54 protein-coding genes (1 of these 54 running past the window's edge) are annotated in these 55,349 nt (G+C 69.3%); 35 read left to right on the top strand and 19 right to left on the bottom strand.

The window, feature by feature from the left end; all coding sequences use genetic code 11:
* From argF to truA, 5 genes are all read right to left on the bottom strand, one after another.
* Positions 1-740 carry the 5' portion of an ornithine carbamoyltransferase gene (argF, locus tag ACU0DV_RS06185; protein ID WP_446240865.1) on the bottom strand. 187 nt of this gene lie to the left of the window's left edge, so the window shows 740 of its 927 coding nt (coding positions 1-740); the start codon lies at positions 738-740; the stop codon falls past the left edge of the window.
* A 76-nt stretch (positions 741-816) separates the two neighbouring features.
* A complete protein-coding gene (locus tag ACU0DV_RS06180; RefSeq protein ID WP_446240866.1) occupies positions 817-1,998 on the bottom strand; it encodes an acetylornithine transaminase in 1,182 nt (393 codons plus the stop codon).
* A gap of 217 nt (positions 1,999-2,215) precedes the next feature.
* On the bottom strand, positions 2,216-3,352 hold the full coding sequence (locus ACU0DV_RS06175) for an amidohydrolase (protein WP_446240867.1): 1,137 nt from the start codon (positions 3,350-3,352) through the stop codon (positions 2,216-2,218).
* Positions 3,349-3,540, bottom strand: a complete 192-nt coding sequence (locus tag ACU0DV_RS06170) for a hypothetical protein (protein ID WP_370314182.1) — start codon at positions 3,538-3,540, stop codon at positions 3,349-3,351. The genes ACU0DV_RS06175 and ACU0DV_RS06170 overlap by 4 nt, the downstream gene beginning before the upstream one ends.
* An 88-nt stretch (positions 3,541-3,628) precedes the next feature.
* Positions 3,629-4,399 (bottom strand): tRNA pseudouridine(38-40) synthase TruA, encoded by a 771-nt coding sequence (gene truA, locus ACU0DV_RS06165; protein WP_446240868.1) that lies wholly within the window; start codon positions 4,397-4,399, stop codon positions 3,629-3,631.
* A gap of 123 nt (positions 4,400-4,522) precedes the next feature.
* Here truA and ACU0DV_RS06160 point away from each other — a divergent pair, with 123 nt between their 5' ends.
* From ACU0DV_RS06160 to ACU0DV_RS06125, 8 genes are all read left to right on the top strand, one after another.
* On the top strand, positions 4,523-5,935 hold the full coding sequence (locus tag ACU0DV_RS06160; RefSeq protein ID WP_283981071.1) for a YcjX family protein: 1,413 nt from the start codon (positions 4,523-4,525) through the stop codon (positions 5,933-5,935).
* Between the two features lie 2 nt (positions 5,936-5,937).
* Positions 5,938-6,918, top strand: coding sequence for a GNAT family N-acetyltransferase (locus ACU0DV_RS06155; protein ID WP_446240935.1), 981 nt, complete (start codon positions 5,938-5,940; stop codon positions 6,916-6,918).
* 153 nt (positions 6,919-7,071) lie between these two features.
* Entirely contained in the window at positions 7,072-8,091 is a 1,020-nt protein-coding gene (locus tag ACU0DV_RS06150; RefSeq protein WP_446240870.1) for a YcjF family protein, read from the top strand.
* A gap of 121 nt (positions 8,092-8,212) precedes the next feature.
* Positions 8,213-10,894 (top strand): DUF2339 domain-containing protein, encoded by a 2,682-nt coding sequence (locus ACU0DV_RS06145; RefSeq protein ID WP_446240871.1) that lies wholly within the window; start codon positions 8,213-8,215, stop codon positions 10,892-10,894.
* Between the two features lie 61 nt (positions 10,895-10,955).
* A complete protein-coding gene (locus tag ACU0DV_RS06140) occupies positions 10,956-11,678 on the top strand; it encodes a VIT1/CCC1 transporter family protein (protein ID WP_283981074.1) in 723 nt (240 codons plus the stop codon).
* Between the two features lie 149 nt (positions 11,679-11,827).
* Positions 11,828-12,196, top strand: a complete 369-nt coding sequence (locus ACU0DV_RS06135) for a hypothetical protein (protein ID WP_283981075.1) — start codon at positions 11,828-11,830, stop codon at positions 12,194-12,196.
* A gap of 62 nt (positions 12,197-12,258) precedes the next feature.
* Positions 12,259-13,578: an SDR family oxidoreductase gene (locus ACU0DV_RS06130; protein WP_446240872.1), complete on the top strand. Its 1,320-nt coding sequence runs from the start codon at positions 12,259-12,261 to the stop codon at positions 13,576-13,578.
* Entirely contained in the window at positions 13,578-14,054 is a 477-nt protein-coding gene (locus ACU0DV_RS06125; protein WP_446240873.1) for a DUF2269 family protein, read from the top strand. Before ACU0DV_RS06130 ends, ACU0DV_RS06125 begins: the two co-directional genes overlap by 1 nt.
* An 87-nt stretch (positions 14,055-14,141) precedes the next feature.
* Here ACU0DV_RS06125 and ACU0DV_RS06120 read toward each other — a convergent pair whose 3' ends face one another.
* Together ACU0DV_RS06120 and ACU0DV_RS06115 are read right to left on the bottom strand one after the other, a co-directional pair.
* Positions 14,142-14,513 (bottom strand): hypothetical protein, encoded by a 372-nt coding sequence (locus ACU0DV_RS06120; RefSeq protein WP_446240874.1) that lies wholly within the window; start codon positions 14,511-14,513, stop codon positions 14,142-14,144.
* A 251-nt stretch (positions 14,514-14,764) separates the two neighbouring features.
* Entirely contained in the window at positions 14,765-15,169 is a 405-nt protein-coding gene (locus ACU0DV_RS06115) for a group III truncated hemoglobin (RefSeq protein ID WP_446240875.1), read from the bottom strand.
* Between the two features lie 328 nt (positions 15,170-15,497).
* Here ACU0DV_RS06115 and ileS point away from each other — a divergent pair, with 328 nt between their 5' ends.
* The 4 genes from ileS (at position 15,498) to ACU0DV_RS06095 (ending at position 22,529) form a co-directional block, all read left to right on the top strand.
* The gene (gene ileS, locus ACU0DV_RS06110) at positions 15,498-18,494 is read left to right on the top strand and encodes an isoleucine--tRNA ligase (protein ID WP_446240876.1); all 2,997 of its coding nucleotides are present in this window, start codon (positions 15,498-15,500) and stop codon (positions 18,492-18,494) included.
* 155 nt (positions 18,495-18,649) lie between these two features.
* Positions 18,650-19,141, top strand: a complete 492-nt coding sequence (locus tag ACU0DV_RS06105) for a histidine phosphatase family protein (RefSeq protein WP_446240877.1) — start codon at positions 18,650-18,652, stop codon at positions 19,139-19,141.
* Positions 19,128-19,367, top strand: coding sequence for a DUF3253 domain-containing protein (locus ACU0DV_RS06100; RefSeq protein ID WP_446240878.1), 240 nt, complete (start codon positions 19,128-19,130; stop codon positions 19,365-19,367). Before ACU0DV_RS06105 ends, ACU0DV_RS06100 begins: the two co-directional genes overlap by 14 nt.
* A 78-nt stretch (positions 19,368-19,445) precedes the next feature.
* On the top strand, positions 19,446-22,529 hold the full coding sequence (locus ACU0DV_RS06095) for a CHAT domain-containing protein (protein WP_446240879.1): 3,084 nt from the start codon (positions 19,446-19,448) through the stop codon (positions 22,527-22,529).
* A 195-nt stretch (positions 22,530-22,724) separates the two neighbouring features.
* Here the strand turns inward: ACU0DV_RS06095 and ACU0DV_RS06090 are convergent, their stop codons facing one another.
* A complete protein-coding gene (locus tag ACU0DV_RS06090) occupies positions 22,725-23,327 on the bottom strand; it encodes a response regulator (RefSeq protein ID WP_100929419.1) in 603 nt (200 codons plus the stop codon).
* A 346-nt stretch (positions 23,328-23,673) separates the two neighbouring features.
* Here ACU0DV_RS06090 and ACU0DV_RS06085 point away from each other — a divergent pair, with 346 nt between their 5' ends.
* Entirely contained in the window at positions 23,674-24,192 is a 519-nt protein-coding gene (locus ACU0DV_RS06085; RefSeq protein WP_254698131.1) for an oxidoreductase, read from the top strand.
* Between the two features lie 28 nt (positions 24,193-24,220).
* On the top strand, positions 24,221-26,869 hold the full coding sequence (locus tag ACU0DV_RS06080) for an ATP-binding protein (RefSeq protein WP_446240880.1): 2,649 nt from the start codon (positions 24,221-24,223) through the stop codon (positions 26,867-26,869).
* 181 nt (positions 26,870-27,050) lie between these two features.
* Here ACU0DV_RS06080 and tsaA read toward each other — a convergent pair whose 3' ends face one another.
* The 3 genes from tsaA to ACU0DV_RS06065 form a co-directional block, all read right to left on the bottom strand.
* Complete coding sequence (tsaA, locus tag ACU0DV_RS06075; RefSeq protein WP_446240881.1) at positions 27,051-27,518, bottom strand: tRNA (N6-threonylcarbamoyladenosine(37)-N6)-methyltransferase TrmO; 468 nt, start codon at positions 27,516-27,518, stop codon at positions 27,051-27,053.
* Positions 27,519-27,865: 347 nt separating this feature from the next.
* Entirely contained in the window at positions 27,866-28,720 is an 855-nt protein-coding gene (locus ACU0DV_RS06070; RefSeq protein WP_446240883.1) for an SMP-30/gluconolactonase/LRE family protein, read from the bottom strand.
* Positions 28,721-28,749: 29 nt separating this feature from the next.
* Positions 28,750-29,514 carry an SDR family NAD(P)-dependent oxidoreductase gene (locus ACU0DV_RS06065; RefSeq protein ID WP_446240936.1) on the bottom strand — a complete coding sequence of 255 codons (765 nt, stop codon included), beginning with the start codon at positions 29,512-29,514 and terminating at the stop codon, positions 28,750-28,752.
* A 171-nt stretch (positions 29,515-29,685) separates the two neighbouring features.
* On the opposite strand from ACU0DV_RS06065, the gene ACU0DV_RS06060 reads away from it, so the two are divergent.
* The 6 genes from ACU0DV_RS06060 (at position 29,686) to ACU0DV_RS06035 (ending at position 34,714) form a co-directional block, all read left to right on the top strand.
* Entirely contained in the window at positions 29,686-29,925 is a 240-nt protein-coding gene (locus ACU0DV_RS06060) for an Lrp/AsnC ligand binding domain-containing protein (protein ID WP_100929414.1), read from the top strand.
* Positions 29,926-29,991: 66 nt separating this feature from the next.
* Positions 29,992-31,128, top strand: coding sequence for an ABC transporter substrate-binding protein (locus ACU0DV_RS06055; RefSeq protein WP_370314166.1), 1,137 nt, complete (start codon positions 29,992-29,994; stop codon positions 31,126-31,128).
* Between the two features lie 156 nt (positions 31,129-31,284).
* On the top strand, positions 31,285-32,205 hold the full coding sequence (locus ACU0DV_RS06050; protein ID WP_283981085.1) for a branched-chain amino acid ABC transporter permease: 921 nt from the start codon (positions 31,285-31,287) through the stop codon (positions 32,203-32,205).
* Positions 32,206-32,305: 100 nt separating this feature from the next.
* The gene (locus ACU0DV_RS06045) at positions 32,306-33,289 is read left to right on the top strand and encodes a branched-chain amino acid ABC transporter permease (RefSeq protein WP_100929412.1); all 984 of its coding nucleotides are present in this window, start codon (positions 32,306-32,308) and stop codon (positions 33,287-33,289) included.
* Complete coding sequence (locus ACU0DV_RS06040; protein WP_446240884.1) at positions 33,282-34,031, top strand: ABC transporter ATP-binding protein; 750 nt, start codon at positions 33,282-33,284, stop codon at positions 34,029-34,031. Before ACU0DV_RS06045 ends, ACU0DV_RS06040 begins: the two co-directional genes overlap by 8 nt.
* On the top strand, positions 34,028-34,714 hold the full coding sequence (locus ACU0DV_RS06035; RefSeq protein ID WP_283981088.1) for an ABC transporter ATP-binding protein: 687 nt from the start codon (positions 34,028-34,030) through the stop codon (positions 34,712-34,714). The genes ACU0DV_RS06040 and ACU0DV_RS06035 overlap by 4 nt, the downstream gene beginning before the upstream one ends.
* A 58-nt stretch (positions 34,715-34,772) precedes the next feature.
* On the opposite strand, the gene ACU0DV_RS06030 is transcribed toward ACU0DV_RS06035, so the two are convergent.
* Complete coding sequence (locus tag ACU0DV_RS06030) at positions 34,773-36,260, bottom strand: SH3 domain-containing protein (protein ID WP_446240885.1); 1,488 nt, start codon at positions 36,258-36,260, stop codon at positions 34,773-34,775.
* On the bottom strand, positions 36,260-37,453 hold the full coding sequence (locus tag ACU0DV_RS06025; protein ID WP_446240886.1) for a trypsin-like serine peptidase: 1,194 nt from the start codon (positions 37,451-37,453) through the stop codon (positions 36,260-36,262). The genes ACU0DV_RS06030 and ACU0DV_RS06025 overlap by 1 nt, the downstream gene beginning before the upstream one ends.
* A gap of 153 nt (positions 37,454-37,606) precedes the next feature.
* Between ACU0DV_RS06025 and ACU0DV_RS06020 the strand changes: the two genes are divergently transcribed.
* The gene (locus ACU0DV_RS06020) at positions 37,607-38,269 is read left to right on the top strand and encodes an OmpA family protein (protein WP_446240887.1); all 663 of its coding nucleotides are present in this window, start codon (positions 37,607-37,609) and stop codon (positions 38,267-38,269) included.
* A gap of 35 nt (positions 38,270-38,304) precedes the next feature.
* Here ACU0DV_RS06020 and ACU0DV_RS06015 read toward each other — a convergent pair whose 3' ends face one another.
* On the bottom strand, positions 38,305-39,057 hold the full coding sequence (locus tag ACU0DV_RS06015; RefSeq protein ID WP_446240888.1) for a class II aldolase/adducin family protein: 753 nt from the start codon (positions 39,055-39,057) through the stop codon (positions 38,305-38,307).
* Complete coding sequence (locus ACU0DV_RS06010; RefSeq protein WP_446240889.1) at positions 39,054-40,184, bottom strand: TauD/TfdA family dioxygenase; 1,131 nt, start codon at positions 40,182-40,184, stop codon at positions 39,054-39,056. Before ACU0DV_RS06010 ends, ACU0DV_RS06015 begins: the two co-directional genes overlap by 4 nt.
* 115 nt (positions 40,185-40,299) lie before the next feature.
* Here ACU0DV_RS06010 and ACU0DV_RS06005 point away from each other — a divergent pair, with 115 nt between their 5' ends.
* The 3 genes from ACU0DV_RS06005 to preA all read left to right on the top strand — a co-directional run bounded on the left by ACU0DV_RS06005 (position 40,300) and on the right by preA (position 44,398).
* Positions 40,300-41,220 (top strand): LysR substrate-binding domain-containing protein, encoded by a 921-nt coding sequence (locus tag ACU0DV_RS06005; protein WP_446240890.1) that lies wholly within the window; start codon positions 40,300-40,302, stop codon positions 41,218-41,220.
* 401 nt (positions 41,221-41,621) lie between these two features.
* Complete coding sequence (locus ACU0DV_RS06000) at positions 41,622-42,950, top strand: NAD(P)-dependent oxidoreductase (protein WP_446240891.1); 1,329 nt, start codon at positions 41,622-41,624, stop codon at positions 42,948-42,950.
* 143 nt (positions 42,951-43,093) lie between these two features.
* Positions 43,094-44,398 (top strand): NAD-dependent dihydropyrimidine dehydrogenase subunit PreA, encoded by a 1,305-nt coding sequence (gene preA / locus ACU0DV_RS05995; protein ID WP_446240892.1) that lies wholly within the window; start codon positions 43,094-43,096, stop codon positions 44,396-44,398.
* Positions 44,399-44,491: 93 nt separating this feature from the next.
* Here preA and ACU0DV_RS05990 read toward each other — a convergent pair whose 3' ends face one another.
* Both ACU0DV_RS05990 and ACU0DV_RS05985 read right to left on the bottom strand, forming a co-directional pair.
* The gene (locus ACU0DV_RS05990; RefSeq protein ID WP_100929356.1) at positions 44,492-44,728 is read right to left on the bottom strand and encodes a hypothetical protein; all 237 of its coding nucleotides are present in this window, start codon (positions 44,726-44,728) and stop codon (positions 44,492-44,494) included.
* A gap of 59 nt (positions 44,729-44,787) precedes the next feature.
* Positions 44,788-45,420, bottom strand: a complete 633-nt coding sequence (locus ACU0DV_RS05985; RefSeq protein WP_100929355.1) for a TetR family transcriptional regulator C-terminal domain-containing protein — start codon at positions 45,418-45,420, stop codon at positions 44,788-44,790.
* Positions 45,421-45,569: 149 nt separating this feature from the next.
* Between ACU0DV_RS05985 and ACU0DV_RS05980 the strand changes: the two genes are divergently transcribed.
* Positions 45,570-46,820, top strand: coding sequence for a Zn-dependent hydrolase (locus ACU0DV_RS05980; protein WP_100929354.1), 1,251 nt, complete (start codon positions 45,570-45,572; stop codon positions 46,818-46,820).
* A gap of 241 nt (positions 46,821-47,061) precedes the next feature.
* Here the strand turns inward: ACU0DV_RS05980 and ACU0DV_RS05975 are convergent, their stop codons facing one another.
* Positions 47,062-47,304 carry a hypothetical protein gene (locus tag ACU0DV_RS05975; RefSeq protein WP_446240893.1) on the bottom strand — a complete coding sequence of 81 codons (243 nt, stop codon included), beginning with the start codon at positions 47,302-47,304 and terminating at the stop codon, positions 47,062-47,064.
* A gap of 116 nt (positions 47,305-47,420) precedes the next feature.
* Here ACU0DV_RS05975 and ACU0DV_RS05970 point away from each other — a divergent pair, with 116 nt between their 5' ends.
* From ACU0DV_RS05970 to ACU0DV_RS05955, 4 genes are read left to right on the top strand one after another with little or no spacing between them, the layout of a single operon-like run.
* Positions 47,421-47,660, top strand: a complete 240-nt coding sequence (locus ACU0DV_RS05970) for a hypothetical protein (protein ID WP_100929352.1) — start codon at positions 47,421-47,423, stop codon at positions 47,658-47,660.
* A 5-nt stretch (positions 47,661-47,665) separates the two neighbouring features.
* Positions 47,666-47,953, top strand: coding sequence for a hypothetical protein (locus ACU0DV_RS05965; protein ID WP_446240894.1), 288 nt, complete (start codon positions 47,666-47,668; stop codon positions 47,951-47,953).
* A complete protein-coding gene (gene hydA / locus ACU0DV_RS05960; protein ID WP_100929350.1) occupies positions 47,950-49,407 on the top strand; it encodes a dihydropyrimidinase in 1,458 nt (485 codons plus the stop codon). Before ACU0DV_RS05965 ends, hydA begins: the two co-directional genes overlap by 4 nt.
* A 14-nt stretch (positions 49,408-49,421) precedes the next feature.
* A complete protein-coding gene (locus ACU0DV_RS05955) occupies positions 49,422-49,619 on the top strand; it encodes a hypothetical protein (RefSeq protein ID WP_446240895.1) in 198 nt (65 codons plus the stop codon).
* A gap of 169 nt (positions 49,620-49,788) precedes the next feature.
* On the opposite strand, the gene ACU0DV_RS05950 is transcribed toward ACU0DV_RS05955, so the two are convergent.
* Positions 49,789-50,187, bottom strand: coding sequence for a cupin domain-containing protein (locus tag ACU0DV_RS05950; protein WP_283981102.1), 399 nt, complete (start codon positions 50,185-50,187; stop codon positions 49,789-49,791).
* 227 nt (positions 50,188-50,414) lie between these two features.
* On the opposite strand from ACU0DV_RS05950, the gene ACU0DV_RS05945 reads away from it, so the two are divergent.
* The 6 genes from ACU0DV_RS05945 (at position 50,415) to ACU0DV_RS05920 (ending at position 55,305) form a co-directional block, all read left to right on the top strand.
* Positions 50,415-51,194, top strand: a complete 780-nt coding sequence (locus ACU0DV_RS05945) for an ABC transporter ATP-binding protein (protein ID WP_100929348.1) — start codon at positions 50,415-50,417, stop codon at positions 51,192-51,194.
* The gene (locus ACU0DV_RS05940; protein WP_446240896.1) at positions 51,191-51,631 is read left to right on the top strand and encodes an N-acetyltransferase family protein; all 441 of its coding nucleotides are present in this window, start codon (positions 51,191-51,193) and stop codon (positions 51,629-51,631) included. The genes ACU0DV_RS05945 and ACU0DV_RS05940 overlap by 4 nt, the downstream gene beginning before the upstream one ends.
* The gene (locus ACU0DV_RS05935; RefSeq protein ID WP_446240897.1) at positions 51,628-52,056 is read left to right on the top strand and encodes an N-acetyltransferase family protein; all 429 of its coding nucleotides are present in this window, start codon (positions 51,628-51,630) and stop codon (positions 52,054-52,056) included. The genes ACU0DV_RS05940 and ACU0DV_RS05935 overlap by 4 nt, the downstream gene beginning before the upstream one ends.
* Positions 52,053-53,003 carry an ABC transporter permease gene (locus tag ACU0DV_RS05930; protein ID WP_446240898.1) on the top strand — a complete coding sequence of 317 codons (951 nt, stop codon included), beginning with the start codon at positions 52,053-52,055 and terminating at the stop codon, positions 53,001-53,003. The genes ACU0DV_RS05935 and ACU0DV_RS05930 overlap by 4 nt, the downstream gene beginning before the upstream one ends.
* 415 nt (positions 53,004-53,418) lie before the next feature.
* The gene (locus ACU0DV_RS05925) at positions 53,419-54,267 is read left to right on the top strand and encodes an ABC transporter permease (protein WP_100929345.1); all 849 of its coding nucleotides are present in this window, start codon (positions 53,419-53,421) and stop codon (positions 54,265-54,267) included.
* Positions 54,268-54,321: 54 nt separating this feature from the next.
* Positions 54,322-55,305: an ABC transporter substrate-binding protein gene (locus ACU0DV_RS05920; protein WP_100929344.1), complete on the top strand. Its 984-nt coding sequence runs from the start codon at positions 54,322-54,324 to the stop codon at positions 55,303-55,305.
* The last annotated feature ends 44 nt before the right edge of the window (positions 55,306-55,349 follow it).

Genomic DNA, 55,349 nt, shown 5'->3' with positions numbered 1-55,349 from the left:
TAGGGGCGCAGCATGTTGTGCCGCCGCTCGCGCGCGCTTTGCGCGTCGTGCATCGACACCCATGTGTCGGCGATCACGAGGTCGGCGCCTTCCACGGCCTTGGCCGGGTCGCGCTCGATGGTGATCTTGCTGCCCTGCTGGCGCGCCCAGCCGACGAATTCCGGCTCCGGGTCGAGCTGGACGGGCCCGGAGAAGGTCAGGTCGAAGCCGAACTGCCCGGCCGCATGCAGGAAGGAGGCGCAGACGTTGTTGCCGTCGCCGCACCAGACCACTTTCTTGCCGGCGATCGGGCCGCGGTGCTCTTCGAAGGTCATCACGTCGGCCATGATCTGGCAGGGGTGCGTGCGGTCGGTCAGCCCGTTGATGACCGGGACGGAGGCGTATTCGGCCATCTCCTCCAGCACGGATTCGTCGAAGGTCCGGATCATGATCATGTCGACGTAGCGCGACATGACGCGGGCGGTGTCGGCGATGGTCTCGCCGTGGCCCAACTGCATGTCGGAGCCCGACAGCACCATGGTCTGCCCGCCCATCTGGCGCACGCCCACGTCGAAGGAGGTGCGCGTCCGGGTCGAGGGTTTCTCGAAGATCAGCGCCACCATGCGGTTCTTCAGCGGCAGTTCTTCGTCGGGTTCAACCTTCGGCTTGCCCTTGCGCGCGTCCTTTACGGCCCGGGCGTTGTCGATGATGCCCCTGAGGGCATCCTTGTCGGTCTTGTGGATGTCGAGGAAGTGGTTCATCGGTCGAATTCTTTGCTCTTGCGGAGGAACCGGGGCGCTGCCCCGGACCCCGAGGGTATTTTTGCCAAGATGAAGATCAGGCGGCTTCGAAGGCGGTCGCGGCCTTGTCGAGGCGGTCGAGCGCCTCGGCGATTTCCGCCTCGGTGATGTTCAGCGGCGGCAGCAGGCGCACGACGTTGTCGGCGGCGGGCACGGTGATGACCTCTGCGGCGTAGCCCGCCTTCACCACGTCGGCGGCGGCGGCCTTGGCGGTGCACTTGAGACCCAGCATCAGGCCCATGCCGCGCACCTCCTCGAAGGTGTAGGGGTGGGCGGCGATGAGCCCTTCGAGCTTCTGGCGCAGGAGGCCCGCGCGGGCGTTCACCGTCTCGAGGAAGGCCGGGTCGGAAATCCGGTCGATCACCGCCTTGCCCACGGCGCAGCCCAACGGGTTGCCGCCGTAGGTCGATCCGTGGGTGCCCGCGACCATGCCGCTGGCGGCCTCCTCGGTGGCCAGCACGGCGCCCAGCGGGAAGCCGCCGCCGATGCCCTTCGCGACCATCATGATGTCCGGGGTCACGCCCGCCCATTCATGCGCGAAAAGACGTCCGGTCCGGCCGACGCCGCACTGAACCTCGTCGAGGATCAGGAGCACGCCCTTTTCGTCGCAGAGCGCGCGCAGGCCTTTCAGGCACTGGTCGGGCAGCGGGCGGATGCCGCCTTCGCCCTGCACCGGCTCGATCAGGATCGCGGCGGTCTTGTCGGTGATCGCGGCGTGCAGCGCATCATGATCGCCCCAGTCGAGGTGGATGAAACCGTCGAGCACCGGGCCGAAGCCTTTGACCATCTTTTCCGACCCGGAGGCCGCGATGGCCGCGGAGGACCGGCCATGGAAGCAGCCGGAGAAGGTCAGGATCTCGACCTTTTCCTTCTCGCCCTTCTCGTACCAGTATTTGCGGGCCATCTTGACCGCCAGTTCGCAGGCCTCCGTGCCGGAGTTCGTGAAGAACACCGTGTCGGCGAAGGTGACCTCGACCAGCTTGTCGGCCAGCGCCTGCTGCTGCGGGATCTCGTAGAGGTTCGACACGTGCCAGAGCTTCGACGCCTGCTCGGTCAGCGCGGCGACCAGATCGGGGTTGGCATGGCCCAGGGCGTTCACCGCGATGCCGCTGCCGAGGTCGAGGAATCGGCGCCCGTCCTCCTCGATCAGCCAGGCGCCCTCGCCCTTCACGAAGTGCAGGGGCGCGCGGTTGTAGGTCGGCAGAACGGAAGGGATCATGGCTCATGTCCTCTGGAAATAGAGGTCCGATTGGTGGCAAGCCCACAGGCTTTAGTCAAGACGGACCGGTTCTCGGGAAGGTGACGCAGGACGACGGGCGCACCGGAAAGGCACGCGGAGAAGAGCTCAGGCTCGTCGGATGATCGTCTTTTGCATCATGGCGCGTCTTTGACCGGTTCCGGCGCGGAAAGCAAGCGATTTGAGAGGGCGGCCCTGTTCAGCGCGCGGCGAAACCGGCGGCGGCGCGCAGGAAGATGTCTGCGCCGGTGCCGATCAGTGCGTCGGGGAAGTCGTAGTCGGGGGCGTGCAGCGGCGGGCAGGTTTCCCCCGCCCCGAGGAAGAGCATCGCCGCCGGCATGTCCGCGCCGAAGCGGCCGAAGTCCTCGGAGGCGCGCATGGGCATTCCTTCGGACACGCGGCGGCAGCCTTGGGTGACGCGCTCCAGCAGGGCGACGGCCTCCGGCGCGTTCACGCAATGACCGAAGGCCTCGTGCACCGTGATGTCCGCGGTCAGCCCCGTGGCGGCCCTTGCGACCAGCGCGCGGGCCTCCGCCTCCAGCGCGGCCATGCGGTCGTCGAGGAGGGTGCGCAGGGTCACCATGATCTCGCCCTCGCCCGGGGCCACGCCGAAGGCCGGCACGCCCAGCCGGGCGTGGGTCACGGTCGCCAGCCGGAAGTCGGGATGTTCGGTCGGCAGGTCGCGGCTCAGCGCGCCGAAATCGGCGATAAGCCGGGCCAGCGCCAGACCGGGAGAGACGCCCTTTTCCGGCTCTGATGCGTGGGCCGTGCGTCCCCAAAGGCGCACGCGCAGCCCGCGCGAGGCGCAGTTGACCGGCCCCTCCTTCAGCGCGACGGCGCCCAGCGGCAGGCCGGGCATGTTGTGCAGAGACACCGCCATGTCCGCGCCGAGCGTGTCGAAGCGGGCATCCTCGATTACCGCGCGGGCGCCCTGCCCGGTTTCCTCGGCGGGCTGGAACAGCAGGATCACGCGCGTGTCGGGCGGCTGCCGCGACAGGACGCGGGCGACGGCATATAGCACCGCCATGTGTCCGTCGTGACCGCAAAGATGCGCCACGCCCGCGCGTTCGGAGCGCCACGCGGGCTGCCCGGTCTCGACGATCGGCAGCGCGTCCAGCTCGCAGCGGATCAGCAGGCCACGGTCGCCCGTGCCGAAGGTGGCAGCGACGCCGGTGCCGCCGAGGCCGGTGGTCAGCGCGGCGGGCTGGAGCGCCTGCAGGTGGTCGGCGATGATCGCGGCGGTGGCGGATTCCTCGCCCGAGAGCTCGGGCGCGCGGTGCAGCCTGTGCCGCAGGTCGCGCGCGGCGGCGATGTCCTCTTGCGTGACGCCTGTCATGGCCGTTCTCCCCGGTTGCCGTTGTTTGCGGTCATCCCATCACGGCGGGCGAACGGGTGCAATAAGCGCGGCCCTTGGCGCTTACGGCATGACCGGCCCTGGAACCGGATCAGCGCCGTGTTGGCGGCGATCCCCAGCCCGGCCACCAGCGGCAGCGGCAGCGGATGCCGCACGAACAGGACGCGCACTTGGCAAGACCTCCGAGAACTGCACGGCCGACTGGGGCAGACGCGCTCAACAGCCGGTTGACCGCCGCTCCCCAAAACCAAGTGGCACTTACCCCCCGAACGGGTCCTCCGGGTAGCCGACACCTGTCAGGTACAGCCCTTGCGGCGGGCAGACCGGCCCACAGGCGGCGCGATCGCGGGCCTCCAGCGCGTCGCGCACCCGTTCGGGCGCCCAGGCTCCGGCGCCGACGCGCTCCAGCGTGCCGACGAAGGACCGCACCTGGTTGTGCAGGAAGGACCGGGCGCGCAGAGAGAACCGGACCTCCGGCCCGGCGGGACCGTCCACCGCCTCGATCTCCAGCGAATCCAGCGTCTTGACCGGCGATTTCGCCTGGCACATCACCGACCGGAAGGTGGTGAAGTCGTGCCGGCCTACAAGGAAGGCCGCGCCCGCGCGCATCGCTTCCACGTCGAGCGGATGCATGACCCGCCAGACCTGCCCCTCTTCCAGCGTGGCAGGCGCGCGCCGCATCAGGATGCGGAACAGGTAGCGCCGTTCCACCGCCGAGAACCGCGCGTGCCAGTCGTCGGCCACCCGCGCGCAGGCCCGGATCGCCACCGGCGCGGGCTTCAGATGGAAATTCAGCGCTTCCGACAGCCGGAACGGATCCCAGTCCTTCGCCATGTCGCACTGCGCCACCTGCCCGCGCGCATGCACACCCGCATCGGTGCGCCCCGCCCCGGCGATGGTGAACGGGCCGGGCTCCAGCCGCGCCAGCGCCTCCTCGATGGCCTGCTGCACCGAAGGCTGCGCCGCCTGGCGCTGCCACCCCGCAAACGGACGGCCATCATATTCCACGAGCAATGCATATCTTGGCATGTGCGCCGCTTAACGCGGCCCGCGGGCGGCGTCTACACCCGCGCGACCGGCAAGACCCAGCAAGACACTGGCAGCGGCCGCCTCTGCACCCTAAGTTCAGAACGAACAACTGCAAAGGCTCCCATGGTCCTGACCACTCTCGCCGACGGCCTCGCCCGGGGCATCGACAGCGCAACCAGCACGATCTCGGAGACCTTCTTCGAACCCACCCTGCGCCTCGGTGTGACCGGGCTGTCGCGGGCCGGGAAAACGGTGTTCATCACCTCGCTCGTGGCGAACCTGATGGACCGCGCCCGGATGCCGGGACTCGTCGCCCAGTCCGAGGGCCGCATCCTCACCGCCTTTTTGCAGCCGCAGCCCGACGACACCATCCCACGTTTCGACTACGAGACCCACCTCGCCGCGCTCACCGCACGCGAACCGCGCTGGCCGGACAGCACGCGCGCCGTGTCCGAACTGCGCCTGTCGCTGAAGGTGCGTCCGCAGGGCCTCCTGTCGGGGCTGCAGGGGCCGCGCACCCTGCACCTCGACATCATCGACTATCCCGGCGAATGGCTGCTGGACCTCGGCCTGATGGAGAAGTCCTACGCCCAGTGGTCCGAACACATGCTGGACCGCATGACCCGCCGCCCCGATCCCGGCGGCTTCCTGCCCATGGCCACCACCGAGGCGGCGGAGGCGAAGCTCGACGAACCCGTGGCGCAGCGTCTGGCCAAGGCCTACACGGAGGCGCAGAACGCCGCCCGCCGCGACGGCTTTTCCGACTGCGGGCCGGGGCGCTTCCTTCTGCCCGGCGACCTGGCCGGCTCCCCCGTCCTGACCTTCGCGCCTCTGCCGCCGGTCAGTGCATCGCGCGGCTCGCTCTACCGGGAGTTCGAGCGCCGCTTCGACGCCTACAAGTCCCGCGTGGTCAAACCCTTCTTCCAGGACCACTTCGCCCGGCTCGACCGGCAGATCGTGCTGGTCGACGCGCTCGGCGCGATCCATGCAGGCCCCCGCGCCGTCGAGGACTTGCGCCGCACGCTGGCCGACATCCTGACCGCCTTCCGCCCCGGCGCCTCGTCCTTCCTGACGCAGCTCTTCCTCGGACGGCGGATCGACCGCATCCTCTTTGCCGCGACCAAGGCCGACCACCTGCACCACACCCAGCACGCCCGCCTGACGGCGGTTATGGAGGCGCTGACCCGCGACGCCCGCGACCGCGCACGCTTTGCCGGGGCCGACACGCAGGCCCTGTCGCTCGCCGCTCTGCGCGCCACCACCGAAGAGGTCATTGCCCACGAGGGCCGCGACCTGCCCTGCGTGCGCGGCACCCTGCTGGACACCGGCAAGCGCGCGGCCTTCTATCCCGGCGAATTGCCGGAGGATCCCGCGCACCTGCTGTCCCCTGCCCGCGAAGGCGCCTCCGAATGGCTGGGGCAGGATTATTCCATCATGTCCTTCGCTCCCGCACCGCTGACGTTGAAACCCGGCGAGGGCCCGCCGCACATCCGCCTCGACCGCGCCGCCCAGTTCCTGATCGGAGACCGCCTGTGACGATGACTGCCATGACCCGCGAACCCACCTCCTCCCGCAACGAAGGGGGACCGGACGAGCCGAACCCCGACCTGCCGCCGGAGCAGCCCCCCTCGGAAGAGCCGGGCACGCCCGCCCCCGACCTGCCCGATCCGCGGCCCGAAGAGGTGCCTGACGCGCCCGAACCGGACCTGCCGCCGGACAGACCCCCCGAGGAGGTCCCCGGCGACCTGCCGGGCGTGCCCGATCCTTCCGATCCCGGCCACGACCTGCCGCCGGACGCACCGGACGAAGTGCCCGGCACGCCCGAACCGGACCAGCCCGGCAACCCGACGGAGATCCCGGGCACCCCGGCGCCGGACCTGCCGCCGCAGGAGATCCCCTCGGAGGTCCCCGGCCTGCCCGGCGACCCCGGACCTGCGCCCGGTCCGATGCCCGGTCCGATCGTCAGCCTGCGTCCGGGCCATCCGCTCGACGCGGGCCGTGTCGGCGACATGATCACCCGCGCGGTGGCCGGCCAGCCGTGGATGCCCCGGCTCCACACCGGCGCCGAGGACATCGCCCACGCGGGCCGCATGATCGACAAGGGCTGGGTCACGGTGGCCGAGGTCGACTACACCCCCGCGGGCTTCATCGCCCGCGACGGCGGCTACATCCACGGCCTCTACATCGCCGCCGAGGCGCAGGGCAGCGGCATCGGCACCCTGCTGCTCGACGACGCCAAGGCGAAGTGCGACAGCCTCGAACTCTGGACCCTGCAGGCCAACCGTGGCGCGCAGCGTTTCTACCGCCGCGAAGGGTTCCGCCCGGTGGAGGAATCGGACGGCGACCACAACGAGGAAGGCCTGCCAGACATACGCTTCCTCTGGACACGTGCGGACACGGCCGAGGACGACACCGGGGACAAGGGCAAGACCGCCGAAGGCGGGACGGCCGGGGCATCCGGCACTGGCACCGGCAAGGACGCGAAGGCCACGTCCGACAGGAAAGACACCACCGGCTGACCGCACCGTCCGTATCGGGCCGCCGGATTTCGCGGGCCGGATTTCGCAGGCCGAAACTCACGGGCCACCCTTTAGGTGCCCGCTTCAAAGGGAGAGTCGCGCCACGCGCGACGGGGCCATGCCCCTCCGCTCCACCGCTTCAGGATCCAGACCATGACCGACACGCGCAAGGGCCCCGTCCTCATCGACCTCGACGACGACAGCGCCGCCCCCTCCCCGTCAGAGGTTCCGCCCGTCCCCGACCTGACCCCGCCGCCCGAAGGGGCGGCCATGGCCACCGTCGCGGCCCTGACCACCCGGCGCGTCTCCACCCTCGCGCGCTGGTTCTGGCGCCTGCTGGCCGCGCTCGTGGGGACCTTCGTCTCCATCGCCGCGTGGAACTTCGCCACCGGGCTGATCGCCGCCAACCCGGCGCTCGGCTGGGCGGTGACCGCGCTCCTTGCCGCCTTCCTGCTGGTCTGCGTGGCCATCGTGGTCAAGGAACTCTCCGCCTTCGCCCGCCTGTCGAAGATCGACTCCCTGCACCGTCAGGCTGACACCGCACTGGCCGAGGACGACCTGGCCCTTGCTCGCGACCTCTCCGACAGGCTGGTGGGCCTCTACAAGGGGCGCGAGGACACGCGCTGGGGCCGCGACCGCTTTGCCGCCCGCCGGGACGAGATCTTCGATGCCTCGGGCCTCATCGCCCACGCCGAAAACGAACTGCTCGCCCCTCTCGACCTGCAGGCCCGGCGCGAGGTGGAGGCCGCCGCCCGGCAGGTCGCCGCCGTCACCGCGCTGGTGCCGCTGGCCCTTGCCGACGTCGCCGCCGCGCTGACCGCCAACCTGCGGATGATCCGCCGCATCGCGGAGATCTACGGCGGGCGCTCCGGCACTCTGGGCAGCTGGCGGCTTACCCGCGCGGTCTTCTCGCACCTCGTGGCCACCGGCGCGGTGGCGGTGGGCGACGACATGCTGGAACCGATCTTCGGCGCGGGAATCCTGGGCAAGCTCTCCCGCCGCTTCGGCGAGGGCATGGTCAACGGCGCCCTCACCGCCCGCGTGGGCGTCGCCGCCATGGAGGTCTGCCGCCCCCTGCCCTTCGGCCCGGGCAAGCGGCCCTCCGTCCGTTCCATCGTGCGCTCCTCGCTGAGCGGGTTGTTCCAGCAGGACAAGGGGCGCACCGCCCCGTAGGGTGGGGGTTCCGCGCGGCACGCGCGGGTCAGCCACCCCTGCCCAAAAGTCAGGAAACCCACCGGTTCCCAAGCCGCGCCCGGCGTGATTGAGTGCGCCACGAACAATCGGAGCGCAGCGCGTGGAAGCCCTACTCGTCCTCGTCGGCATCATCTTCCTGGCCCTGCCGGTGGTGGTGATCGTCCTCATCGTCCGGCAGGCCCGCCTGTTCCGGGAACTGGCCGAACTGCGCCAGAGGGTCGACACCCTGACCGCTGGTCGGACACCCTGGCGGGACCAGCCTAACCAAGCCCTCGCCGCCGCAGCGACGCCCGCGCCCGCCGTCACCGAACGCCCTGCAGAGCCGGAAACTGAGCCCGCGCCGGCACCGCAGCCCCAACAACCGCCCCAACCCGCGGCGCCGCCCCGTCCGGCCCCCGCCCCCGAACCGAAGGGCCCGTCCATCGCGGCGCGCCTCACCGGCTGGCTCGCGCAGAACTGGTTCTACGCAATCGCCGCCGTCTCCCTCGCGCTGGCGGGGATCTTCCTCGTGCAATACGGCGTGGAAACCGGCCTGCTGACCCCGCGTGCCCGGGTCGCCGCCGCGCTCGTCTTCGGCGCCGCCCTGATCCTCGGCGGAGAGCGAATCCGCCGCCGCTCCGGCGACACGGAGGACAGCGCCACCGCCTACCTGCCCTCCACCCTCTCGTCCGCCGGTCTCGTCTCGCTGATGGGCGGCGTCCTCGCCGCGCGGCTGCTCTACGGGTTGATCGACCCCGGTCCGGCGCTTGCGCTGCTCTTTGCCACGGCCCTCGGCGGGCTGGTCCTCGGCTGGATCAACGGGCCGCTTCTGGCCGCCATCGGGCTTGCGGGCGGGTTCGCCGCGCCCTTCCTCGTCGGCGGGCAAAGCGATCAGCCGGAATGGCTCCTCCTCTACTTCGCGCTCCTCGCCGCACTCGGCCTCGGCATCGACACGCTGCGCCGCTGGGCCTGGGTCTCTGTCCTGGCGCTCGTCGGCGGATTTGCCACCGGCGCGCTGCTCCTGCTCGCCGAACCGACCGAAACGATGGCCACCGCCTACGCCGTCCACGCCACGCTGCTGGCCGTGCTGGCGATCCTGATCCCGGCGCGCGGCCTGACGCCCGATCACGCCGCGCCCTGCCTCCTGCAAGCACTGGAAAAGGCCCGCCCGGCCTTCCCGACGCTGCTGGCCGCCGGTGCCACGCTGGCCGCCACCCTCGTGCTGCTCAGCTCGGCCACCTTCGGCCTCACCGCATGGTGGACAGCACTGGCCCTCGCGGCGCTCCTCGGCGCGGCGCTGGCGCTCTGGTCCCACAAGGCGCCCGGCCTTCAGGACCTCGCCGCCCTGCCTGCCGCCGCGACCCTCCTCCTCCTGCTGGCGCCAGAGCTGAACCGCGCCGTCCTGACCGCGCTCTTCGCCACGCTCGACGCGCAGGAAGGTCTGACCGAACAGCGCCTGCCGCTCACCGTCACCCTCGCCATGCTGGCGCCTCTGGTCCTGACGCTCGCCGCCGCGCTGCGCAGCCTGAAGGGCGACCCGTTCAAGGCGCACTGGGCCGCCGCTGCCGCCCTGATCGCCCCGCTGGGCGGCCTCGCGCTCGAAGTCACGTGGCAGCCCGCCACTCTCATCGGCGCTTGGCCCTGGGCGCTGCACGCACTGGCGCTCGGCGGGCTGATGACCGCGCTCGCCGCGCGCTTTGCCCGGATCGACGGCACGGACCGGCTGCGCGCCGCGCTGGCCACGCTTTCGGCGCTCGCCTGCCTCGCCTTTGCGCTGACCGTGATTCTCACCGATGCGGCGCTGACCCTCGCGCTGGCCGCCACCGTGCTGGCGGCCGCCGCGCTCGACCGGCGGTTCGACCTCGCGCCGATGACCGGCTTCATCACCGCCGGGATCGCCGCCCTGGGCTACCGGCTGCTGGCCGATCCCGGCCTCGACTGGGCGGTGGAGGTGGGCTTTGCCGAGATGTTCCTCACCTACGGCGGCACGCTGGCCGCCCTGCTCGCCGCCCGCGCCCTCCTGCCGGAGGCCCGGTCGCGCGCGAAGCTCTTCCTCGAAAGCGCCGCGTGGTCAGCGGGCGGCATGACCGCATCGCTGACACTCTACCACCTGATCGAAGGCATGACCGGCCACGCCGCGGGGCAGGAGCACTGGATCACCGGCCTGCACGCGACGATCTGGACGCTGGCCGCGCTGGCGCAGGTCATGCGCATGGGCGGCGGCGGGCCGCTCCGCCTGCTGCGCCTCGCCCTCGCGGTGATCTTCGGCCTCGTCGCGCTGGGGTTCGAGGCGGCAGCCCTCAGCCTCGCCAACCCGCTGTTCGGCGGACAGACCGTCGCGGGCCCGGTGCTGCTCAACACGCTGATCCCCGCCTACCTCCTGCCCGCGCTGGCGCTGGCCGTGGGCGCCGCGCGCCTCTCCGGCCCGAAAGCGCTGCGCATCGGTCTTGCGGTCCCGGCCACGGCGCTGACGGTGTTCTGGGCGGGCATGGCGATCCGCCACCTCTGGCAGGGCGGCGACGCCATGGGGATCGCGGCGGGCATCACCCAGCCGGAACTCTACAGCCACACCGTCGCGCTCCTGCTGGTGGGGGCCGCGCTTTTCACCCGGGCGCTGCAACGCCGGTCGGACCTGCTGCGCCGCGCCGGGATGGCGGTGATCGCCGTGGCGGTGGCGAAGGTGTTCCTCCTGGACATCTCCGGCCTCGACGGGCTGGCGCGGGTGTTCTCCTTCCTGCTGCTGGGGCTGTCGCTGGCCGGCCTCGCCTGGCTGAACCGCTGGGTGCAAAGCCGCCTGCCTTGACCGCGGGGCGTCCGAGCAGGTCTAACCGCAGGCGCACGCCAGCCCGCAACGGACGCCCGCCATGCCAGACCTGACCCGCGCCAAGGACACCGAAACCGACGCCCAGATCGCCGCGCGGCTGGCCGATCCGCCGGGCCGCGGCGACCTGCGCGACCTCGTCTACGGCGCGATCGACGGCGCGGTGACCACCTTCGCCATCGTCGCGGGCGTGCAGGGCGCGGGGCTGTCGACCTTCATCATCCTCGCGCTCGGCTTTGCCAACGTGCTGGCCGACGGCTTTTCCATGGCGGCGGGCAACTACATGGCCACCAAGGCCGAGCTGGACAACATCCAGCGCATCCGCCGCCTCGAGGAGGAGCTGATCCGCGCCGATCCCGACCACGAGCGGCGCGAGCTGCGCGCAATCCTCGCGCAGAAGGGCCTGTCGGGCGAGACGCTCGAAGCCGCCACCCGCCAGATCGCCCTCAACCGGCAAAGCTGGATCTCCATGATCCTCGACGGCGTCTACGGGCTGGGCTCCGCCGATCCGCACCCGATGCGGGCCGCGCTGGTGACCTTCGCCGCCTTCCTCGTGGCGGGGATGGTGCCGCTCCTGCCCTTCCTGCTGCCGGTGCCGGAACCCTTCGCGACCTCCGCCATCATGACCCTCGCCGCCTTCTTCGGGATCGGCACGCTGAAAAGCCGCTGGTCGCTGGCGCCGTGGTGGCGCTCCGGCACGGAAACGCTGCTGATCGGCGGCACGGCGGCGGCGCTGGCCTATTTCGTGGGCACGCTCTTCGGCTGACACGCCGCCCCGGCGAAGGCGGGCGCAGCTCTGTCTTGACCCGACTCGGCGTTTTCAGTCCGGTATACCCCACTACCCGCAGCGGTCCCCCGCCGCGATACTCCGCCCAAGCCATTTTCCAGCGCCCAGCCGATCCGAAGGATTTCCGGATGACCGAAGCTTTCATCGCCTCACAGACGACCGTTGTGCATCTGCTTGGCGCGCTTGGCCTGCTCATCCTCTTCACCGCCCATGCCGCCTGCGCCCTCCGGCCCGAGGCCCGGGCCTGCGCGGCCTACTTCGGCGCCAACGCCGTCGCCGCCGTGCTCGTCCTGCCCGCCGTCTGGGCCTTTGCCCCCGGGATCGTCGCGCTTCTGCCCGTGACATGGGCGGCGCTGAGCCTTGCCGCCGTGGCGCTGCGGCTGCGGCCCCGCCGCCCGTCGCGCCTGACCCCGGCGCAGATCCCATGGACCGCGCTGGCCCGCGATGGCCGCGCCCTGCCCGACACGGCGCCCCCCCGCTCCGGCTACGCCGCCTGACCGCCCTTCCGGCCGGGGCCGCCGCTCTGGACACCAACGCCGCGCCGGGTGAAAGAAACGGCATGACCCACACCCCTGCCACGGCCCCCAAGACCATCCTGATCCTCGGTGCCTACGGCCTGATCGGGACAGAGGTCTGCCGCACCCTTCACGCCCGTGGCCATCGCGTCATCGCCTCCGGCCGGTCCGCCGCCAGCGCCGCGCAGGCCCTGCCGATGCTGCCATTCCGCAAGGCGGACCTCTCGCGGATGGAGGCCTCCGGCTGGGCCGCGCTGCTCGACGGGGTCGAGGTCGTGGTGAACTGCGCGGGCGCCTTGCAGGACGGCCCGGGCGACGACCTCGAAATGCTGCATCACCACGCCGTCGCGGCCCTGGGCAAGGCCGCCGCGGCACGGGGCGTCCGTGTGGTGCAGGTCTCTGCCGCGGGCGTGCGGGCCGACCATCCCACCGTCTTCTTCGCGTCCAAGGCGCGGGGCGATGCGGCGCTTCTGGCCTCCGGCGCCGACGCCGTGATCCTGCGCCCCGGCCTCGTGATCGGGCAAAGCGCCTACGGCGGCACGATGCTTCTCAGGATGCTGGCCGCCGTGCCGCTGGTCCAGCCGCAGGCCCTGCCCGACACGCCGATCCAGACCGTATCGCTGGCCGATCTGGCAGAGGCGGTCGCAATCGCCGCCACAGGCGACCTGCCCGCGGGCCACACCTTCGACCTCGTCGAAGAGCAGACCCACAGCCTGGCAGAGGTCATCACAGCACATCGCCACGCCCTCGGCTTCGCGCAGGCGCGCGCCACACTCACCCTGCCCCACGGGACGCTCAAACCCACCGCCCGCATCGCCGACGCGCTTGCGCATGCAGGCTGGCGCAGCCCGCTCCGGTCGACCGCCATCGATGTGCTGGCCGACGGGGTGACCGGCGACCCGCGCCCGTGGCAGGCGCAAACCGGCCAGACCCTCGCGCCCCTGCAAGACACGCTGACCAAAGCCCGCCTCGGCCCCGAACACCGGCTACAGGCCCGTGCCGCGCTCCTGATGCCGCTGGCCGTGGCCACGCTGTCGCTCTTCTGGCTGCTGTCCAGGCTGATCGGCCTCTGGCAGATCGGCCCCGCCGCCGACCACCTGACGCGCATCGGCTGGCCCCAGCCCCTCGCATCCGCCTCCGTCGCCTTCTGGGCCGTGGTGGACGTGGCGCTTGGCCTCGCGGTCCTCTACCGACCCATTGCCGCCCGCGCCTGCCTTGCCATGATCGGCGTGTCGCTCATCTACCTCGCCTCCGCCACCCTCTTCACACCCGGCATGTGGGCCGATCCGCTGGGGCCGCTGGTCAAGGTGCTGCCCGCCATGATGCTCGCCGCCCTCACGCCCGCGCTGCTGGAGACGCGCTGATGCCCTATGCCGAGATCCTGCGCTGGCTGCATGTCGTCGGCGCCACCGTGCTTCTCGGCACCGGCGCGGGCATCGCCTTCTTCATGCTGATGGCACATCTGTCGCGGGACGCGCGGGCCATCGCCCATGTCGCCGGGACAGTGGTGCTGGCCGACACGCTCTTCACGCTGACCGCGGTGGTCGCCCAGCCGGTGACCGGCGTCCTGCTGGCACGGGAAATCGGCTGGAGCCTGACGGAGGGCTGGCTCCTCCTCTCCATCGCGCTTTACGTGCTGACGGGCGTGTTCTGGCTGCCGGTGGTCTGGATACAGATCCGGCTGCGCGACCTTGCCCGCGTGGCCGTGTCCGAGGGCACGCCGCTGCCCGACCGCTACTTCCGGCAGTTCCGCATCTGGTTCGCCTGCGGCTTTCCGGCGTTCTTCGCGGTGGCGGCGATCCTGTGGCTAATGCTCACCCGCCCGGCCCTGACGTTCTGACCTGACGTTCCGAACTGCCCCTGTCGCACATGAAAAAGGCCGGGACCCATCCCAGGGTCCCGGCCTCTCCGCACTTCAGTCGGGGGATTACTGAAGCGGAGTGGTGGTGGCGCCACCGTCCGAAGCATCGGGCGCGGCGGGAGCGGCCGGCGCGGCTTCGCTGGACGGATCGGCGGTCATCTCGGAAGCCACCGGGGCATCTGCCGCCGGAGCGCCCGAGTCGGGATCGACCGGAACCGCCGTTTCCTGTGCCGCCGGATCCACCGGGGTGGTGGTCGCGGACGGCCCGAGGAACACGGTCAGTGCCACGGCGATCACCAGCACGACACCGGCCACCAGCCCGGCGATGGACCAGACGCCCTTGCGGCGGGTCTGGACCAGCGCGGGATCGTCCCGGCCATAGGTCTCGGTGCGGTCACGGTGCATTTTCAGATACGGGTCTTCGGCCTCATACGTCATGGCCCATCTCCTCTTGGGTTGGTCCCGGGTTTGCGTACCGGGCACGACAATAGGATGGGGGTATTCGGCCGTGTCTCAATGCCCCCTCCCGGGCATCGGCCTGCGCCTGCCAAAACCGCATGCCGGGCCAAGCCGGTTCCCGCCGAAACGGCGCGCACCAAACCGGCGCGCAGCGCGGCAGGCGGATTTCTTCCGCGTTTCCGGGGGATTGGCCAGCTTCCGCCGACCTCAGGCGTGCGGCGGGAACCGACCTAGCGGAGAATCGGCACGCCGCCAGGGCCACGCATCTTCTCGACCACGCCGGCCCGCAGGCTGCCGCCGATCCGGTGCGCCAGCGCCGACCACGCCATCGCCTGCTCCGGCGTCAGTTCCGCCTGCAGCACCTGATCGAAAAGCGCCAGCCACGTCTCGAACATGCCGGGCCGGACGTTGCCCGCCTCTTGGTGCACCCGCACCGGGTTGCCGTCGTAGCGCCGCTCGCGGAGGATCGCGTTGGCCCAGAAGTCGGCCACCCGCGCCTCGTGCGACGGCCAGTCCTCCACATGCACGGCAAAGACCGGCCCCAGCCCCGGATGCACGCGGACGCGCGCATAGAAGGCCGCCACGACGCGCTCGATATCCGCGCGTGTCACCGGGAATTTCGCCTGTACCGCCATGTCCGCAACCCCTCTGCCGGACGCCTCGATCTTGCGGGCGCAGCATAGACCCGGGCAGGACCGGAGGTCACTGCGGCACAGGGTCATGACCGCACGGGCACGGGGGCCGGGATCGTCCAGCCACGGGGGCAGGACAACGCAGGCGCGGGCGGCACGACAGCGCTGGACCCCTCCGGCGCCGCGTCCTATAAGGCGCGCATGATGACCTGTGCTTTCATCATTCGAATTAGCTGCCCGGCGCTCTGAAGAGAGACGCCGGGACAAGGCGCATGGGCTGACCGCGCCGCCGCACCCCCGATACCCGCATTCCGACCCGAAGGACGCCCCCATGTGCGCCGACACCCCCGACACGATCGACTACAAAGACACGCTCGCGCTGCCGAAGACCGATTTCCCGATGCGCGCGGGCCTGCCCAAGCGTGAACCCGACTGGCTCGCCCGCTGGGCCGAGATGGACGTCTACGGCAAGCTCCGGGCCAAGGCCGCCGCGGACGAGAGCCGCGAAGGTTTTACGCTGCACGACGGCCCGCCCTACGCCAACGGCCACCTGCACATCGGCCACGCGCTGAACAAGGTGCTGAAGGACTTCATCGTCCGCAGCCAGCAGATGATGGGCCGCGACGCGCGCTACATCCCCGGCTGGGACTGCCACGGCCTGCCCATCGAGTGGAAGATCGAGGAACAGTACCGCGCCAAGGGCAAGGACAAGGACGCCATCAATGTCGTCGACTTCCGCCAGGAATGCCGCCGCTTCGCCGAGGGCTGGATCGACATCCAGCGCGAAGAGTTCAAGCGGCTCGGCGTGACCGGCAACTGGGCCGATCCCTACCTGACCATGGACTTCCACGCCGAACGCGTGATCGCCGAGGAATTCCAGAAGTTCCTGATGAACGGCCTCGTCTACCAGGGCTCCAAGCCGGTGATGTGGTCGCCGGTCGAAAAGACCGCGCTGGCCGAGGCGGAGGTGGAATACCACGACCGCCAGACCGACGCGATCTGGGTGGCCTTCCGTGTCGCGGGGATCTCCGGCTCCGACGCGCTGACCGACCTGCTGCTCGACCAGGTCGGAGAGGAGAAGTACTCCGAGGAAGTGCAGGCGCTTTCGGCCGACTGCGCCAACGCCTACGTCATCATCTGGACGACGACGCCCTGGACCATCCCGCAGAACCGCGCGATCTGCTACAACCCGGCGATCAGGTACGGCATCTACGAGGTGCTCGACACGCCCGAGGAATGCTGGGCCGTGAAGGGCGAGAAATACGTCATGGCCGACGACCTGGCCGAGGCGACCTTCGCCCGCGCCCGGCTGGAGCCGCACCAGTTCACCCGCCTGCGCGACGCTCCGCCGGAGCTGCTCGACTGCTTCACCTGCGCCCACCCCTTCGAGGGCGTGCCGCAGGGCGGCGGCGAGTGGAACTACCCGGTGCCGGTGCTGCGCGGCGAACACGTCACGGCGGATGCCGGGACCGGCTTCGTGCACACCGCCCCTTCGCACGGCGACGACGACTACGCCATCGGCCGCGCGCACGGGCTGGAGATGACCTACAACATCCTCGACGACTCCTCCTTCCGCGAGGACCTGCCGTTCTTCGGCGGGCTGCGGATCTACGACGAGAAGGGCAAGCCCGGGAAGGCCAACAAGGCCGTCATCGACAAGCTGATCGAGGTGCATCACCTGCTGGCCCGCCAGCGGCTGACGATCTCGGACGCGCACTCCTGGCGCTCCAAGGCGCCGGTGATCCGTCTCAACCGTCCGCAGTGGTTCGCCGCCATCGACAAGCCGGTGGGCGACGGCAACGACGCCTACGGCACCACGATCCGCACCCGCGCGCTGACCTCCATCGACGAGCTGGTGCAGTGGACGCCGCAGACCGGGCGCAACCGCCTGCACTCGATGATCGAGGCGCGGCCCGACTGGGTGCTCTCGCGCCAGCGCGCCTGGGGCGTGCCGCTGACCTGCTTCGTGCGCAAGGACACCCGGCCCGACGATCCGGACTTCCTGCTGCGTGACGAGAAGGTCAACGCCCGCATCCTCGAAGCCTTCGAGGCCGAAGGCGCGGATGCCTGGTACAAGCCCGGCGCCAAGGAGCGGTTCCTCGGCAACGACCACAATGCCGCCGAGTACGAACAGGTCTTCGACGTGCTCGACGTGTGGTTCGACAGCGGCTCGACCCACGCCTTCGTGCTGCGCGACCGCGAGGACGGATCGAAGGACGGCCTGGCCGACCTCTACCTCGAAGGCACCGACCAGCACCGCGGCTGGTTCCATTCGTCGATGCTGCAGGCCTGCGGCACGCGCGGACGGGCGCCCTACCGCGGCGTGCTGACCCACGGCTTCACGCTGGACGAGAAGGGCAACAAGATGTCCAAGTCGCTCGGCAACACCGTGGCGCCTGAGGACGTGACCAAGCAGTACGGCGCCGACATCCTGCGGCTCTGGGTGGCGCAGTCGGACTACACCGCCGACCTGCGCATCGGGCCCGAGATCCTCAAGAACGTGGCCGACAGCTACCGCCGCCTGCGCAACACCATGCGCTACCTGCTGGGCGCGGTCAGCCACTTCACCGAGGACCAGCGCGTCGACGCGCGTGACATGCCGGAACTGGAACAGTACATCCTGCACCGCCTCGCGGAGCTGGATAAGACGGTGCGCGAAGGCTATGCGAAGTACGACTTCCAGGGCGTCTTCCAGCAGGTCTTCAACTTCTGCACCATCGAGCTGTCGGCCTTCTACTTCGACATCCGCAAGGACGCGCTCTATTGCGACGGCGACACCGCCCGCCGCCGTGCCGCGCGCACCGTGATGGACATCCTCTTCCACCGCCTGACGACCTGGCTCGCCCCGATCCTCGTCTTCACGATGGAGGAAGTCTGGCTGGAACGCTTCCCGGGCGACGACAGCTCCATCCACCTGCAGGACATGCCGGAGACGCCCGCCGACTGGCGCGACGCCACGCTGGCGTCGAAATGGCAGATGGTGCGCCGCGCCCGACGCGCGGTGACGGCGGCGCTGGAAATCCAGCGCACCGACAAGGTGATCGGCGCCTCGCTCGAGGCCGCGCCGGTGGTGCACGTCTCCGACACCGCGATGCTCGAGGCGCTGAAGACCACCGCCTTCGAGGACATCTGCATCACCTCCGCCATCACGCTGACCGACGCCCCGGCACCCGACGACGCCTTCCGCGTGACCGACGTGCCGGAGATCGCCGTGGTCTTCGCCAAGGCGGAGGGCGAGAAGTGCCAGCGCTGCTGGAAGATCCTGCCGGACGTGGGCACCCACAGCCACCCGGCCACCTGCGCCCGCTGCGACGAGGCGCTGTCCTGAACACCCGAACGCCCCGGCCCACGCGCCGGGGCGTTCTTCTTTCCGGACCACCGCCAGCCGTCTGACCGGCCCGTCACAGGCGCCCGGCGTCCGCAAAACTTGCCCCAACGTCACCCTTTTGCCAGTATCATCCGGAGACTTTCTCCGGAGGCCCGATGTTCCGCCGCACCTTCCTGCTGTCGCTGCCCGCGCTCGCCGCCTGCACCATTGCGCCGCAGGGCCTGTCGCTCGCGCCGAACTCCACGCTGATCCTGACCCGCCACGCCGACCGGCAGGACAAGCTCGACCTGCTGAGCGCCAAGGGCCGGGACCGGGCCCGCGCGCTGGTCGCGGCGACCAAGGACCTGCGTGTCACCCGCATCCACGCCCCCGGCATCGACCGCAACCTCGAAACCGCCGCACCGCTCGCCCGGGCGCTGGACCTGCCGGTCGAACGCATCCCGCAGGAACAGCCCACCGCCGCGCTGGTGCAAAGCGCGCAGGGCCGGTCCGTCATCTGGATCGGCAACAAGGGCAACCTGACCCGCATCTGGGAAGACCTCCGGCTCTCCGGTCCCGCGCCGCTGGACTACGGCGATCTCGCCATCCTCCGCGCCGACGTCAACGGGACCGTCACCATCGAACGCCGCCGCTATGGACCCGCCTGACGACGCCATAGCCCACGCGCTCCTCTGCCTCGCCCGGGACCGCGCACCCCGCAGCTTCTGCCCGTCGGAGGCGGCCCGCGCCCTCTCCGGCGACTGGCGCCCGCTGATGCCGCGCGTCCGCGCCTTGGCCGCCACGCTGCCGCTCATCGCCACGCAAAAGGGCACCCCGGTCGATCCCGTGACCGCCCGCGGGCCGATCCGGCTTACCCTAAAAGCGGATCGTTGACGTGAACACTCGCCCTATGGTCTAGTAAACCCATTCAGTCCCGCATTCCGCGCCCCTTCCTTTGTTCAGGATATTGCCATGGCCAGCCTCACCGATCCGCAGATGTCGGCGGAAGACATGGATGCCATGCTGGCCTCGGGCATGGCAGAGAACGAACTCCGCGCCGAATTCGGCGACGCCCTCTACGAGGAACTGCACGACCTCGCCCGCATGGCGCAGGAGGCCAAGGCCCGGCGCAGCGCCTCCGCGGGTCACGTTTTCATCCTGCCCGGCATCATGGGGTCCAGGCTGTCTGTCATCGACGGCGGCCACAGCGACGAAATCTGGCTCTCCGTCCTGAACCTCTTCAGGGGACGCGTCACCGAACTGGCCTATCCCTCCGACACCTTCCGCGTCACCGCTTCCGGCGTGTTCCTCTTCGCCTACCAGCGGATGCGGCTGCGGCTGATCATCAAGGGGCACGACGCGCAGTTCCTGCCCTTCGACTGGCGCGAAGACGTGGCCACCACCGCCGACCACCTCTGGCCCGCCATCGAGGCGGTGGAAAAGCCGGTCTCGCTGGTCTGCCATTCCATGGGCGGGCTGGTGGCGCGGGCGCTGGCGGCGCGCGACGCCGACCGCCGCCTGATCCGCAAGGTGGTCACGCTGGGCACGCCGAACCTCGGCTCCTATTCCCCGGTCATGACCCTGCGCGGCCTCAACGACAACATCCACCTCCTCGCCCGGCTCGACAGCACCGGCATCGGGCCGAAGGCGCTGGTCGAGACCCTCGTCAACCGCTTCCCCGGCCTCCTGCAGATGATGCCCTCCCCCGACGCGCGGCGCGACGAGCACTGGTTCGACGCAGGATTCTGGCCGAAGAAGGACAGCCTGATCCCCGACGCCGCGATCCTCGCCGCCGCGGGCAAGGCACAGGCCGACCTTCCCCCGCCGGACGACCGCTTCACCCAGATCGTGGGCCTGGGACGGCGCACCGTTCACGACGTGCGCATCGACAAGGGCCAGCTCTTCTACAACCACAACGACGACGGCGACGGCACCGTGCCCCGCACCCTGGCCGAGATGGACGGCGCCGACCGCCGCTTCTACATCGAGGGCACACACGGCCAGCTCTGCAACCTGCGCGCCGCCATCGACGCCTGCGACGCGGTGCTGAACGGCCGCGTGCCCGACCTGGCCGAAGATCCGGCGCAGGTCCGCAGCCTGACGGCCAGCCTCCGTACAGAGCCCGAGAAGGCCATGCGCAGCGCCGCCCGCAGCGGCCTGCCCCGCACCGCCGATCCCGACGACCCGGCCTTCTCAGAACAGGCGCTGCTCGCGGGCTTCCTCTCTGCCGATGCCGACATCGACAAGGCCGAGCGCGAGAGCCTCCGGCCCGCCGCGGCAAAGGCCGCCCCGCCGCAGCCGCCGGTCGACGACGCCACCTACGTCTACACCCGCCAGACAAAGGCCCTGCGGCGCATCAACATCGACGTGATGAACGCCGACATCCTCGACGTGCCCGCCGACGCCTATGTCCTCGGTATCTTCGAAGGGGTCACAACGCTCGGCGGTGCCATCGGCGCGGTGGATTTCGAACTGGACGGGATGCTCTCCGCCCAGATCGCCGACGGCCAGATCACCGGCCGCAAGGGGGAGGTCACCTTCATCCCGATCCCCCGCCACCACCTGCGCACCTCGCATGTGGTCGTTGTGGGCCTCGGCGCCTTCGGCGCGAAGGAGACGATTACCGCCGCGGTGCGCATCGCCGGGCGCAACATGATGCGCTCGCTCTGCATCTCCGAGGTGTCGAGCTTTGCCGGTGTGCTGCTGGGCGCGGGCTCCGGCCCCACCCCGGTCGAGATCTTCCGCGAACTCTTTGCCGGGATCTTCGAGGCGCTGGAAGACTGGGACGAGGACCAGAGCTTCTCCTGCATCAGGCTCTGCGAATACGACCCGCACCGCTACGAGGAAATCGCCGACGGGCTCAACCGCACCTTCGCCGGGTTCAACATGTCGGACTGCGAGATCGTGGTGCAGAAGAAACCGGCGCCCGTGCGCCGCCGCCGCGCCGCCCCGGCACCGCGCCCGCACCTGCCCGAGATCTTCACCGTCCAGGCCGAGGTGAAGGAGGAGGACCGCGATCCGGTGGTGACCCTCCAGCTTCACCACGTGCCCGGCTCCAGCAACAGCGAGGCGCGGCTCGCCACCTCGCAGATGACCTTCCAGATGTCCGAACTGGACGCCCGCACGGCGCCCCTGTCGCAGGCGATGACCGCGGAAAAGCTGCGCGGCGTGGCGGAGGACATCGAGAAGCTCGTCCTCTCCCAGGCCTTCCGCGAAAGGATGGCGGCCGAGCAGAGCTTCGAATACGGGCTGCAGGTGGTCTGCGACACGTGGGCCTCGCGCATCCCGTGGGAGGTGCTGCACCTCGGCAAGGCGCCGGTCGCGCTGCGGGGCGGGCTGAACCGCTGGTACCTGCCGGCCTCGGGCGGCGTCCGCCGCGCCGCGCGCCGCCCGATCCGCAGCCGCAGCCGGGGACGGCCGGTCAACGTCCTGATGGTCGCCGATCCGACGCGCGACCTGTCCGGCGCCCGCAAGGAGGCGCGGCGGATCGAGGCGACCCTGGCCGCGCGCCCGGGCGTGCGGCTCGACACCCGCGAGGGCGGCGAGGCGACGGTCGCCGCGGTCAAGGCGGCGCTCGGGCAGGACGACATGGGCCGGGTCTACGACATTTTCCACTATGCCGGGCACGCCTTCTTCGACCCGGCGGACCGGGCGCGCAGCGGGCTGATCCTGGCGGGCGAGGACATGCTGCACGGCACCGACATCGCCGACATGGCGCAGGTGCCGGGGTTCGTCTTCCTCAACGCCTGCGAATCGTTGCGCGTGCGCAAGCGCGCGGCAAGCGAGGCCAGGCCGCCCACCGCGCAGGACTTCGCCGAGCGCAATACCGGCCTGGCCGAGGCCTTCCTGCTCGCAGGCGTCCGTCACATCGTGGGCACCTTCTGGCCGGTGAACGACGACACGGCGGTGAACTTCTCGTCGGTGTTCTACGAACAGGTGCAGACCCAGACCATCGGCACCGCCCTGACAGAGGCACGCCGGATCATCCACGAGGTCCACGACAGCAGCGAATGGGTGAACTACATCCACTACGGCGCCGCCAACGATCCGATCTGAGCCGGGGCAACCGTCACGGCACCACTTTCGTCCCGCGCGGCCTCTGCCCGGGGCGCGGGCTGGAGGGCGGGCCGCTGAAACCGCGAGGGTTCAGTCGGAGCGGCCGGAAGGCAGCGCCAATGCACGAGATGGGAAACACCGTGCCCGCGCCGTCAGACGCCGGGCATCACCCCCTGCACGAAAGGCAAATTCCCGTCAGGCCAGCCCGCGGTCCCGGGCGATCATCGCAGCATGGGTCCGGTTGCGCGCCTCCAGCTTGCGCGACAGCGTCTTGACGTGCAGCTTCACGGTGACCTCCTGCAGGTCGAGGTCGCGGGCGATTTCCTTGTTGGCCTTGCCGTCGCAGATGCCGCGCAGCACTTCCAGCTCGCGCCGGGTCAGCATGCCGCCCGCGTCGTCCGGGTTCTTCTGCATGAATTCGATCGGGGCATAGATCTCGCCCGCCGCCATGAACCGCGCCGCCGTCAGCAGCGACCGCGCCGACAGGGTCTTGGGGATGAAGCCCTGCGCACCGGATTTCAGCGCCGCGTCCGCCACATCGCGCGAGGCGCTGCCGGACAGGATCGCCACCGGGCGGCCCTCGTTGGCATCGCGCATCCGCGCCAGCCCTTCCAGACCGTTCATGCCCGGCATGTTGTAGTCGAGGAGGACCAGATCGAACGTCCCGGACGTCCGTGCCGCGTTCACCGCCTCCTCCAGCGTTGCGACCGTCTGCACCTCTTCGATGTCAGACCCGTCCAGGAATGCCGCGATCGTTTCCCGCACGAGGTCATGATCGTCGGCCACCAGAATACGCATACCACGTTCCCTTCGTCTTCGGCACCGCGCGGACACGCGACACCCCTTTCCATCACTTCAGGTCAGGTCAGCCGTGTTGCGGTCTTGCCTTAATATACTTAAGACACGATTTACCCGACACGAACCTGTCAATCGCAGAAACAATCGTAGAAACGAATCTCGGAACCAAAAAAACCCTTCAAGGCTGCAAAAGTCGCGAAATTGTGAGTGTCCGGCAGGCGTACCGCCCGCCACATATACGAATGAACACCCCCTTTATACCAACAGCCGGTGGTGCGCCAGCGGTCTGAAGGCTAGCTTCTACCTTACGAAAAGAAATGCGACGATCACTTTATCGGAGGTTGCAGTGCTCGGAAAGCGTATTGTCGGCATCGTCAGGATATTCCTGGCCATCGTTGCCATGGGCACAGCCGGGTACGCTCAGGACCTGCCGCAGCCTGAAGGACCCGTGCTGCTGACCGTCGTCGGCGACCTCGCCGTCACGAATGCGCCCGGCCGGGCCGAGTTCGACCGCAAGATGCTCGAAGACCTCGGCATGCGCGAGATCGAGACCTCGACCATCTGGACGGAAGGCACGCAGGTCTTTGCGGGCCCGCCGCTCAAGGCCGTGGCCGACAGGCTCGGGATCGAGGAAGGCACGATCCGTGCCGTTGCGATCAACGACTACGCCATCGAACTCCCCTTCTCCGACGTCACCGAAGACGCCGCGATCCTCGCGCTCGACCGCAACGGAGAGCCGATGTCGATCCGCGAAAAAGGTCCGCTGTGGATCATCTTCCCCTACGACAGCGACCAGCGTTTCCGGGCCGAAACCTACCATGCGCGCAGTATCTGGCAACTTGATACGCTCGAAGTCCTTCCCTGACATGCCCCGGCTCTGCTAGGGGCGTGGCGTGAAAACCCGCCGGACACCTTTCAGATTCTCGCGTAACACGCTGGTGCGCCGTGGCGTCACGGCCCTCGTCATCGCGAGCCTGATCACCGTGCTCGGGGTCCTGGGCCTCGAGGTGCGCCACCAGCTCACCCATCTCGCCAACTCCGCTTCCGAAAACGTCCAGTGGACCCTCGGGCAGGCCGAGACGGAAATCATCGCGCTGGAACTGGCGACGGTGAATGCCCTGCACGCCGACGACGACGCGGCCGCGCTGGACGAGGTGCGCCTGCGCTTCGACATCGCCTACAGCCGGATCGAGACGCTGCAGAACGCGCAGGTGCTGGCGGACCTGCGCCGTGTTCAGGACATCGGAAGCGAAATTCAGGCCGCGCTCGACTTCCGCGAGGCCTGGGTGCCGGTCATCGACGGCTCCGACGAGGTGCTCCGAGCCGCGCTGCCCGACCTGCTCGACGCGGCCGAGACGGTGCGCGCGGAACTGCGCCGCCTCGCCCTCAGCGGCATCGCCTTCTTTGCCCGGACCGGCGACGAACGCCGGATCGAGATCAGCCGCACGCTCAGCAGCATCGGCCTGACGACCATGGTTCTGGTCGCCCTCCTGCTGGTCCTGATCGCTGCCGTTCTCCGCCTTGCCCGCCAGCGCGAGGGCGAGGCCCAGGCCAACTTCGAGACGCGGCGCCGGATGGAGACGATCATCTCCACCTCGCTCGACGCCGTGGTCGCGGTCAACCGGTCGAACCGGATCGTCGAATGGAACGGCGCCGCGGAACGGGTCTTCGGCTACACCCGGGCCGAGGCGATCGGAGCCGACATGCCCTCGCTCATCGTGCCGCCGCACTTCCGCGAGATGCACAACTCGGGGATGACGCGCTACCTGGCCAAGGGCGAACCGCGCGTCATCGGCCGCGGCATCGTCCAGCTCGAGGCACGGCGCAAGGATGGCACGATCTTTCCCGTCGACCTGTCGCTGGCCAAGGCGCAGGCCCCGGCGGGCGAGATCTTCGTCGCCTTCCTGCGCGACATTTCCGACCGGATGCGCAGCGACGAGGCCCTGCGCCGCGCCCGCGACCGCGCCGTCGCCGGCGAAAAGCAGAAGGCCGAACTGCTGGCCGTCATGAGCCACGAGATGCGCACGCCGCTGAACGGCATCCTCGGCACGCTGGAACTCCTCGAGGCCGACAGCCTGCCCGCGGAGGACCAGCGCTACCTGCGCATCATCCGGCAATCGAGCGAGATCCTCCTCCGCCATGTCAACGAGGTGCTCGATATCTCGCGGCTGGACGCGGGCAAGATGACCCTGCGCAAGACCCGTTTCGACCTCGTGGCGCTGCTCGAGGAGATCGTCGAAAGCCAGGCCGACCGTGCCCGCGCGCAGGGCAACCTGCTGACGCTGCGCCCGCTGAACCCGGCCCTGCACGAGTCCTACTCCGACCCCGACCGCCTGCGGCAGATCATGCTGAACCTCGTGTCGAACGCGATCAAGTTCACCGCCGGGGGCCAGATCACCATCGAGGCGGACTGCGATTCCGGCATGGACGAGTGCGAGCTGCGGGTGATCGACACCGGCGTGGGGATCAAGCCGGACGACCTCGAACGCATCTTCGACGACTTCGTGACCATCGACTCCAGCTACGGGCGGCGCAACGCCGGCACCGGGCTGGGGCTCGGCATCTCGCAAAGGCTGGCCACGGCGCTGGGGGGCGAACTGGGCGCGGAAAGCGAACCGGGCGACGGTTCCGTCTTCTGGCTGCGGCTGCCGCTTGCCCCACCCGCCGATGCCCCGCGCACCGCCCCCAAGGTGGCAGAGCCCCCGCCTGCCGCGCCCGCGCTGCCGCCGCTCGACGTGCTGCTGGTGGAGGACAACGCCGTCAACCGCGAGGTCGCGGGCCACATGCTGCGGCGCGACGGCCACCGCGTGACGGAGGCGACGGACGGGCGCGAAGGCGTGCGGCTTGCGCAGGCGCACGATTTCGACGTGATCCTGATGGACATCTCCATGCCCGGCATGGACGGCATCCAGGCCTCCCGCGCGATCCGGCAGTCGGCCGGGGCCCGTGCCAAGGCCCCCATCGTCGCCACGACGGCCCACGCCATGCCCGAGGAGGTCCGCGCCTTCCATGACGCGGGCATCGCCACCGTCCTGACCAAGCCGATCAGCGCCCGCGCGCTGCGGCAGGCGCTGGCCAGCGTGCTCGCGGCGGGCGCCCTGCCCGATCGTGCGGACGGCATCCCCTCTGCCGGGGCAACGGGTCCGCGCAACGCGGCGCCTCCCGACATGGGGCCCGAGCTGATCGACCGCGTTCACCTCGACGAACTGCGCGAGGAACTGCCAGAGGACAAGCTCACCGCCTCGCTCCGCACCTTCGCCCATGAGGTGGAGGCCTTCCTGTCCGACCTGCCCATCGACGGCATGGCCGGGATCGACACCGCCGCCGTACGGGACCTGGGCGCCGAGGCGCACCGCCTCGCCGGGTCCTCCGGCGTGTTCGGGGCGCTGCCGATGGCCGACGCGCTGCGCACCTTCGAACGCCACGCCCGCGCCGACGACAGGACGGCCCTCGCCGCTGACGCGGCCGCGCTCCGGACCTTGTGGCGCGACACCCGCGCCGCGCTCTGCGCCGAGGGACTGGAGCCCTCCGCCCGCGCCTGAGCAGCGACGGCGGAGGTGGTTTCCGCATCCGCCGCATGTACAAAACCGCCACGCAACAGCGAAGACAACCCTTCCCCGGCGATACATCGGCCCATCGCCGTATGCCGCACCGGCCCGGTCGGTCCGGGCCCAGGGGAACGGGTTCAGCTTCCCTGCCAACGCCCCTGGAAGCCACCTCCGCCTAACGGGGTTCCTTGCCGCAGCGGATCGGCTTGATGTCCAGCAGCGGCGTGCCGTCGAGACAGTCCAGCCCGCGCACCACCAGCCGCGCCCCCTCGCGCCGCAACAGCCGCACGGAGGAGACGCCCAGCGGGTTCGGCCTGAGCGGGGACCGCAGGGTGAAGGTGCCGCGCGGCGCGCCCTCGCCCCGCCGCTGCTGGGTCAGCAGGTCGCGCCGCGCCTCGTGCAGCCAGTAGAGCAGTTGCAGGTGGTCCTGCCCCTCGATGCCGTCAAGCGCAGGCACGTAGGGCGCGTGGAGGTCGACGAAACACTCCGGCCCCTCCTCCATGTCGCCCTGATGCGGACAGAGGCTGCGGTCGGTGAAGGGGGTGCGCAGGACCCCGATGAACCGCAGGCCCGCGTCCTCCGCAGCCGGCAGATCGACCCGCAGCTCTCCGGGCCGCTGCGCATCGCCGTGATGGTCCGCCATGATCCTCACCTCCCACACTGGCCGCAGCAGGGCGGCGCAAAGCCCCGCCTTACAGGATGTCGTCCCCGGGCCGGAGACCGCCGGTCGATGACCGGGCGCTCCGCCACGGTTCCAGCACAACGGCCCTCGCCATCCGGACACGGCGCAAAGCCCCGTGCCACCCATCGTCTTCCCCTGGCAGGAGACTTGCCGTCGACAACCCCACGGCCCCGCGTCGAGCCTTGCCCTGCCGTAGGGCGGCGCACAGCCCCGCCCTACGCCTTGTCACATCGCCGGGCCGGGGCCAGCAAGATGACCTTATCCCGCCCTAACCGCACGCAACCGACGCGCCCTGCACCCGGCCCCCGTCAGAGGATCACCCGGTGCTCCGCCTGCCCCTGCACGTCCTTGAGGTCGGCGTAGAAGGTCTGCCCCGCCAGCGCGTCGTCCGGCTGGCCGGTGGAGGCGGAGGTGACGAACAGCCGCCGCCGCTCCGGGCCGCCGAAGGACGGGCAGCTCACCTGGATCGCGGGCATCGGCAGCGCCCTGAGGAAGGTGCCGTCCGTCCCGTAGCACGATACCTGCGACGACCCCCATTGCGCCGTCCAGAGCCGCCCCTCCGTGTCGATCACCGCGCCGTCCGGCTTCACCACCGGCGTCCCGGTCATGTCGATGAACACCTCGCTCTCGCCCGCGGGCCAGCCGTCTGCGTCCAGCGCTACCCGGCGCACCGTCCGCGTCGGCGTGTCTGCGAAATACGCCGTGCGCCCGTCCGGCGCGAAACAGATCGCGTTCGACACGGTGATGTCGGGATAGAGAAGCCGCAGCTCCCCCCGGTAGTAGCGGTAGATCGCCCCTGCGCCGGTCGTCTGGGCATAGGCCATCGTCCCGATCCAGAAGCCGCCCTGCGGATCGGCCCGGCCGTCGTTGGAGCGGTTGTCGGGGTTGTCGTCCTCGAGGCCGATCACGTGCTCCTCGGTCCCTGCCTCGATGTCGAACAGGAACAGGTCCCGCTCCGACGCCACCAGCAGCCGGTTGCGGTCCACCCAGCCCGCGGCCGAAACGGCGCGGTCAAAGGACCATTCCCGCTGGCCCGTGCCGTCATGCTCGAACAGCTTGTGGCCGAGGATGTCGAACCAGAAGAACGTCTCCCGCTCCGGATGCCAGAGCGCCCCCTCCCCGAGGATGCATTTCGTGTCGGACAGGACCTTGACCTCTGCCATTCCGCTTTCCCTCCCGCGTGATGTTGGCGCTACCCTGCCACCGTCACCACACCGCCGTCCACCGCCAAACACTGGCCGGTGATCGCGCCGGAGGCCGCCGACGACAGGAACAGCACCGGGCCGACGATGTCCTCCGCCCGCAGGTGGCGCGGCAGGCACTGCCGCCCGAGGACATCCGACAGCGCCTCCGGCGTAGCCCAGAGCCGCAGCTGCCGCTCCGTCAGCACCCAGCCGGGGGCCACCGCGTTCACCCGGATGCCGTCGGCGCCGAACTCGCGCGCATGGCCGCGGGTCAGGGCGGTGATCGCGCCGTTGGCGGCGGTGTAGGCCGGCATGTCCGCCATGCCCATCATGTAGCTGATCGAGCTGAAGTTCACGATCACCCCGCCGCCCAGGTCGCGCATCATCGGCACCACCGCCTGCGTGGCAAAGAAGTACGGATCGAGGTTGACCGCCAGCGCCGCGCGCCAGGCTTCCGGATCGGTCTCCAGCGTGGCGTGGCGGGTGTCGTTGGCGGCGTTGTTGACCAGCACGCGCACCGGCCCCTGCCGCTCGGCCGTGCGCTCGATGGCCGCCTGAAGCGCCGCCGTGTCGGTCACGTCGCAGGGCAGGAAATCCGGCGCCCGCCCGTGTTTCGCCGCCATCTCGGCGCAGAACTCCTGCGCGTCGGACCGCTGGACGAAAGTGACCCGCGCCCCCTGCCCGAGGAACCCGTCCACCAGCGCCGCGCCGATCCCCGAACCGCCGCCGGTGACGAAGACCGAGGTCCCCTCCAGATCCTGATACCGTGCCATACTCATGACTGCCTCCACTGCCGCACCCGGCTGACGCGCGCGCCCGCCGCGGCAACGACACTGACGGCACAACCGGGCTTCTGCAAGGGCGTCCGGGGGGTGGCGCTGGCCGGCGTTTTCCGCTCTAGTCGGCGCGAACCGCCCCGCGCCGGGGCCTTACGGAGCCCGATCATGACAACCTGCGTCTTCGTCCAGATCCGCTGCACGCCCGGCACCGCCTACAAGGTCGCCAAGGACATCGCCCTGCGCGAGATCCACTCGGAGCTGTTTTCAACCAGCGGAGAATTCGACCTGCTGGTGAAGCTCTACATCCCCGAGGACGAGGACATCGGCAAGTTCATCGCCGAGAAGATCGCCAACGTCGAGAACATCCAGCGCACGCTGACCACACTGACCTTCCGGGCCTTCTGAACCGGCCCCTTCGGCACACGCAAAAAACCAAGACAAGACGACAACGAGAACACAGGGAGACATTCCATGAACCGCAGAACCCTTGCGCTGACCACTGCGATCGGCCTCATGGCCGCCTTGCCCGCCGCGGCGGAGGTCAAGGTCGGCATGATCACCACGCTCTCCGGCGGCGGCGCCTCGCTCGGGATCGACACCCGCGACGGCTTCCTCCTGGCGATCGAGCAGGCAGGCCGCGACGACGTGGAGGTGGTGGTCGAGGACGACCAGCAGAAGCCCGAGGTGGCCGTGCAGCTGGCCGACAAGATGATCCAGTCCGAGAAGGTCGACGTGCTGACCGGCATCGTGTGGTCGAACCTCGCCATGGCGGTGGTGCCGGCGGCGACGGCGCAGGGGCTGTTCTACCTCTCGACCAACGCGGCGCCGGCGCAGCTTGCGGGCGCGGGCTGCAACCCGAACTACTTCTCGGTGAGCTACCAGAACGACAACCTGCACGAGGCCGCGGGCGCCTATGCCACGAAGGAAGGTTTCACCAACACCTTCATCCTGGCGCCGAACTACCCGGCGGGGCAGGACAGCCTGAACGGCTTCAAGCGGTTCTACGAGGGCGAGCTGGCGGGCGAGATCTACACCACGCTGGGCCAGACCGATTACGCCGCCGAGATCGCGCAGATCCGGGCCTCGGGCGCGGATTCGGTGTTCTTCTTCCTGCCGGGCGGGATGGGCATCTCCTTCCTCAAGCAATACGCGGATTCCGGCGTCGAGCTGCCGCTGGTGGGCCCGGCCTTCAGCTTCGACCAGAACATCCTGCAGGCCGTGGGCGACGCGGCGGTGGGGGTGAAGAACACCTCCTCGTGGTCGAAGGACCTCGACAACCCGGCCAACGCCGCCTTCGTCGAAGCCTACTCCGCCAAGTACGGCCGCCTGCCGTCGATCTACGCGGCGCAGGGCTATGACACCGCGAACCTGCTGCTCTCGGCCATCGACAAGGCGGAGGTCGGCGACGACGCGGCCTTCGGCGCGGCGCTGAAAGAGGCGGATTTCGACTCCGTGCGCGGGTCGTTCTCCTTTGCGGCGAACAACCACCCCATCCAGAACCTCTACACCCGCGAGGTGATCAAGGAGGGCGACATCTTCACCAACAAGATCGTCGCCACTGCGATGGAGAACCGCGACAACGCCTACGTCGGCGACTGCAAGATGTGATCCGGGCCGAGGCGGCGCGAAGCCCCGCCCTACAGGACGTGCCGCCCCCGGTCCGGTGTGACGCCGTGACCCCGGGGGCGTGACAGCCCGTAGGGCGGGGCTTTGCGCCGCCCGCCGTCCGGTCCGAAGCGCCAAGATCCCCGCCATGACCCCGCCATGACCCCGACCCTCATCGCAGAGCAGGTCCTCAACGGCCTGCAATCCGGCATCATGCTGTTCCTGATGGCCGCAGGCCTCACGCTGATCTTCGGCGTGATGGGGCTGATCAACCTTGCCCACGGATCGCTCTACATGGTCGGCGCCTTCTGTGCCGCCGCCACCGCCGCCGCCACCGGATCCTACGCGCTGGGTCTGGTCGCGGCGCTGGCGGGCGCCGCCGCCGCGGGCGCGCTGATCGAACTGACGGTGATCCGGAGGCTTTACGGGCGTGACCACCTCGACCAGGTGCTGGCCACCTTCGCGCTGATCCTGATCTTTTCCGAGGGGACGCGCTGGCTGTTCGGCTCCTTTCCCCTGTATCTCGACGTGCCGCCCGCGCTTTCGGGCCCCGTCACCCTGCCCTTCGGCATCCAGTACCCGCTTTACCGGCTGACCCTGATCGGCGCCGGTCTGGCGCTGGCGGCGGCGCTCTTCTGGCTGATCGGCCGGACCCGGCTGGGCATCCGCATCCGCGCGGGCGAGAACGACCGCGAGATGATCGCCGCCCTCGGCGTGAACATCGACGCGCTCTACACGCTGGTCTTCGCGCTCGGCGCGGCGCTTGCGGGTCTGGCGGGCGCGCTGGTGGGGACGCTGCAATCGGTGCAGGTGGGCATGGGCGAGCCGGTGCTGATCCTCGCCTTCGTCACCATCGTCATCGGCGGCATAGGCTCGATCAAGGGGGCGCTGGTGGGGGCCCTGCTGGTGGGGCTCACCGGCACGCTGGGCAGCGTCTTCCTGCCTGAGCTCTTCAAGCTCTTCATGCCGCCGTCCGAGGCCACGCAGACCGGCTCCGCGCTGGCCTCCATGGCGATCTACATCCTGATGGCGGCGGTGCTGGTCTGGAAACCCACCGGCCTTTACGGGGTGCGGGCGTGAGCGGCTTTGCGGAGGGCGTCGGCGGTCACGCGGCGGGCGGGCGCCCCGTGGTGCGCTTCGGCATGAGTATTTGGAAAGCAGAGAAACAGGGGCGCGGCGCATGACCCGCGAGGGATGGCTGAACCTTGCCGTGCTCGCGGCGCTGGTCGCCGTGCCGGCCTGGGCGCTGGTCATGGACGAGCCCTTCACCATCACGCTGGCGACGCGGGCGGTGATCCTCGCGCTGGCGGCGGCGGGGCTGAACGTGGCGCTGGGAATCGGCGGTCTGGTCAGCCTCGGGCACGCGGTGTTCTTCGGGCTGGGCGGCTATGCCATGGGCATCCTCGCCTTCCACGCGCAGAACTACACGCCACTGGAGCTGTTCGGGGTGTCGCTGCCGGGCACAAAGTCGATGCCGGTGATCTGGCTGGTGGCGGTCGTGGTCTCGGGGCTGGCGGCCTTCGTCATCGGGCTGCTCGCGCTCCGGACCTCCGGCGTCTACTTCATCATGATCACGCTGGCCTTCGGGCAGATGTTCTATTTCTTCTCGATCAGCTGGGCGGCCTATGGCGGCGAGGACGGGGTGTCGATCTATGTGCGCAACGGCTTTCCCGGGCTGAACACTCTGGTGCCGATCCAGTTCTACGGTCTGTGCCTTGCCGTGCTGCTGGCGGTGCTGGCGCTGACGGCGGCGCTGATGCGGTCGCCCTTCGGGCTGGCGCTGAACGCCGCGCGGCAGGCGCCGGAGCGGGTGCGGGCCGTCGGCCTCGACCCGGTGCGGCTGCGGCTTGCCGCCTTCACCCTCTCGGGTGCGATCACCGGGCTGGCGGGGGCGCTGTTCGCCGATCTGAACCGGTTCGTCTCGCCTTCGATGTTCTCCTGGCAGCTGTCGGGCGAGTTCATCGTCTTCATCATCCTCGGCGGCACCGCGCGGCTGTTCGGGCCGGTGATCGGGGCGGCGATCTTCGTGCTGATGGAGCACTGGCTGGGCCAGCTGTCCGAGTACTGGCACATCTGGTTCGGCCTTTTGCTGCTGGCCGTCACGCTCTGGGGCCAGGGCGGGGTCATCGGCCTCCTGACCGGGAGGGCCCGGCCGCATGACTGAGCCGGTGCTCGAGACCCGCGGCCTCTGCAAGGCCTTCGGCGCGCTCACCGCGACCGACGACGTGTCGCTGACGCTGCGCCCGGGCGAGATCCACGCCCTGATCGGCCCCAACGGCGCGGGCAAGTCGACGCTGATCGCGCAGGTCTCCGGCGCGCTGGCGCCCGACGCGGGCGCGGTGCTGCTGAACGGGCGCGACGTCACCGCGCTCGACACCGCGGCGCGCGCCCGGGCAGGCCTTGCCCGGACCTTCCAGATCAGCCAGCTCGCCATGGAGGACACCGTCCTGCAGAACGCACTTCTGGGGGCGCTCGGCCAGTCCGGGCGGCCCTGGCGGTTCCTGCGGCCCGCCCTCGCCGACCGCGCCCTGCGCGACCGCGCGGAGGCGGCGCTGGAGCGTGCGGGCCTTGCCGATTTCGCCGCCACCCGCACCGCCGACCTGTCGCACGGGCAGCGGCGGCAGCTGGAGATCGCGGTGGCCCTGACACTGGCCCCCCGGGCCTTCCTGATGGACGAACCCATGGCGGGCCTCGGGATGGAGGGGTCCGCCGCGCTGACCCGCCTGCTCGACAGCCTGCGGGCCGAGGCGCCGATCCTGCTGGTCGAACACGACATGGACGCGGTCTTTGCGCTGGCCGACCGGATCTCCGTCCTGGTCTACGGCCGCATCATCGCCACCGGCACGGTGGACGAGATCCGCGCCGACGCGGGCGTGAGAGACGCCTACCTGGGGGAGACCGCGTGAGCCTCCTGACCCTCGACACCGTCAGCGCCCGCTACGGCGCGTCGCAGGCGCTGTTCGGCGTCTCATTCGCGCTGGCCGAGGGCGAGGCGCTGGCGCTCATGGGCCGCAACGGCATGGGCAAGACGACCACCGTCAGGGCAATCTGCCGGATGGTCGCCACCGGCGGCACGCTCAGCTTCGCGGGCCACGACCTGACCCGGCTGAAGCCGCACCGCGCCGCCCGGCTGGGCATCGGGCTGGTGCCCGAGGGGCGCCGCTGCTTCGCCGGCCTGACGGTGGACGAGAACCTGCGCGCCGCCGCCCGCCCCGGCCCCTGGGACAGTGCCGCGGTGGCGCAGCTTTTCCCCCGGCTCGCCGAGCGGCGGCAGCAGGTGGCGCGGTCGCTGTCGGGCGGGGAACAGCAGATGCTGGCCATCGCGCGCGCGCTGATGACCAACCCGCGGCTCCTGATCCTCGACGAGGCGACGGAGGGGCTGGCCCCGCTGATCCGGCAGGAGATCTGGGCGGCGATCCGGCGGCTGAAGGCGGAGAGCGGCATGGCGCTCCTGGTGATCGACAAGTCGCCGGCTGAGCTGTCCTCGGTCTGCGACCGGGCGGTGGTGCTGGAGCGTGGCAGCGTCGCGTGGCAGGGCCGGTTCGGCGAGATGACCGGGCCGGTCAAGCAGCGGTTCCTCGGGATCTGAGCCCGATCCGACCCGGGCCGGATCGGGCTGCCGGGCAACCGCGGCCATAGGCTGGCCGCTACTGGAACCCCTTCGGGCGCACCATGAAGTCCCAACCCGCAAGCGCGGGCACGTCGACGTAGCGCGCGCTGCCCCAGCCCGACACCCCGTTCGCCGCGACCCGGTACCAGACGCCCTGACCGTCGGCGCTGAGCGCGCAGTCCTCGACCTCCACCGCCGTGCCCGCGTCGAGGATCGTGACCCGTTCGCCGCCCGGCGCATCGCGCAATGTCAGGTTCGTGGGCAGCGACGCGCCACTCCAGTCCAGCGTGTATTCCGGCGCCCCCGGCGGCGCGCCCTCCCAGCGGTAGTCGTCGGGGCGCTCCTCCTCCAGAAAGGCGTTGCCGTCGTCCCAGCGGTAATAGCTGCGCGTCATCCGTCCGCCGTGACAGCCGAGGCTGTCGGCCAGAAGCGCGCCCGTTGCGGGCGGCAGCGGCCCCACGTAACCCGCCGCCTGCTCCGACCGGCACCAGCCCGGCGGCAGGTCCTGCGGGCAGGCGCCGATGGCCGAGACGCCCAGCGACCCGTCCGCACGCACCTCGGCCGAGCAGCCTTGCGTCGTGATCCGCTGTGCGCCTGCCTGGCGGAACAGCTCTTCGACCGGCGTGTCGTCGGGGAACTGCGAATAGGCCTGCACCGGCCAGAACTCGTATTCCGCCGCGATGAACTCCCGCCCCGCGGAATAGGCCTGGTACTGGCACATGTTCAGCACGTCGCGCTGCGTCAGCCCCGAGGGGGTCAGCGGCGTCGACCCCACCTGCCCCGCCACCGGCACGAAGTCCATGAACCGCGTCACCAGCCCTCCCTCCAGCAGGAAGAAGTCCTCCGGGCGGCGGTAGAACAGCGCGTTCTGCACCAGCGCCGTGGGGGCCACCCGGTTGCCGATCAGCGCCATGTATTCCGACATGACCTCGTAGGTCAGGTCCATGGCGCGGGCGATCTCCGTCTGCCGGCTCTGCTGGTCGGTCGGCACGAACGGCATGTGGAACCCCAGCCGCGCGCCCGTCTCGACAAAGCGCACCGACATGCCGCTGTCCCGTGGCAGCGCCGAGGTCGCGAAGGTCACCGCGCAGGCCGACATGCACTCCTCTCCCGCCAGCACCACGACACCGGTCAGGTAGGGATCGCCATTGCCCTCGCGGTATAGCTTCAGGACCTCGCCCATCCGGACGCCTTCGAGGAAATTCCCGCCCGGCGAATTCATCACCACGATGAACGGCCCCGCCGTATCGTAGGGCCCGATCAGCGCCGCAAGCCGCTCCGCATCGCCCGCCTCGATCACGCCGTCGATGCCGATGATCCTGAACGGCTGACCCCAGAGCGTCGTGCCGCCCCCGTCCGTCACCAGGATCGGCCCGTCCTCGCCCAGCGAATTGCGCTCGCCATAGATCGGCCGGATCTGCGCCAGCCGCTCCGCCAGTTCGGGCTTCAGCCGGATCTCCGCCGCACCGGCCATCCCGGCCCATGTGACAAGCGCCAGAAGGCCCCCCGCAAAAGCGCGCCGCATCACCGGACCTCGAAGGTGCGGAAGGCGTAGCCCACCGGCCCCGCCCCGCTGGCCACCTCGCCCGAGGTCTGGCCCGAAGACAGCGAGGCCACGACCCCGCGCAGCGCGTCCTGCAGCGCCGCGGGCTCGGTCAGCCCGCCCGGACCGCACAGGAACCCCAGCTTGTGGGCGCCCTTCTCGTCCCCCTCCTCGATCACCAGCCCGTAACGCCCGCCGGGCGAGATCTGGTAGCGCACCTGACCCGGCCCCAAAGGCACCTTCTGGAAGAAGTCGAGCGGGATCGGCGTCAGCTGCGACGAGGGGCTGAGCGCCACGAAGGCGGGCGTGCAGCCGTCCGGCATGTCGGCCACCACAGACACCTCCTGCCCGACCCCCAGCGCATCGGGATAGAGCGTCATCACCAGCGGCAGCGGCCTGTCCTGCGCAGGCGGCGCCGCCTTCAGCACCTTCGACTGCGACAGGATCATCGTCATCGGGATGCCGAAGTTGATCCCCACGCGGCTGTTGCCCGAGTTGTGGAGCCCCACCACCTGCCGCGCCGAGGAATCGATGATCGGCGAGCCGGAGTTGCCCCCCAGCGTGTCGCAGGTGTGGCGCAGCCGGTTGTCGTTCATCGGCGGATCGGCGGCGCGGCAGCCCTCGCGGCTGATGTGCTGCGACTTGCCCATCGGGTGGCCGATGATCCAGTAGGGCATCCCCGGCCGCAGCGGCGTCGCCGCCAGCGGCAGCGGCGGGAAGCGGCCCGCCGGATTGCCCGTCACCTCCAGCACCGTGTAGTCGAGGTCTTCCGAGGTCTCGACCGGCTCCGGGTTGACGGCAAAGCGCTCCGCCTCCTCCATCCGGCCCGGCTCGTGGAAACCCGCCAGCCAGTCCACCGCGAGGATCTTCGTCGCGTTCACCCGCTCGTCCTTCAGCACCCCCGGCACGCAGTGGTGGTTGGTCAGCAGGTATTTCTCGGACACGAGGAAGGCGGTGCAGGGAAAGGTCCCCCCGTCGGTCGAGATCGACAGCATCCCCACGCCGCGCCCCATCTTCCGGAAATCCGCCTGGTCGTCGTAGGTCGAGATCGGCTCGTTGTTGTAGCCCTGGACGGCCACCTCGTTCTCGATCCCCAGCCAGTCCTCCTGCGTCGACTGCGCCGTGGCCGCCCCCGCAGTAAGCACGGCCGCCACGAATAATCCGGTCAGACGCATGAACAATTCTCCATTCCAAATCCGCCCCGCCCCAATCGGCGGGCCAGCCGTTTCCCCGGGGTCAAAAAAGCACGGAACACCGGCCTGCGTCCACGGTGGAATTCCTCACGCGTCTCCGCTATCGTCGCTCCAGCATTTTCAGGAGGCCCGCCGATGACCCCCCGCATTTTCGCCCTTGCCGCCCTTTTCGGCGCCCCGCTCGCCGCCACCCCGGCCCTCGCCCAGTCGACCGTGACCCTCGACAGCTTCTCGCTCGACCCGGCGCCGCAGGCCCAGCCCGACACCGCCCCCAGCGCCGAGATGCGCGATTGCCTGCTCGACCAGTCCGGCTGCACCAGCGACGAGTTCTCCGGCTCCGCCACCTTCACCCTCGACGACGTGGTGAACCTCGGCGTGATCGACCGGACGGAGGTCCCGCAGAACGCCGCAGTGGGCGGCACCGGCGGCAGCACCGCCGCTCCGGCGCCCCTGCCCTCCATCGACCTCGAGATCCTCTTCGCCTACAACTCCGACGACCTGACGCCGGAGGCGATGGGCAAGCTCTCCAGCCTCGCCGACGCGCTGCGCGACCCGCGCCTGTCAGACGCGCGGCTGATCTTCATCGGCCACACCGACGGCGTGGGCTCCGCCGCCTACAACATGGACCTCTCCCGCCGCCGGGCAGAGGCCGTGGCCCGCTTCGTGCAGGGCACCATGGGCCTGCCGCCCTCGCGCATCCGCGCCGAAGGGGTGGGCTTCTCCCGGCTGAAGAACAGCTTCGACCCCGCCGCCGCGCAGAACCGCCGGGTGCAGCTGGTGCTGGTGCCGGGCGCCTGAAACGATAGGCCGGGCACGCCGGGCGCCGGCATGCGTCACCCGCGCCAGCCCGCATCCTCTTGGTCGAGTGTGGACTTCAGGTAGTCGAAATGGCGCTGCGCCATGCCGCGATAAGCCAGCCAGCCCTCTGCCGTGTTGCGCGCCACATCGTCGTCGAGCACCGCGAGCGCATCGCCGGTGGACTTGGCCAGGATCAGCGTCTGCGCGGCCTTCTCGAAGAAATAGAGATCCTCGAATGCATCCGCGACGGTAGCGCCCGTGACGCTGACGCCATGGTTGCCCATGACCAGCACGCTCTTGTCACCGAGGGCCTTCACAAGGTGCGCCCCCTCTTCCTCGCTGTCCGAGATGCCGCCGAACTCCAGATCGTAACCCACGCGCCCGAAGAACCGCGCGGTGTTGTTGTCGATGGGCAGCAGCGTCGGGACCTTCAGGCAGGCCAGCGCCGTGGCATAGGGCGCGTGACAATGCAGCACGACGCGCGCCTGCGGCGCATTACGGTGCAGCGTGCCATGGACAGCCCAGGCGGACCGGTCCGGCGCCTCCGGCCCGTCCATGTCGGGCGGCGCGTCGAGGTCGAGTTCGAGCAGATCGCCGGGTTTGATGGTCGCGAAATGCTGCCAGCAGCGGTTCAGCAGGAAGCGGCGGCCATCCTCGGAGATGGCCGCGCTGAAGTGATTGCCGACAGATTCGCTCCACCCGAACCGGTGGCAGAGACGGAAGGCGGCGGCGAGGTCCTCCCGCAGGAGAGCAGAGTCCGCGACAGTGTTGCGGGGGACCATGTTCATTGCTTGAACCGCCCCGTGCTGACCAGCGCGCGATAGGTTGAACGCATCTCGGCCCGGTCGGTGTAGCAGCCGCGCAGGTAGCGGTCGCCACTGGACGCGGTATAGGCGGCACGGCCGTGAACGATCCGGTGGTTGTCGAAGACGATGCATTCGCCCGCCTTCAGCGTGAAGCGCATGATGTACTTGTCGTCCTGCAACAGCTTGCCGAAGCGGCAGAAGGCCGGATACCAGTCATCCAGGAACGCCTGCGGCAGATCCATCAGGTCCAGCATGTGCTGGCTGATGGTCAGGCCCGAGACTTCTCCGTATTGGTCGAGTTCGATGATGCGCTGCCAGGAGCGCATGTCGTAATCGTCGTGCTCGCAATAGAACGGCACATCGGTCTCCGCGAGCAGGCGAAAGCCCTCGGGGTCGATGCGACGGAAATCGTTGGCCGCCGCGACACCGTCGCCGAAAAGGTTGCGTCCGCCTTCCACCGTGTTGGCCCGCATGTGCAGGAACTGGATGCCGGGGGCATGTTCCTCGGCGGGCACGTCCGTATGGAGTTCCAGCGCCGAGGCCGTATAGGCGGTGTTCGTCGGGTTGATATGCGTCCTCACGTCGAAATACGTGCCGAAGAACGTCGGGCGGACCTGCCCCTGCAACTCGGCCAGCTCGGTCAGGGCCGCGTCGCTATCCGGCATCTCGGTCACGACAGAGACGCCCTCGACGATCATCGCCTCCAGCCATGCGCGGCGCTTCCCGGGATCGGCCTTCAGCTCGGCATGGGTAAAGCGGGCAACGTCCGGGTAGTGGTCGCCGAACCATGGCCGCCGCGGCAGATCGGCGGGGTCGCGGCGACGTTCACCGCCAGCATACTCCTCCAGCCATGCGACGGGCATGCGAGTGGCATGGTCTTCGGTCGCCCAGTCGATCACCAGTGTCTCACCGTCGATATGCGCCGCGCGCGCGACCGGCGCGGTGTCGAGGTGAAAGATGTCGAACGAACGCTCGCGGGTCTCCGCGTTGAAGCTGGTCGGGTCGTTGTCGCGCAGCCAGTAGTAGTTGAAATAGGCGTCGCCGCGCGACAGCGGGACGTTCAGCCCTTTCTCACCAAGAGTGACAGCGTCGGATCTTGTTGGTGTCATCACGTTCATCGTGTCGCATCCTCTGTGCGTATGGTTAGATTGACGCCAATCAAACCCATTGAAGATCGGACAAAAAGACGGAATCCTCTTACCTGAAGTTAAGCCACAGGTTACCATGTCACGCCTGCCTCCCCTGCGCCTTCTGATCACCTTCGACGCCGTTCACCGGCTGGGCTCCATGCGGCTCGCCTCGGCCGAGCTGAACGTGACACGCCCCGCGGTCAGCCAGTCGATCCGCGCGCTGGAGGATTGGCTGGGCGCGCCGCTGTTCGACCGCAGCGTGAAACCCGCGCGCCCGACCGACGCGGGCGAGCGTCTGGCGCGCGCCACGCAGAGCGGCCTTGGTCAGATCGCGACAGCCATCGAAGACATCCGGGCCAGCGCGGGCCACGCCGACCGTCATATCACCGTGTCCTGCACCATCGGGATGGCGACCTATTGGCTGATGCCACGCCTGTCGGCCTTCTACGCGCGTGTCCCCGACGCAATGGTCAGCGTTCAGGCCCCGCCTTCGGACATGCCTGCCTTTTCGGCGGGGATCGATGTCGCCCTGCGCTTCGGCCCCGGCCCTTGGCAGGAAAGCGATACCGTCAGGGTCTTCGAGGAATGCGCCTGTCCGGTGGGCCAGCCGGAGCGGATCATGGCGCTGAATGGCGATCTTGCGGCGCTCAGCACACAGCCCCTCATCCACGTCCGGACGCCCGCTGCCAACGGCTGGCCCGGCTGGAAGGAGTATCTCGCCGCCAAGGGACTGAGAAACCCGATCGGCCCGACGCTGACCTTCGACAATTACGTTCAGGCCACCCAGGCGGCACTGGACGGAAAAGGCATCCTGCTCGGCTGGCGGTCGATCAATGCCGGCATACTCTCCGAGGGGCGACTGGCGGCCATCGAGCAGGGAATTCACAAGTTCGGGTCAAGCTACTGGGCATCCGCCATGGCAACACCCAATCCCAGACCTCTGGTTCGGGAGTTTCTCGACTGGATCAGGGACGCGGGGGCTGACTTCGACAGGTCCGGCGGAATGATGTCGTAGACATCTCTTTTGCCGAGGCGTTTCCATCGGCCCGAAGCTCGGCATCCTCGATCCGGATATGTGGCCGACGCTCCGACCTAATATCCTCGCCACCAATGACGGGCTGGCCCCACGCAGCCGCTACGCATCGCCCCTTAAAGGCGCTTTTAACGACCGTCAAAAGAACCCGCCGGAGGCGCAGCGTTGAACGCGCGCGTCCACGAGAACCGGAAACTGAAAAACGCTTTGCTGAAAAAGACTCTGTAATTCACTGTAAACTACTGCGTCACGCTACAGCCGGATTGCCGCAATTTTCGGCAGTCTTTCGCGAAAAACGATCCGCCGCGCGGGACGCAAATTTTACCAATTGATAAAATTTTCAGACGTGGCACTCTGAACAAAACGGAAAACAGGGAGCCGCCATGTCCAGCCCGCACACGCCAGGCATCGTTCCGGGACGTCTCGACCCGGACTCGCTGGCCGGAAACTTCGCAGATCTGCACCCGGCCTACGATGCCCACGAAGCCGCCGTCGCCGCCGACCGCTGCTACTTCTGCCATGACGCGCCCTGCGTCACCGCCTGCCCCACGGACATCGACATCCCCTTGTTCATACGGCAGATTTCGACCGGGCAGCCAGAGGCCGCGGCGCGCACGATCTTCGAACAGAACATCCTCGGCGGCATGTGCGCCCGCGTCTGCCCGACCGAAACGCTCTGCGAGGAGGCCTGCGTCCGCGAGGCCGCAGAGGGCAAGCCGGTAGAGATCGGACGCCTCCAGCGCCATGCCACCGACAGCCTGATGGCCGCCAACAGCCACCCCTTCACCCGCGCCGCCCCGACCGGCAAGCGCGTGGCCGTGGTCGGCGCCGGCCCGGCGGGTCTCTCCTGCGCCCACCGCCTCGCGCTGAAGGGCCATGACGTCACCATCTACGAGGCCCGCCCCAAGCCCGGCGGCCTCAACGAATACGGCATCGCCGCCTACAAGACGACAGGCGACTTCGCCGCGCGCGAGGTCGACTGGCTGCTGCAAATCGGTGGAATCACCGTGGAATACGGCAAGGCGCTGGGGGGCGACGTCACGCTCGACGGCCTGCGTGCCGACTATGACGCGGTGTTCCTGGGCATCGGCCTCGGCGCCACCAACGCGCTCGATGCCGAAGGCGCGGACCGCGACGGCGTGGCCGACGCCGTGTCCTTCATCGCCGACCTCCGGCAGGCCTCCGACCTCGCCAGCCTGCCCGTGGGCCGCAACGTGGTGGTGATCGGCGGCGGCATGACCGCCATCGACGCCGCCGTGCAGGCCAAGCTGCTGGGCGCCGAGACGGTCACCCTGGCCTACCGCCGCGCGCAGGACCAGATGCCCGCCAGCCGCTACGAGCAGGACCTCGCCACCTCGAAGGGCGTGCGCATCCTCGCCAACACGATGCCGAAGGCGGTGCACGGCAACGGCAAGGCCGTCGAGATCGAACTGGAATACACCACCGACGAGGGCGGCCGGCTGGTAGGCACCGGCGAGACCATCCGCCTGCCCGCCGACCAGGTCTTCCGCGCCATCGGCCAGCGCCTCACCCCGCCCGAAGGCCTCGACCTCGACGGCCGCAAGATCGCCACGACCGGCGCAGGCCGCACCTCGCTTCAGGGCGTCTGGGCGGGCGGCGACTGCACCCACGGCGAGGACCTGACCGTGGTGGCCGTCGCCGAAGGCCGCGACGCCGCCGAGGATATCCACGCCGCGCTCACCTCGGGCTGACCCGCGGGCCGCCTGCCCGCCTCGGGGTCCCTCGGGCCCCGCCTGACGACCGACTGAACCGGTTCCGGCCACAAGGCCGGGCCCCACCCCTCCGCCCAGGCCTCCCGCCAGACAGGGCAGGCCGCCCGACCAGGAGACAGCACATGGCCGATCTCACCACCGATTTCGTCGGCATCCAAAGCCCGAACCCCTTCTGGCTGGCCTCCGCGCCGCCGACCGACAAGGAATACAACGTCCGCCGCGCCTTCGAGGCCGGCTGGGGCGGTGTCGTCTGGAAGACCCTCGGCGCCGAAGGCCCGCCGGTCGTCAACGTCAACGGCCCGCGCTACGGCGCGATCCACGGCGCCGACCGCCGCCTGCTGGGCCTGAACAACATCGAGCTGATCACCGACCGCCCCCTCGAAACCAACCTCGAGGAAATGGCGCGGGTGAAGGCCGACTACCCCGACCGCGCGCTCATCGCCTCGATCATGGTGCCCTGCGAGGAGGCCGCCTGGAAGGCGATCCTGCCGCGCGTGGCGGAAACCGGCGCCGACGGGATCGAGCTGAACTTCGGCTGCCCGCACGGCATGTCCGAACGGGGCATGGGCGCGGCGGTGGGCCAGGTGCCCGAGTACATCGAGATGGTCACCCGCTGGTGCAAGATGTACTACGACAAGCCGGTGATCGTGAAGCTGACGCCCAACATCACCGACATCCGCAAGCCCGCCACCGCGGCCCGCAACGGCGGCGCCGACGCGGTCTCGCTGATCAACACGATCAACTCCATCACCTCGGTCGACCTCGACAATTTCGCCCCCGAACCCACCATCGACGGCAAGGGCAGCCACGGCGGCTACTGCGGCCCGGCGGTGAAACCCATCGCCCTGTCGATGGTCTCCGAGATCGCCCGCGACCCCGAAACCCACGGCCTGCCGATCTCCGGCATCGGCGGCGTCACCACCTGGCGCGACGCGGCAGAGTTCATGGTGCTGGGCTGCGGCAACGTGCAGGTCTGCACCGCAGCCATGACCTACGGCTTCCGAATCGTCGAGGAGATGAAGCGCGGCCTCAGCCAGTGGATGGACGAGAAGGGCTATACCTCCACCGCCGATTTCGTCGGCAAGGCGGTGCCCAACGTCACCGACTGGCAGTACCTCAACCTCAACTACGTGACCAAGGCCCGGATCGACCAGGACGCCTGCATCAAGTGCGGCCGCTGCTTCGCCGCCTGCGAGGACACCAGCCACCAGGCGATCTGGATGCACGAGGACCGCACCTTCGAGGTCAACGATGCGGAATGCGTGGCCTGCAACCTCTGCCTCGACGTCTGCCCGGTGGAGGACTGCATCACCATGGAACGGCTCGCCCCCGGCACCGTCGATCCGCGCACCGGCCGCACGGTCGAGGCGGATTACGCCAACTGGACGACCCATCCGAACAACCCGATGGCCAAGGCCGCCGAATAAGGCGCGTCCGGCGCGCCCCGCGCCCGCGAAGAGTTCTCGTCGAGAACTCTTCGGCACGGCAGACTTTTCGAGGAAAAGTCTGCCGTTTTCCGTTCAGAGGTGCACGACAAGGTCGCTGGTCCGGCAGACGATCACGAACTGCCCGCCGCATTCGATCAGGTGAAACCCGCGCGCCGCGACCTCCTGCATCAGCCGATCGCGCCCCACTTCCCGCTCCACGTCCTGCACCGCGCGCCGCACCACGCCGCCGCTCTGCACCGCCTTCGCGGTGAAGATCTGAGCCAGCCAGGGTTCGTTGGGGCGGTGGTTCGACAGGCGGAGACTCTGCATCCCCGCAGCCTGCCGGATCGGGGTAAATGCCGGGTGAACGGCAGCCCGGAAGGGCCGTGTCAGGGCTGCAGCAGCCGCCGGAACAGCGTGTCGAGGTGCGCCGCCGCACCGTCGAAGTCCTCCCCGCCCAGAACCGCCCGCACCTGCACGTCGAAATCCGCGTAGTGCTGCGTCTGCGCCCAGATCGAGAAGACCGTGTGCCGCGCATTGACCGGGGCCAGGCGCCCCTCGGCGATCCAGCCGTCGATCAGGCGGGCCGTCTCGTCCACCATGTCGCGCAGCTCGCCCTCCAGCACCGGGCCGATCAGCGGCGCACCCTGCAGGATCTCGTTGGCAAAAAGCCGGCTCTCGCGGGGATAGTCGCGGGCCATCTCCAGCTTGCGGCGCACGTAGCCCAGAATCTCGTCCACCGGCTCGCCCTCGGGGTCGATGGCGCGCAGCGGGTTCAGCCAGGTCTCCAGCAGTTCGCGCAGCAGCGCCTCGTAGATCGCGTCCTTCGAAGGGAAGTAATACAGCAGGTTGGGCTTCGAGAGACCGGCCTCCATCGCGATCCGGTCCAGCGTCGCGCCCCGGAACCCGGCCTCGGAAAACACCGTCAGCCCCGCCTCCAGAATCGCGGCACTTTTCTGCCGCTGGATCCGTGTCTGCGGCCGGACTTCCTGTGCCTGCACGCCTGCCATTTTCTCCGTCATCGCCGCCCCTGCCTGCCCTTTATTTAAGCGACTGCCGGAATTCACGGCGCGGCGCTTGACTGGAATCTGTCCTTTGGTAGCGTTCTTTTGACCGATTGGTCAAATCGCAAGAGACCCTTGGCAGTGGGGTCCGAAGGGGAGTGTACGAAATGGCAGCACCAGCCGCAAATCTCACGATCAACGGCGACCGCCTGTGGGACAGCCTGATGGAGATGGCGAAGATCGGACCGGGAGTCGCGGGCGGCAACAACCGCCAGACCCTGACCGATGCCGACGCCGAGGGCCGCGCGCTGTTCAAGGCCTGGTGCGAGGAGGCGGGCTGCACCATGGGGCTGGACGAGATCGGCAACATGTTCGCCCGCCGCGAAGGCACCGACCCGGACGCGCTGCCGGTCTACGTGGGCAGCCACCTCGACACGCAGCCCACGGGCGGCAAGTACGACGGCGTACTGGGCGTGCTCGGCGGGCTGGAGGTCATCCGCTCGCTCAACGACACCGGCATCAGGACGAAGCACCCCATCGTCGTGACCAACTGGACCAACGAGGAAGGCACCCGCTTCGCCCCGGCGATGCTGGCCTCCGGCGTCTTCGCCGGCAAGCACGACCTGCAATGGGCCTACGACCGCGAGGACGCGGAAGGCAAGACCTTCGGGTCCGAACTGGAGCGCATCGGCTGGAAGGGCGACGAGAAGGTCGGCGCCCGCAAGATGCACGCCATGTTCGAACTGCACATCGAGCAGGGCCCGATCCTCGAGGCCGAGGGCAAGGACATCGGCGTCGTCACCCACGGGCAGGGCCTGTGGTGGCTGCAATGCACCGTCACCGGCAAGGACGCGCACACCGGCTCCACGCCGATGAACATGCGGGTCAACGCAGGGCTCGGCATGGCCCGCATGACCGAGGCCGCGCATCAGATCGCCATGGCCCACCAGCCGCACGCCGTGGGCGCGGTGGGGCACTGCGACGTCTACCCGAACTCCCGCAACGTGATCCCCGGCAAGGTGGTCTTCACCGTCGACTTCCGCTCTCCCGACCTCGGGAAACTCACCTCCATGCGTGAGCAGTACGAGGCGAAGGCGAAGGAGATCGCCGACGAGCTGGGCCTCGGGCTCGAGATCGAGCCGGTCGGCCACTTCGACCCCGTCACCTTCGACGAGGGCTGCGTGACCGCCGTGCGCAACGCGGCGGAACGGCTCGGCTACAGCCACATGAACCTTGTCTCCGGCGCGGGCCACGACGCCTGCTGGATCAACGAGGTGGCGCCCACCGCGATGATCATGTGCCCCTGCGTCGACGGTCTGTCGCACAACGAGGCCGAGGAGATCTCGAAGGAATGGGCCAAGGCCGGCACCGACGTGCTGTTCCACGCGGTGGTCGAGACGGCGGAAATCGTATCGTAACGCGCGGGGGGACACGAGCGGACATGGCATTCACGTGGATTCCACCCGACCAGAGCATTGGCGGGAGCGCGGCCGGACGGGCTTTGCGGCCCGTCACGCGCTGCGGTCGCTCCGCCCGTGCCGCCTGTCGGGCCACGGGTGCGGGCGGGCGTCGGGCCGCCAGCCCGACAGAATGACCCGCCCGGCCCGCCAGACCCCGGCGCGATGCGCCCCGGACGGACCGGCGCGGTCTTCGGCTGGCCTACGCCCTGTTGCGCGGCATGGCGAACCGTGCCGTCTCGCCGTCGATCTCGTCGCCCGGGCCGGCGGCCTCGCGCAGGACGGCCAGCGCCGCCTCGGTGCTGACGGAGCCGGTCTTGCCTTCCACCTCGGCGGCATTGGCCAGCTCGCGGGCCGTGACCTCGAGCGTCTTGTTGCCCGTGTCCTCTTCGGTGTCGAACATGTTTTCCAGCGCCTCGTGCAGGCGGGTGTCGGTCTCGTTCATCGGATATCCTCATCTGCGGGCGGCGCAGCCATGGCCCGCCCTTTCCCCATCAACGCGGGGGCCATGCCGGCGGTTGCATACGCGGCGGCGCCCGCCGCAGCACACGGGGCCTGCCGATGAACCGCCTCTCGCTCTCGCTGATCTGCTGCATCGGGCTGCTGGCGCTGGCGACCCTCGGGGCCGACCCGCTGCCCGCCGAGACCGTCAGGGTCAAACCCGTGGACTTCGACCTGCCGCTCGGCATCGCCGATGGCCTGCCCGCAGGCGTCCCGCTCAGCGAAGTCTTCGTGACGGACGACCTGTGCTTCTACTATCGTCAGGACGGGAAGTTCCATTTCCTGGACTGCGTGGGCTGATCCGCATGGACCTGCCCGATGTCGACCTCGATGCCCCGGTGACAGTGACCCTGTCGGTGGCGGACATCTGCGTCCTGGCCGGGCTGGCCGACAGGCTGGGCGACGCACAGGCCGAAGCGGGCAACCTGCCGGAGGCACAGGCCCTCTGGAACCTCGAAGCCGCGATGGAGCGGCAGAACGACATCGCCTTCCGCCCAGACGCGGACCACTGGCACCGGCGCGCCGCGGCGCATCTGGCCCGGGCCTTCACCGAGACACCGGGCAACGACCCGGACAAAGGGAGCATCACATGACCACCACAGTCATCAAGAACGGCACCGTCGTCACCGCCGACCTGAGCTACAAGGCCGATGTCGCGGTCGAAAACGGCATCATCACCGAGATCGGCGAGGGCCTGAAGGGCGACAAGGAACTGGATGCAACCGGCTGCTACGTCATGCCCGGCGGCATCGACCCGCACACCCACCTCGAAATGCCCTTCATGGGCACCTATTCCACCGACGACTTCGACAGCGGCACCCGCGCGGCGCTGGCGGGCGGCACCACAATGGTGATCGACTTCGCCCTGCCCTCGCCCGGTCAGGGCCTGCTCGACGCGCTGCAGATGTGGGACAACAAGTCGACGCGGGCGCACTGCGACTACTCCTTCCACATGGCCGTCACATGGTGGGGCGAGCAGGTCTTCAACGAGATGAAGACCGTGATCGACACCCGCGGCATCACCACCTTCAAGCACTTCATGGCCTACAAGGGCGCTCTGATGGTGAACGACGACGAGATGTACGCCTCGTTCCAGCGCCTCGCCGAACTGGGCGGCATCGCCATGGTCCACGCCGAAAACGGCGACGTGGTGGCCGAACTCTCGGCCAAGCTGCTGGCCGAGGGCAACAACGGCCCCGAGGCCCACGCCTATTCCCGCCCGCCGCAGGTGGAGGGCGAGGCCGCCAACCGCGCCATCATGATCGCCGACATGGCGGGCGTGCCGCTCTACATCGTGCACGTGTCCTGCGAAGAGGCGCACGAGGCCATCCGCCGCGCCCGCCAGCAGGGCAAGCGCGTCTGGGGCGAGCCGCTGATCCAGCACCTGACGCTCGACGAATCCGAGTACTTCAACCAGGACTGGGACCACGCCGCCCGCCGCGTCATGTCGCCGCCGTTCCGCAACCAGAAGCACCAGGACAGCCTCTGGGCGGGCCTGATGTCCGGCTCGCTCAGCGTCGTGGCCACCGACCACTGCGCCTTCACCACCGACCAGAAGCGCTACGGCGTGGGCGACTTCACCAAGATCCCCAACGGCACCGGCGGGCTCGAGGACCGCATCCCGATGCTCTGGACCCAGGGCGTCGGCACGGGCCGCCTGACGCCGGAGGAATTCGTCGCCGTCACCTCCACCAACATCGCCAAGATCCTCAACTGCTACCCGAGGAAGGGCGCGATCCGCGTGGGCTCGGACGCCGACATCCTCGTGCTCGACCCCGAGAAGGAAAAGACCATCACCGCCGCCAGCCAGGTCAGCGCCATCGACTACAACGTCTTCGAGGGCAAGAAGGTGAAGGGCCTGCCGCGCTACGTCATGACCCGCGGCCATGTCGCCGTGACCGACGGCACGCTGACCTCGCAGGAAGGCCACGGCAAGTTCGTCGAGCGCAAGGCCGGCACGCCCACCAACAAGGCGCTGTCGAAGTGGAAGGACCTCACCGCGCCCCGCCCGGTGCAGCGCTCCGGCATCCCGGCCACCGGCGTCTGAAGGGGGACAGACCAATGGCAATCTGCGCGTGTGGCTGCGGTGGCATGACCCGGGGGGGCGACTTCCTTCCCGTGCACGACCAGCGTCGCCCGGCGCAGATCGAACGCACGCTCGGGGGGCTCATGGCCCTCCGCGCCCTCGCCGAGGACGCCGCCGCCGACGCGGTGACCGCCGGGGCGACAGCCGTTGCCGGGGCAGTCGCGGATGACTGATGCCGGAACCCGCGCACCGCATGAAACGGCCCGCTCCACCGGCGTCCCCCGGCCCCGCGCAAGGGCGCTGCATGACGCACAAGCCCCGTCCTGGTATCGCCTGCTTCACCGCCCCGTCAGACGGGCGCAGCCGGACGGACACCCCGGCATGACCCGCGCGCGGCAAGGATCACCCGGGCACCAGCGCCTCCAGCTCCGGCAGCAGGACAACCGACTCCTGTTCGTGCGGATCGGTGCGCGCGATCACCGCAACCGCCGGTGTATCGCCGTCGTTGAACGGCAAGTGCGGCACGTCGGCCGGGATATAGATCATGTCGCCCGCCTTGGTGTCCATGACGTGCTCCAGCCGCTCCCCCCAGTACATCCGCGCCGTGCCGGAGATCACGTAGATCGCCGTCTCGTGCGTCTCGTGCTTGTGGGCCTTGGCCCTCGCACCGGGCGGAATGGTCAGCAGGTGCATGCAGACGCCCTGCGCGCCCACCGTCTCCTTCGCGATCCCCTCGAAATAGTCGAACCCCTGCTTGCCCGCATACGTGCCCGCAGGCCGCAGTTTCGCGCAATCCGCCATCCCGCACCTCCTTTCGTGCCCAGTGGCGCGATGATGCCAGAGCGTCACCCGCCGGTCATCACCCGTCTTCGTCCGAAGGCACCGCTTGACGCCTGCACCGCGGGCCCCGACAACTCCTGCACCGCGGGCCCCGACAACTCATGGGGACGGCGATGCCTGCGCCCTGCCACCCAAACATGCGATCCCGGCCACGCCGCCGGGGCCGCCGACTTCCGGAGCTTCCCTTGATGACAGCCCAACCGGTGATCCAGGCAAAGAACCTGGACCTGACCTTCCAGACGGCCGACGGCCCCGTGCACGCGCTGAAGGATGTCTCGCTCGACATCCCCAAGGGCGCCTTCGTGTCGTTCATCGGTCCCTCGGGCTGCGGCAAGACCACCTTCCTGCGCTGCATGGCCGCCCTCGAACACCCCACCGGCGGCACGCTGACGGTGAACGGCATGACCCCGGACGAGGCCCGCCGCGCCCGCGCCTACGGCTATGTCTTCCAGGCCGCCGGGCTCTACCCCTGGCGCACCATCGGCCGCAACGTGGCCCTCCCGCTCGAGATCATGGGCTATTCGAAGGCCGAGCGCGAACAGCGCATCGCCCGCGTGCTGGAGCTGGTCGAACTTTCCGGTTTCGAGAAAAAATTCCCGTGGCAGCTTTCGGGCGGCATGCAGCAGCGCGCCTCCATCGCCCGGGCGCTGGCCTTCGACGCCGACATCCTGCTGATGGACGAACCCTTCGGCGCGCTGGACGAAATCGTCCGCGACCGCCTGAACGAGGAGGTCCTGCGCCTCTGGGACAAGACCGGCAAGACCATCGCCTTCGTCACCCACTCCATCCCCGAAGCGGTCTACCTCTCGACCCACATCGTCGTCATGAGCCCCCGTCCCGGCCGCATCACCGACGTGATCGAAAGCCCCCTGCCAAAGGACCGCCCGCTCGACATCCGCGACACGCCGGAATTCATCGAGATCGCCCACCGCGTCCGCGAAGGGCTGCGCGCGGGGTACGACGAATGATCCCCATCCGTGCCGCCACCCTCGACGACATGCCCGCCTGCGCGCGGATCGTGCACGACTGGGAAACAGGCACGGGCTACATCCAGGGCACCCCGGACGTGGACACCCTGACCGGCTACCTGGCAGAGGCCTTCCCGGTCCGCGACATGCACGTCGCGGGCGACCCGGTCGAGGGCTACCTGTCCATCGACCCCACCAGCAACAGGATCGGCGCGATCTACCTGGCCCGACCCGGCCAGGGCACCGGCAAGCGGCTGATGGACCTCGCCAAGGAGGGGCGCGACACGCTCTGGCTGACGGTCTACGCGCCCAACACCCGCGCACAGGCCTTCTACCGCCGCGAAAGCTTCACCGAGACCGCGCGCCTCGACGCCGACCGCGACGGCGCGCCCCCGATGCTGCGCATGGACTGGACCCGCTCCGAGGTCGCAAGATGATCCGCCTGGCCGACAACGACGACCTGCCGCACTGCGCCGAGGTGGTGAACGGCTGGATCGACGGCACGCCGTGGCTGCAACGCGCCACCCCGGCAGAGAAGATCCGCGAGATGTTCGAAGGCATCCTGAAGCACCGCATCATCTGGGTGATCGGCGAACCGGTGGAGGCCTACCTCTCGCTCGATCCCTCCAACGGGCACATCGGCGCGCTGAACTGCCGGACGCCGGGCTGCGGCCACGGCTCCGCCCTGCTCGAAACCGCCCGCGAGGGCCGCGACTTCCTCAGCGTCTGCCCGCTGATGGCCAACGTCCGCGCCCAGACCTTCTGGCGGCGCAACGGCTTTGCGACGCTCGGGCTGGAAGACGAAACAAAGCCGGTGCCGCTGCGCCGGCTCCGCATGGAATGGTCGAGGTACGGATCATGAGCCGCTTCATCCCCCCGCTGCTCGGCGTCCTGCTGGCGCTCATGGCGATCTGGTACGTGGCCGTGGTGCCGATGAACGTGCAGGAAACCCTCACCCGGGCCGAGCGCGCGGAGATCGCCGTCACCCCCGCCACCGCCGTGGAACGCCGCGACACCGGCACATGGGCGCTGGTCTTCGGCAACCTCGGTGCCCTGGGCGAAAGCTGGTCGCTCGACCGGCCCCGCCTACCCGCTCCGCACCAGGTGGTGGCGGAACTCTACGCCTCGACCGTGGCCGAGGAACTGACCGGGCGGCGCGGCCTCGTCCGCTCCGGCTCGCTGTCGAACCGCGGGCTGCTCTATCACGCGGTCGTGACGCTCAACGCCACCTTCGTGGGCTTCCTGATCGGCACCGGACTGGGCATCGTGCTGGCCATCGGCATCGTGCACAGCCGCGTCATGGACATGAGCGTCATGCCCTGGGCCATCGTCAGCCAGACCATCCCCATCGTGGCACTGGCGCCGATGATCATCGTGGTGCTCTACTCCATAGGCATCCAGGGCCTGCTGCCCAAGGCGGTGATCTCGGCCTACCTGTCGTTCTTCCCGGTGGTGGTCGGCATGGTGAAAGGCCTGCGCTCGCCGGACGCCATGCAGATGGACCTGATGCGCACCTACAGCGCCCCCACCCGCGACGTGCTGATGAAACTGCGCCTGCCGGCGTCGGTGCCCTACCTCTTCGCGTCGCTCAAGATCGCCATCGCGGCCAGCCTCGTCGGCGCCATCGTCGGCGAACTGCCGGTACAGAAGGGCGGCCTCGGCGCGCGCATGCTGGCAGGCAGCTACTACGGCCAGACCGCCCAGATCTGGGCCGCCCTCCTCATGGCCGCGGGTCTCGCGGCGGTGCTGGTCTGGGCCATCGGCGCCGCGGAACGCCGCACGCTGACCAGGATGGGAATGGCGCAATGACCCAAGCCCCCACACCGCACACCCCCGAACCCGCCCCCCTCCGCACCCCGGACAAACGCAAACCGCCCAGGCTTCTCTGCTTCGCAAATACTCACTTCCTCCCCCTCCGCCAAAACCACCGCCGGAGGTCCCGCATGATCCGCGCCGCCACCGCCGTCCCGCGCCACCGCCCCGGCTTCTCTGCTTGCCAAGTACGCACCTCCTCCCCGATGGCGGCCAGAACCGCCGCCGGAAACCGCCATGATCCGCGACGCACCCGCCCCGCGCCAACGCCGCTGTTTCTCTGCTTCCCAAATACTCAACTCCTCACCCTCCGCCCGAACCGCCGCCGGAGGTCCCGCATGACCCGCACCACGCGCCCCCGCTACTCTCCTTCCGTGACCGTCCAATCCACACCCGCCGCCCGAGTCCCGTCATGACCCTCATCCTCGCCGCCCTCGCCCTCTGGGCCGCCGGTTTCGCGCTGAACGTGGCGCTGGCCAACGGTCCCGCCCGCGACACCCGCGCGGTACAGCTTGCCGTGCCGCTGATCTTCGGCGCCACGCTGGTCGCCATGTGGGAGCTGATCGTGCGCGGCGCAGGCGTGCCCACCGTGATCCTGCCGCCGCCCTCCGACATCGCCGGGCGCTTTGCCGAAAACACCGGCCTCCTGTGGCGCGACTTCACCCAGACGATCCTCAAGGGCGCGCTCTCCGGCTACATCATCGGCAATGCCGCGGCCTTCCTGACCGCGCTCCTCGTCGACCGCTCCGACTACCTGCGGCGGGGCCTCCTGCCGCTGGGCAACTTCATGGCGGCCCTGCCCATCGTCGGCACCGCGCCCATCCTCGTGATGTGGTTCGGCTTCGGCTGGCAGTCGAAGGCGGCGGTGGTCGTGCTCATGGTCTACTTCCCGATGCTGGTGAACACCGTCGCCGGCTTGTCCGAGACCACCGCCATGCAGCGCGACCTGATGAAGACCTATGCCGCGACCTGGGGCCAGACGCTCTGGACGCTGCGCCTGCCCGCCGCCCTGCCCTTCATCTTCAACGGGCTGAAGATCACCTCTACCCTCGCGCTGATCGGCGCCATCGTGGCGGAGTTCTTCGGCTCGCCCACCCTGGGCCTCGGCTTCCGCATCTCCACCTCGATCGGCCAGCTCGACCTGCCAATGGTCTGGTCGGCCATCGTGGTTGCCGCTTTGGCGGGCACCGGCTTCTACGGCCTGATCGCGCTAATCGAAAAGCGCATGACCTTCTGGCACGCCTCCACCCGAGGCAGCTAACATCCACCCCAAGCCCCCGCATCAACGAGGGGCCAACACCAACCGGAGGTAACAATGAAATACATCCTTTCCACCACGGCAGCCCTCGCGCTCGCCGCGCCGGCCTTCGCCGCCGACGACGTCACGCTTCAGCTGAAGTGGGTCACCCAGGCGCAGTTCGCCGGCTACTACGTGGCGCTCGAGCAGGGCTTCTACGAAGAGGCCGACCTGAACGTCACCATCCTGCCCGGCGGCCCCGACATCGCGCCGACCCAGGTGATCGCCGGCGGCGGCGCCGACGTCATCGTCGAGTGGATGCCCGCGGCGCTGGCCGCGCGCGAGAACGGCCTGCCGCTGGTCAACATCGCCCAGCCCTTCAAGTCGTCGGGCATGATGCTGACCTGCTGGGGCGACGTGGGCATCGAGGAACCCGCCGACCTCGCCAACCGCACGCTGGGCGTGTGGTTCTTCGGCAACGAGTACCCCTTCCTGTCGTGGATGTCCTCGCTCGGCATCAAGACCGACGGCAAGGCCGAAGGCTCCGTCGAGGTGCTGAAGCAGGGCTTCAACGTCGACCCGCTGCTGCAGCGCCAGGCCGACTGCATCTCCACCATGACCTACAACGAGTACTGGCAGGTCATCGACGCGGGCGTGTCCGAGGACGAACTGATCACCTTCAAGTACCAGGACCAGGGCGTCGCCACCATGGAAGACGGCCTCTACGTGCTCGAGGACGACCTCTCGGACGAGGCCTTCGTGGACAAGATGGCGCGCTTCGTCGATGCCTCGATGCAGGGCTGGAAATGGGCCGAGGAGAACCCCGAAGAAGCGGCGATGATCGTGCTCGACTACGACGAGACCGGCGCCCAGACCGAAGAGCACCAGATCCGCATGATGGGCGAGGTCGCCAAGCTGACGGCGGGCTCCAACGGCGCGCTGGACGAGGCCGACTACCAGCGCACGGTGGAGACCCTGTTGGCCGGCGGCTCCGACCCGGTCATCACCAAGGAGCCGGAAGGCGCCTGGACCCACGCGGTCAGCGACAAGGCCCTGCAGTAAGGGCCCTGCGGTGAACGGGCTTCGCTGACTGCGTCAGCGACCCG

Source organism: Sagittula sp. (genome assembly GCF_052825245.1).
The sequence above is the reverse complement of the archived record's forward strand: the minus strand, read 5'-3'. Positions and strand labels throughout refer to the sequence as shown.

Bases quoted from the DNA above. Each gene is read 5' to 3' on its own strand.
- ACU0DV_RS06180 (WP_446240866.1), bottom strand. From the start codon at position 1,998: ATGATCCCTTCCGTTCTGCCGACCTACAACCGCGCGCCCCTGCACTTC.
- ACU0DV_RS06175 (WP_446240867.1), bottom strand. From the start codon at position 3,352: ATGACAGGCGTCACGCAAGAGGACATCGCCGCCGCGCGCGACCTGCGG.
- truA (WP_446240868.1), bottom strand. From the start codon at position 4,399: ATGCCAAGATATGCATTGCTCGTGGAATATGATGGCCGTCCGTTTGCG.
- ACU0DV_RS06160 (WP_283981071.1), top strand. From the start codon at position 4,523: ATGGTCCTGACCACTCTCGCCGACGGCCTCGCCCGGGGCATCGACAGC.
- ACU0DV_RS06155 (WP_446240935.1), top strand. From the start codon at position 5,938: ATGACTGCCATGACCCGCGAACCCACCTCCTCCCGCAACGAAGGGGGA.
- ACU0DV_RS06150 (WP_446240870.1), top strand. From the start codon at position 7,072: ATGACCGACACGCGCAAGGGCCCCGTCCTCATCGACCTCGACGACGAC.
- ACU0DV_RS06140 (WP_283981074.1), top strand. From the start codon at position 10,956: ATGCCAGACCTGACCCGCGCCAAGGACACCGAAACCGACGCCCAGATC.
- ACU0DV_RS06135 (WP_283981075.1), top strand. From the start codon at position 11,828: ATGACCGAAGCTTTCATCGCCTCACAGACGACCGTTGTGCATCTGCTT.
- ACU0DV_RS06130 (WP_446240872.1), top strand. From the start codon at position 12,259: ATGACCCACACCCCTGCCACGGCCCCCAAGACCATCCTGATCCTCGGT.
- ACU0DV_RS06125 (WP_446240873.1), top strand. From the start codon at position 13,578: ATGCCCTATGCCGAGATCCTGCGCTGGCTGCATGTCGTCGGCGCCACC.
- ACU0DV_RS06120 (WP_446240874.1), bottom strand. From the start codon at position 14,513: ATGACGTATGAGGCCGAAGACCCGTATCTGAAAATGCACCGTGACCGC.
- ACU0DV_RS06115 (WP_446240875.1), bottom strand. From the start codon at position 15,169: ATGGCGGTACAGGCGAAATTCCCGGTGACACGCGCGGATATCGAGCGC.
- ileS (WP_446240876.1), top strand. From the start codon at position 15,498: ATGTGCGCCGACACCCCCGACACGATCGACTACAAAGACACGCTCGCG.
- ACU0DV_RS06105 (WP_446240877.1), top strand. From the start codon at position 18,650: ATGTTCCGCCGCACCTTCCTGCTGTCGCTGCCCGCGCTCGCCGCCTGC.
- ACU0DV_RS06100 (WP_446240878.1), top strand. From the start codon at position 19,128: ATGGACCCGCCTGACGACGCCATAGCCCACGCGCTCCTCTGCCTCGCC.
- ACU0DV_RS06095 (WP_446240879.1), top strand. From the start codon at position 19,446: ATGGCCAGCCTCACCGATCCGCAGATGTCGGCGGAAGACATGGATGCC.
- ACU0DV_RS06090 (WP_100929419.1), bottom strand. From the start codon at position 23,327: ATGCGTATTCTGGTGGCCGACGATCATGACCTCGTGCGGGAAACGATC.
- tsaA (WP_446240881.1), bottom strand. From the start codon at position 27,518: ATGGCGGACCATCACGGCGATGCGCAGCGGCCCGGAGAGCTGCGGGTC.
- ACU0DV_RS06070 (WP_446240883.1), bottom strand. From the start codon at position 28,720: ATGGCAGAGGTCAAGGTCCTGTCCGACACGAAATGCATCCTCGGGGAG.
- ACU0DV_RS06065 (WP_446240936.1), bottom strand. From the start codon at position 29,514: ATGGCACGGTATCAGGATCTGGAGGGGACCTCGGTCTTCGTCACCGGC.
- ACU0DV_RS06060 (WP_100929414.1), top strand. From the start codon at position 29,686: ATGACAACCTGCGTCTTCGTCCAGATCCGCTGCACGCCCGGCACCGCC.
- ACU0DV_RS06055 (WP_370314166.1), top strand. From the start codon at position 29,992: ATGAACCGCAGAACCCTTGCGCTGACCACTGCGATCGGCCTCATGGCC.
- ACU0DV_RS06050 (WP_283981085.1), top strand. From the start codon at position 31,285: ATGACCCCGACCCTCATCGCAGAGCAGGTCCTCAACGGCCTGCAATCC.
- ACU0DV_RS06045 (WP_100929412.1), top strand. From the start codon at position 32,306: ATGACCCGCGAGGGATGGCTGAACCTTGCCGTGCTCGCGGCGCTGGTC.
- ACU0DV_RS06040 (WP_446240884.1), top strand. From the start codon at position 33,282: ATGACTGAGCCGGTGCTCGAGACCCGCGGCCTCTGCAAGGCCTTCGGC.
- ACU0DV_RS06030 (WP_446240885.1), bottom strand. From the start codon at position 36,260: ATGCGGCGCGCTTTTGCGGGGGGCCTTCTGGCGCTTGTCACATGGGCC.
- ACU0DV_RS06025 (WP_446240886.1), bottom strand. From the start codon at position 37,453: ATGCGTCTGACCGGATTATTCGTGGCGGCCGTGCTTACTGCGGGGGCG.
- ACU0DV_RS06020 (WP_446240887.1), top strand. From the start codon at position 37,607: ATGACCCCCCGCATTTTCGCCCTTGCCGCCCTTTTCGGCGCCCCGCTC.
- ACU0DV_RS06015 (WP_446240888.1), bottom strand. From the start codon at position 39,057: ATGAACATGGTCCCCCGCAACACTGTCGCGGACTCTGCTCTCCTGCGG.
- ACU0DV_RS06010 (WP_446240889.1), bottom strand. From the start codon at position 40,184: ATGACACCAACAAGATCCGACGCTGTCACTCTTGGTGAGAAAGGGCTG.
- ACU0DV_RS06005 (WP_446240890.1), top strand. From the start codon at position 40,300: ATGTCACGCCTGCCTCCCCTGCGCCTTCTGATCACCTTCGACGCCGTT.
- ACU0DV_RS06000 (WP_446240891.1), top strand. From the start codon at position 41,622: ATGTCCAGCCCGCACACGCCAGGCATCGTTCCGGGACGTCTCGACCCG.
- preA (WP_446240892.1), top strand. From the start codon at position 43,094: ATGGCCGATCTCACCACCGATTTCGTCGGCATCCAAAGCCCGAACCCC.
- ACU0DV_RS05990 (WP_100929356.1), bottom strand. From the start codon at position 44,728: ATGCAGAGTCTCCGCCTGTCGAACCACCGCCCCAACGAACCCTGGCTG.
- ACU0DV_RS05985 (WP_100929355.1), bottom strand. From the start codon at position 45,420: ATGACGGAGAAAATGGCAGGCGTGCAGGCACAGGAAGTCCGGCCGCAG.
- ACU0DV_RS05980 (WP_100929354.1), top strand. From the start codon at position 45,570: ATGGCAGCACCAGCCGCAAATCTCACGATCAACGGCGACCGCCTGTGG.
- ACU0DV_RS05975 (WP_446240893.1), bottom strand. From the start codon at position 47,304: ATGAACGAGACCGACACCCGCCTGCACGAGGCGCTGGAAAACATGTTC.
- ACU0DV_RS05970 (WP_100929352.1), top strand. From the start codon at position 47,421: ATGAACCGCCTCTCGCTCTCGCTGATCTGCTGCATCGGGCTGCTGGCG.
- ACU0DV_RS05965 (WP_446240894.1), top strand. From the start codon at position 47,666: ATGGACCTGCCCGATGTCGACCTCGATGCCCCGGTGACAGTGACCCTG.
- hydA (WP_100929350.1), top strand. From the start codon at position 47,950: ATGACCACCACAGTCATCAAGAACGGCACCGTCGTCACCGCCGACCTG.
- ACU0DV_RS05955 (WP_446240895.1), top strand. From the start codon at position 49,422: ATGGCAATCTGCGCGTGTGGCTGCGGTGGCATGACCCGGGGGGGCGAC.
- ACU0DV_RS05950 (WP_283981102.1), bottom strand. From the start codon at position 50,187: ATGGCGGATTGCGCGAAACTGCGGCCTGCGGGCACGTATGCGGGCAAG.
- ACU0DV_RS05945 (WP_100929348.1), top strand. From the start codon at position 50,415: ATGACAGCCCAACCGGTGATCCAGGCAAAGAACCTGGACCTGACCTTC.
- ACU0DV_RS05940 (WP_446240896.1), top strand. From the start codon at position 51,191: ATGATCCCCATCCGTGCCGCCACCCTCGACGACATGCCCGCCTGCGCG.
- ACU0DV_RS05935 (WP_446240897.1), top strand. From the start codon at position 51,628: ATGATCCGCCTGGCCGACAACGACGACCTGCCGCACTGCGCCGAGGTG.
- ACU0DV_RS05930 (WP_446240898.1), top strand. From the start codon at position 52,053: ATGAGCCGCTTCATCCCCCCGCTGCTCGGCGTCCTGCTGGCGCTCATG.
- ACU0DV_RS05925 (WP_100929345.1), top strand. From the start codon at position 53,419: ATGACCCTCATCCTCGCCGCCCTCGCCCTCTGGGCCGCCGGTTTCGCG.
- ACU0DV_RS05920 (WP_100929344.1), top strand. From the start codon at position 54,322: ATGAAATACATCCTTTCCACCACGGCAGCCCTCGCGCTCGCCGCGCCG.